47 protein-coding genes are annotated in these 50,819 nt (G+C 56.0%); 35 read left to right on the forward strand and 12 right to left on the reverse strand.

All coding sequences use genetic code 11. The annotated features are described in order from the left end of the window. Positions 1 to 165: 165 nt before the first annotated feature. From ugpB to ugpQ, 5 genes are all read left to right on the forward strand, one after another. Positions 166 to 1,482, forward strand: coding sequence for a sn-glycerol-3-phosphate ABC transporter substrate-binding protein UgpB (gene ugpB / locus EKN83_RS20035; protein WP_126801570.1), 1,317 nt, complete (start codon positions 166 to 168; stop codon positions 1,480 to 1,482). A gap of 169 nt (positions 1,483 to 1,651) precedes the next feature. Next, the gene (gene ugpA / locus EKN83_RS20040) at positions 1,652 to 2,539 is read left to right on the forward strand and encodes a sn-glycerol-3-phosphate ABC transporter permease UgpA (protein WP_023618241.1); all 888 of its coding nucleotides are present in this window, start codon (positions 1,652 to 1,654) and stop codon (positions 2,537 to 2,539) included. Then, positions 2,536 to 3,381 (forward strand): sn-glycerol-3-phosphate ABC transporter permease UgpE, encoded by an 846-nt coding sequence (gene ugpE / locus EKN83_RS20045; RefSeq protein WP_047957533.1) that lies wholly within the window; start codon positions 2,536 to 2,538, stop codon positions 3,379 to 3,381. The genes ugpA and ugpE overlap by 4 nt, the downstream gene beginning before the upstream one ends. A gap of 1 nt (position 3,382) precedes the next feature. Then, positions 3,383 to 4,453: a sn-glycerol-3-phosphate import ATP-binding protein UgpC gene (locus tag EKN83_RS20050; protein WP_025757813.1), complete on the forward strand. Its 1,071-nt coding sequence runs from the start codon at positions 3,383 to 3,385 to the stop codon at positions 4,451 to 4,453. Then, a complete protein-coding gene (gene ugpQ / locus EKN83_RS20055) occupies positions 4,450 to 5,196 on the forward strand; it encodes a glycerophosphodiester phosphodiesterase (RefSeq protein WP_025757815.1) in 747 nt (248 codons plus the stop codon). Before EKN83_RS20050 ends, ugpQ begins: the two co-directional genes overlap by 4 nt. Here ugpQ and EKN83_RS20060 read toward each other — a convergent pair. After that, complete coding sequence (locus tag EKN83_RS20060) at positions 5,180 to 5,557, reverse strand: DUF2756 family protein (RefSeq protein ID WP_025757817.1); 378 nt, start codon at positions 5,555 to 5,557, stop codon at positions 5,180 to 5,182. The genes ugpQ and EKN83_RS20060 overlap by 17 nt on opposite strands. A 123-nt stretch (positions 5,558 to 5,680) precedes the next feature. Here EKN83_RS20060 and ggt point away from each other — a divergent pair, with 123 nt between their 5' ends. Beyond that, a complete protein-coding gene (gene ggt, locus EKN83_RS20065) occupies positions 5,681 to 7,426 on the forward strand; it encodes a gamma-glutamyltransferase (RefSeq protein WP_176472248.1) in 1,746 nt (581 codons plus the stop codon). Positions 7,427 to 7,489: 63 nt separating this feature from the next. Here the strand turns inward: ggt and yhhY are convergent, their stop codons facing one another. Then, a complete protein-coding gene (yhhY, locus tag EKN83_RS20070; protein ID WP_025757819.1) occupies positions 7,490 to 7,978 on the reverse strand; it encodes an N-acetyltransferase in 489 nt (162 codons plus the stop codon). 256 nt (positions 7,979 to 8,234) lie between these two features. Between yhhY and EKN83_RS20075 the strand changes: the two genes are divergently transcribed. From EKN83_RS20075 to gntU, 5 genes are all read left to right on the forward strand, one after another. Then, positions 8,235 to 9,272: an oxidoreductase gene (locus EKN83_RS20075; protein ID WP_126801571.1), complete on the forward strand. Its 1,038-nt coding sequence runs from the start codon at positions 8,235 to 8,237 to the stop codon at positions 9,270 to 9,272. Between the two features lie 123 nt (positions 9,273 to 9,395). After that, positions 9,396 to 10,091, forward strand: a complete 696-nt coding sequence (locus tag EKN83_RS20080; RefSeq protein ID WP_025757822.1) for a pirin family protein — start codon at positions 9,396 to 9,398, stop codon at positions 10,089 to 10,091. A 101-nt stretch (positions 10,092 to 10,192) separates the two neighbouring features. Then, entirely contained in the window at positions 10,193 to 11,188 is a 996-nt protein-coding gene (gene gntR, locus EKN83_RS20085; protein ID WP_025757824.1) for a gluconate operon transcriptional repressor GntR, read from the forward strand. Positions 11,189 to 11,314: 126 nt separating this feature from the next. After that, positions 11,315 to 11,842: a gluconokinase gene (gene gntK / locus EKN83_RS20090; protein WP_025757825.1), complete on the forward strand. Its 528-nt coding sequence runs from the start codon at positions 11,315 to 11,317 to the stop codon at positions 11,840 to 11,842. Between the two features lie 3 nt (positions 11,843 to 11,845). Beyond that, complete coding sequence (gene gntU, locus EKN83_RS20095) at positions 11,846 to 13,186, forward strand: gluconate transporter (RefSeq protein WP_025757826.1); 1,341 nt, start codon at positions 11,846 to 11,848, stop codon at positions 13,184 to 13,186. Positions 13,187 to 13,292: 106 nt separating this feature from the next. Here gntU and plsB read toward each other — a convergent pair whose 3' ends face one another. Then, a complete protein-coding gene (gene plsB, locus EKN83_RS20100; RefSeq protein ID WP_025757827.1) occupies positions 13,293 to 15,713 on the reverse strand; it encodes a glycerol-3-phosphate 1-O-acyltransferase PlsB in 2,421 nt (806 codons plus the stop codon). Between the two features lie 154 nt (positions 15,714 to 15,867). Here plsB and EKN83_RS20105 point away from each other — a divergent pair, with 154 nt between their 5' ends. The 4 genes from EKN83_RS20105 (at position 15,868) to EKN83_RS20120 (ending at position 18,684) form a co-directional block, all read left to right on the forward strand. After that, entirely contained in the window at positions 15,868 to 16,236 is a 369-nt protein-coding gene (locus tag EKN83_RS20105; RefSeq protein ID WP_025757829.1) for a diacylglycerol kinase, read from the forward strand. 108 nt (positions 16,237 to 16,344) lie between these two features. Beyond that, positions 16,345 to 16,953, forward strand: coding sequence for a transcriptional repressor LexA (gene lexA / locus EKN83_RS20110; RefSeq protein ID WP_025757830.1), 609 nt, complete (start codon positions 16,345 to 16,347; stop codon positions 16,951 to 16,953). Between the two features lie 63 nt (positions 16,954 to 17,016). Next, positions 17,017 to 18,354, forward strand: a complete 1,338-nt coding sequence (dinF, locus tag EKN83_RS20115; protein WP_126801572.1) for an MATE family efflux transporter DinF — start codon at positions 17,017 to 17,019, stop codon at positions 18,352 to 18,354. A 120-nt stretch (positions 18,355 to 18,474) separates the two neighbouring features. Further along, on the forward strand, positions 18,475 to 18,684 hold the full coding sequence (locus EKN83_RS20120) for a CsbD family protein (protein ID WP_014882139.1): 210 nt from the start codon (positions 18,475 to 18,477) through the stop codon (positions 18,682 to 18,684). A gap of 49 nt (positions 18,685 to 18,733) precedes the next feature. Here the strand turns inward: EKN83_RS20120 and zur are convergent, their stop codons facing one another. Further along, the gene (gene zur, locus EKN83_RS20125; protein ID WP_126801573.1) at positions 18,734 to 19,246 is read right to left on the reverse strand and encodes a zinc uptake transcriptional repressor Zur; all 513 of its coding nucleotides are present in this window, start codon (positions 19,244 to 19,246) and stop codon (positions 18,734 to 18,736) included. Between the two features lie 115 nt (positions 19,247 to 19,361). On the opposite strand from zur, the gene EKN83_RS20130 reads away from it, so the two are divergent. The 4 genes from EKN83_RS20130 to pspG all read left to right on the forward strand — a co-directional run bounded on the left by EKN83_RS20130 (position 19,362) and on the right by pspG (position 22,790). Beyond that, complete coding sequence (locus EKN83_RS20130; RefSeq protein WP_025757833.1) at positions 19,362 to 19,850, forward strand: cupin domain-containing protein; 489 nt, start codon at positions 19,362 to 19,364, stop codon at positions 19,848 to 19,850. Between the two features lie 172 nt (positions 19,851 to 20,022). Further along, positions 20,023 to 21,333 carry a conjugal transfer protein TraF gene (locus tag EKN83_RS20135; protein WP_025757834.1) on the forward strand — a complete coding sequence of 437 codons (1,311 nt, stop codon included), beginning with the start codon at positions 20,023 to 20,025 and terminating at the stop codon, positions 21,331 to 21,333. Between the two features lie 82 nt (positions 21,334 to 21,415). Beyond that, on the forward strand, positions 21,416 to 22,411 hold the full coding sequence (gene dusA / locus EKN83_RS20140; RefSeq protein ID WP_126801574.1) for a tRNA dihydrouridine(20/20a) synthase DusA: 996 nt from the start codon (positions 21,416 to 21,418) through the stop codon (positions 22,409 to 22,411). A 136-nt stretch (positions 22,412 to 22,547) separates the two neighbouring features. Further along, complete coding sequence (gene pspG / locus EKN83_RS20145) at positions 22,548 to 22,790, forward strand: envelope stress response protein PspG (protein WP_025757837.1); 243 nt, start codon at positions 22,548 to 22,550, stop codon at positions 22,788 to 22,790. Positions 22,791 to 22,974: 184 nt separating this feature from the next. Here pspG and EKN83_RS20150 read toward each other — a convergent pair whose 3' ends face one another. Beyond that, entirely contained in the window at positions 22,975 to 23,958 is a 984-nt protein-coding gene (locus EKN83_RS20150) for a quinone oxidoreductase (RefSeq protein WP_045285555.1), read from the reverse strand. 60 nt (positions 23,959 to 24,018) lie between these two features. On the opposite strand from EKN83_RS20150, the gene dnaB reads away from it, so the two are divergent. The 6 genes from dnaB (at position 24,019) to EKN83_RS20180 (ending at position 29,705) form a co-directional block, all read left to right on the forward strand. After that, positions 24,019 to 25,431: a replicative DNA helicase gene (gene dnaB / locus EKN83_RS20155; RefSeq protein ID WP_025757838.1), complete on the forward strand. Its 1,413-nt coding sequence runs from the start codon at positions 24,019 to 24,021 to the stop codon at positions 25,429 to 25,431. A 16-nt stretch (positions 25,432 to 25,447) separates the two neighbouring features. Beyond that, a complete protein-coding gene (alr, locus tag EKN83_RS20160) occupies positions 25,448 to 26,527 on the forward strand; it encodes an alanine racemase (RefSeq protein WP_025757839.1) in 1,080 nt (359 codons plus the stop codon). Between the two features lie 117 nt (positions 26,528 to 26,644). Then, positions 26,645 to 27,838: an aromatic amino acid transaminase gene (gene tyrB, locus EKN83_RS20165; RefSeq protein WP_126801575.1), complete on the forward strand. Its 1,194-nt coding sequence runs from the start codon at positions 26,645 to 26,647 to the stop codon at positions 27,836 to 27,838. 267 nt (positions 27,839 to 28,105) lie between these two features. Then, positions 28,106 to 28,819 carry an acid phosphatase AphA gene (gene aphA / locus EKN83_RS20170; protein ID WP_025757841.1) on the forward strand — a complete coding sequence of 238 codons (714 nt, stop codon included), beginning with the start codon at positions 28,106 to 28,108 and terminating at the stop codon, positions 28,817 to 28,819. Between the two features lie 113 nt (positions 28,820 to 28,932). Beyond that, the gene (locus EKN83_RS20175) at positions 28,933 to 29,349 is read left to right on the forward strand and encodes a secondary thiamine-phosphate synthase enzyme YjbQ (protein ID WP_025757842.1); all 417 of its coding nucleotides are present in this window, start codon (positions 28,933 to 28,935) and stop codon (positions 29,347 to 29,349) included. A 2-nt stretch (positions 29,350 to 29,351) separates the two neighbouring features. Next, positions 29,352 to 29,705 (forward strand): MmcQ/YjbR family DNA-binding protein, encoded by a 354-nt coding sequence (locus EKN83_RS20180; protein WP_025757844.1) that lies wholly within the window; start codon positions 29,352 to 29,354, stop codon positions 29,703 to 29,705. Positions 29,706 to 29,708: 3 nt separating this feature from the next. On the opposite strand, the gene uvrA is transcribed toward EKN83_RS20180, so the two are convergent. Further along, positions 29,709 to 32,531 carry an excinuclease ABC subunit UvrA gene (uvrA, locus tag EKN83_RS20185; RefSeq protein ID WP_047957548.1) on the reverse strand — a complete coding sequence of 941 codons (2,823 nt, stop codon included), beginning with the start codon at positions 32,529 to 32,531 and terminating at the stop codon, positions 29,709 to 29,711. 251 nt (positions 32,532 to 32,782) lie between these two features. On the opposite strand from uvrA, the gene ssb1 reads away from it, so the two are divergent. Beyond that, positions 32,783 to 33,307, forward strand: a complete 525-nt coding sequence (ssb1, locus tag EKN83_RS20195) for a single-stranded DNA-binding protein SSB1 (protein ID WP_008503384.1) — start codon at positions 32,783 to 32,785, stop codon at positions 33,305 to 33,307. Between the two features lie 62 nt (positions 33,308 to 33,369). Here ssb1 and EKN83_RS20200 read toward each other — a convergent pair whose 3' ends face one another. Beyond that, positions 33,370 to 33,651, reverse strand: a complete 282-nt coding sequence (locus EKN83_RS20200) for a YjcB family protein (protein ID WP_025757848.1) — start codon at positions 33,649 to 33,651, stop codon at positions 33,370 to 33,372. Positions 33,652 to 34,141: 490 nt separating this feature from the next. Between EKN83_RS20200 and EKN83_RS20205 the strand changes: the two genes are divergently transcribed. Together EKN83_RS20205 and EKN83_RS20210 are read left to right on the forward strand one after the other, a co-directional pair. After that, positions 34,142 to 35,542, forward strand: coding sequence for a GGDEF domain-containing protein (locus EKN83_RS20205; protein ID WP_126801576.1), 1,401 nt, complete (start codon positions 34,142 to 34,144; stop codon positions 35,540 to 35,542). 339 nt (positions 35,543 to 35,881) lie between these two features. Then, entirely contained in the window at positions 35,882 to 37,447 is a 1,566-nt protein-coding gene (locus tag EKN83_RS20210) for an EAL domain-containing protein (protein WP_126801577.1), read from the forward strand. A 6-nt stretch (positions 37,448 to 37,453) separates the two neighbouring features. Here EKN83_RS20210 and soxS read toward each other — a convergent pair whose 3' ends face one another. Continuing rightward, complete coding sequence (gene soxS, locus EKN83_RS20215; protein WP_013095071.1) at positions 37,454 to 37,780, reverse strand: superoxide response transcriptional regulator SoxS; 327 nt, start codon at positions 37,778 to 37,780, stop codon at positions 37,454 to 37,456. A gap of 98 nt (positions 37,781 to 37,878) precedes the next feature. Between soxS and soxR the strand changes: the two genes are divergently transcribed. The 4 genes from soxR (at position 37,879) to EKN83_RS20235 (ending at position 42,810) form a co-directional block, all read left to right on the forward strand. Then, the gene (gene soxR / locus EKN83_RS20220) at positions 37,879 to 38,337 is read left to right on the forward strand and encodes a redox-sensitive transcriptional activator SoxR (protein WP_025757852.1); all 459 of its coding nucleotides are present in this window, start codon (positions 37,879 to 37,881) and stop codon (positions 38,335 to 38,337) included. A gap of 360 nt (positions 38,338 to 38,697) precedes the next feature. Next, entirely contained in the window at positions 38,698 to 39,369 is a 672-nt protein-coding gene (locus EKN83_RS20225; protein WP_126801578.1) for a glutathione S-transferase family protein, read from the forward strand. A 294-nt stretch (positions 39,370 to 39,663) separates the two neighbouring features. Beyond that, positions 39,664 to 41,013: a guanine/hypoxanthine transporter GhxP gene (gene ghxP, locus EKN83_RS20230; RefSeq protein WP_045285548.1), complete on the forward strand. Its 1,350-nt coding sequence runs from the start codon at positions 39,664 to 39,666 to the stop codon at positions 41,011 to 41,013. A gap of 150 nt (positions 41,014 to 41,163) precedes the next feature. Next, entirely contained in the window at positions 41,164 to 42,810 is a 1,647-nt protein-coding gene (locus EKN83_RS20235) for a Na+/H+ antiporter (RefSeq protein ID WP_025757855.1), read from the forward strand. Positions 42,811 to 42,891: 81 nt separating this feature from the next. On the opposite strand, the gene EKN83_RS20240 is transcribed toward EKN83_RS20235, so the two are convergent. Next, on the reverse strand, positions 42,892 to 43,779 hold the full coding sequence (locus EKN83_RS20240; RefSeq protein ID WP_025757856.1) for a LysR family transcriptional regulator: 888 nt from the start codon (positions 43,777 to 43,779) through the stop codon (positions 42,892 to 42,894). Between the two features lie 102 nt (positions 43,780 to 43,881). Here EKN83_RS20240 and EKN83_RS20245 point away from each other — a divergent pair, with 102 nt between their 5' ends. Both EKN83_RS20245 and EKN83_RS20250 read left to right on the forward strand, forming a co-directional pair. Continuing rightward, positions 43,882 to 44,292: a CidA/LrgA family protein gene (locus tag EKN83_RS20245; protein ID WP_126801579.1), complete on the forward strand. Its 411-nt coding sequence runs from the start codon at positions 43,882 to 43,884 to the stop codon at positions 44,290 to 44,292. Further along, positions 44,285 to 44,974, forward strand: coding sequence for an LrgB family protein (locus EKN83_RS20250; RefSeq protein ID WP_025757859.1), 690 nt, complete (start codon positions 44,285 to 44,287; stop codon positions 44,972 to 44,974). Before EKN83_RS20245 ends, EKN83_RS20250 begins: the two co-directional genes overlap by 8 nt. Positions 44,975 to 45,006: 32 nt before the next feature. Here the strand turns inward: EKN83_RS20250 and actP are convergent, their stop codons facing one another. The 3 genes from actP to acs all read right to left on the reverse strand — a co-directional run bounded on the left by actP (position 45,007) and on the right by acs (position 49,062). After that, positions 45,007 to 46,656, reverse strand: a complete 1,650-nt coding sequence (actP, locus tag EKN83_RS20255) for a cation/acetate symporter ActP (protein WP_126801580.1) — start codon at positions 46,654 to 46,656, stop codon at positions 45,007 to 45,009. Then, positions 46,653 to 46,967, reverse strand: coding sequence for a DUF485 domain-containing protein (locus EKN83_RS20260; RefSeq protein ID WP_025757861.1), 315 nt, complete (start codon positions 46,965 to 46,967; stop codon positions 46,653 to 46,655). The genes actP and EKN83_RS20260 overlap by 4 nt, the downstream gene beginning before the upstream one ends. A 136-nt stretch (positions 46,968 to 47,103) precedes the next feature. After that, positions 47,104 to 49,062 carry an acetate--CoA ligase gene (gene acs / locus EKN83_RS20265; protein WP_025757862.1) on the reverse strand — a complete coding sequence of 653 codons (1,959 nt, stop codon included), beginning with the start codon at positions 49,060 to 49,062 and terminating at the stop codon, positions 47,104 to 47,106. Between the two features lie 423 nt (positions 49,063 to 49,485). Here acs and gltP point away from each other — a divergent pair, with 423 nt between their 5' ends. Then, entirely contained in the window at positions 49,486 to 50,799 is a 1,314-nt protein-coding gene (gene gltP / locus EKN83_RS20270) for a glutamate/aspartate:proton symporter GltP (RefSeq protein ID WP_088244021.1), read from the forward strand. Positions 50,800 to 50,819: the final 20 nt, after the last annotated feature.

The raw sequence follows: 50,819 nt of genomic DNA on the forward strand, positions 1-50,819 counted from the left end.
CCAACCACGCACCCAACCCCCTTCACACAACCATCATCCCGCTGACCTTTTGTTGTCACTTATCTGTAAACAAACAGTTATTTTTCTGTCATTCGAGCATGTCATGTTACCTCGCGAGCATAAAACGCGTGATATCGCGCATCCGGCACAATAAGAGAGATGACAATGACATCGTTACGACACACAGCTTTGGGTCTGGCACTGGGTCTGGCTTTTGCGACGAACGCAATGGCTGTGACGACCATTCCGTTCTGGCATTCCATGGAAGGGGAGTTGGGTAAAGAAGTTGACTCCCTGGCGCAGCGTTTCAACGACACCCATCCGGATTACAAAATTGTGCCGGTGTACAAAGGGAACTACGAGCAGAGCCTGAGCGCCGGCATTGCCGCCTTCCGTACCGGTAACGCCCCTGCGTTGTTACAGGTTTATGAAGTGGGTACCGCGACCATGATGGCCTCGAAAGCCATCAAGCCGGTCTATGAAGTGTTCAAAGAAGCGGGTATCAACTTCGACGAATCCCGGTTCGTGCCAACCGTGGCGGGATACTACACGGATTCCAAAAGCGGCCATCTGCTGTCTCAGCCGTTTAACAGCTCAACGCCTGTGCTCTACTACAACAAAGATGCCTTCAAAAAAGCCGGTTTAGACCCGGAGCAGCCGCCAAAAACCTGGCAGGACCTGGCTGAATATACCGCGAAGCTGAAAGCGGCAGGGATGAAGTGCGGCTACGCCAGCGGCTGGCAGGGCTGGATCCAGATTGAAAACTTCAGCGCCTGGCACGGCCTGCCGGTTGCCACCAAAAATAACGGCTTCGACGGCACCGATGCGGTACTGGAATTCAACAAGCCAGAGCAGGTGAAGCACATCGCGCTGCTTGAAGAACTCAACAAGAAGGGCGACTTCAGCTACTTCGGGCGTAAAGATGAATCCACCGAGAAGTTCTACAACGGTGACTGCGCCATTACCACCGCCTCTTCCGGCTCGCTGGCGGATATCCGCCACTACGCCAAATTCAACTACGGCGTGGGCATGATGCCGTACGACGCTGACGTGAAAGGCGCGCCGCAGAACGCCATCATCGGCGGGGCAAGCCTGTGGGTGTTGCAGGGTAAAGACAAGGGCACCTACAAAGGGGTGGCCGAGTTCCTCGACTTCCTGGCGAAGCCGGAAAACGCCGCCGAATGGCACCAGAAGACCGGCTATCTGCCGATCACTAAAGCGGCCTATGACCTGACCCGCGAGCAGGGCTTCTACAGCAAGAACCCGGGCGCAGATATCGCGACGCGCCAGATGCTGAACAAGCCGCCGTTGCCGTTCACCAAAGGCCTGCGCCTGGGCAATATGCCGCAGATCCGCACCATCGTGGATGAAGAGCTGGAAAGCGTGTGGACCGGGAAGAAAACGCCACAGCAGGCGCTGGATTCCGCGGTAGAGCGCGGGAATCAGCTGCTGCGCCGCTTTGAGCAGTCGACCAAATCGTAATTAAAACTAATCCCCCTCACCCTAACCCTCTCCCCAAAGGGGAGAGGGGACTGCACGGAGCCGTCTTTTCTCCCTCGCCCCTATGGGGAGAGGGCCGGGGTGAGGGGGCTATTTTGTAGGCCGGGTAAGGCGTAGCCGCCACCCGGCATTGTTCAGGAACCCAATCTCAATGTCCTCATCCCGTCCGGTGTTTCGTTCCCGCTGGCTGCCCTATCTTCTGGTCGCGCCGCAGCTGGTCATCACCGTTATCTTCTTTATCTGGCCTGCGGGCGAAGCGCTGTGGTACTCGGTACAAAGCGTTGATCCGTTCGGACTCTCCAGCCAGTTTGTTGGCCTGGACAACTTTACCGCGCTGTTCCATGACAGCTACTACCTGGATTCCTTCTGGACGACGATGAAGTTCAGCGCGCTGGTCACCGTCAGCGGGCTTGTCGCCTCGTTGTTCTTCGCCGCGCTGGTAGATTATGTCGTGCGCGGCAGCCGTCTGTATCAGACCCTGATGCTGCTGCCGTACGCCGTGGCGCCTGCCGTCGCCGCCGTGCTGTGGATCTTCCTGTTTAACCCCGGTCGCGGGCTAATTACCCATTTCCTGGCAGAGTTTGGCTACGACTGGAACCACGCCCAGAACAGCGGCCAGGCCATGTTCCTGGTGGTGTTTGCCTCGGTGTGGAAGCAGATCAGCTACAACTTCCTGTTCTTCTTTGCCGCGCTGCAGTCTATTCCCCGTTCGCTGGTGGAAGCTGCGGCGATTGACGGCGCAGGGCCGATTCGTCGCTTCTTCCGGCTGTCACTGCCGCTGATCGCCCCGGTGAGTTTTTTCCTGCTGGTGGTGAACCTCGTGTACGCCTTTTTCGACACCTTCCCGGTGATCGACGCCGCCACCGCCGGCGGCCCGGTGCAGGCGACCACCACGCTGATTTATAAGATCTACCGCGAAGGCTTCGCCGGGCTGGATCTCTCAGCCTCCGCCGCGCAGTCCGTCGTGCTGATGTTCCTCGTCATCATCCTTACGGTGGTGCAGTTCCGCTATGTTGAAAGTAAGGTGCGCTACCAATGATTGAGAACCGTCGCGGGCTGACGATTTTCAGCCACACCATGCTGATTTTAGGGATCATCGTCATCCTGTTCCCGCTGTACGTGGCGTTTGTCGCCGCCACGCTGGACACCAAAGCGGTGTTCGACACGCCGATGACGCTGATCCCAGGCACGCATTTGCTCGAGAACATGAAAACCATCTGGACCCAGGGCGTGGGGGCCAACAGCGCGCCGTTCTGGCTGATGATGCTCAACAGCTTCATCATGGCGTTTGGCATTACGGTCGGAAAAATCACGGTATCGATGCTCTCGGCGTTCGCCATCGTCTGGTTCCGCTTCCCGCTGCGTAACCTGTTCTTTTGGATGATTTTCATCACCCTGATGCTGCCGGTGGAGGTACGTATCTTCCCGACGGTGGAAGTGATCGCCAACCTCAAGATGCTGGACAGCTATGCGGGCTTAACCCTGCCGCTGATGGCCTCGGCGACGGCCACCTTCCTGTTCCGCCAGTTCTTTATGACCCTGCCGGACGAGCTGATTGAAGCCGCGCGGATCGATGGCGCCTCACCAATGCGCTTCTTCCGCGACATCGTGCTGCCGCTGTCGAAAACCAACCTTGCGGCGCTGTTTGTGATCACCTTTATCTACGGCTGGAACCAGTACCTGTGGCCGCTGCTGATTATTCAGGACGTCAACCTCGGCACTGCCGTGGCGGGCATCAAAGGCATGATTGCCACCGGCGAAGGCACCACCCTCTGGAACCAGGTGATGGCGGCGATGCTGCTCACCCTTATCCCACCCGTAGTCATTGTTTTAGCCATGCAGCGCGCGTTTGTCCGCGGCCTGGTCGATAGCGAGAAATAAGATGGCAGGTTTAAAACTTCAGGCAGTAACCAAAAGCTGGGATGGCAAAACCCAGGTGATCCAGCCGCTCACGCTCGACGTGGCGGACGGGGAATTCATCGTCATGGTTGGCCCGTCCGGCTGCGGCAAATCCACCCTGCTGCGCATGGTGGCGGGGCTGGAGCGCGTGACCTCTGGCGATATCTGGATTGACCGCCAGCGCGTGACCGAGATGGAGCCGAAAGACCGCGGTATCGCGATGGTGTTCCAGAACTATGCGCTGTACCCGCACATGAGCGTGGAAGAGAACATGGCCTGGGGGCTGAAAATCCGCGGCATGGGCAAAGGTCATATTGCGGAGCGCGTGAAAGAGGCGGCGCGTATTCTGGAGCTGGATGGCCTGCTGAAGCGCCGTCCGCGCGAGCTCTCCGGCGGCCAGCGCCAGCGCGTGGCGATGGGGCGCGCTATTGTGCGCGATCCAGCGGTGTTCCTGTTCGATGAACCCCTCTCTAACCTTGACGCCAAGCTGCGTGTGCAGATGCGTCTTGAGCTGCAGCAGCTGCATCGTCGTCTGAAAACCACCTCCCTGTACGTTACCCACGATCAGGTCGAAGCCATGACGCTGGCCCAGCGGGTGATGGTGATGAACAAAGGCATCGCCGAGCAGATTGGTACTCCGGTGGAGGTATATGAGAAGCCCGCTACCCGCTTTGTGGCGAGTTTTATCGGCAGCCCGGCGATGAACCTGCTTGAAGGCCGCATCAGCAACTCGGGCACGCACTTTGAACTGGAAAGCGGGATGGCATTGCCGATCAACTGGTACTATCGTGGCTACGCCGGGCGTAAGATGACGCTCGGTATCCGCCCGGAACATATCGGTTTAACCTCACAGGCGGACGGCGGCGTGCCGCTGGTGATGGACACGCTGGAGATGCTGGGCGCGGATAACCTCGCGCACGGGCGCTGGGGCGAGCAAAAAATGGTGGTGCGTCTTGCGCATCAGGAGCGCCCGAAAGCGGGCAGCACGCTGTGGCTGCATCTGCCGGAAAATCACCTGCACTTATTTGACGGTGAAACAGGACAACGAGTATGAGCAACTGGCCTTATCCCCACATCGTCGCCCACCGGGGCGGCGGTAAACTGGCGCCGGAGAACACCCTGGCGGCAATTGATGTTGGCGCGCGCTACGGCCACACGATGATCGAGTTCGACGCTAAGCTGTCAAAAGACGGCGAAATTTTCCTGCTGCACGACGATAACCTTGAGCGCACCAGCAACGGCTGGGGCGTGGCGGGTGAACTGCCGTGGCGCGATCTGCTGAAAGTGGACGCCGGAAGCTGGTACAGCGGCGAATTCAAGGGCGAGCCGCTGCCGCTGCTGGCGGAAGTGGCCGACCGCTGCCGTCAGCACGGCATGATGGCCAATATCGAAATTAAACCGACCACCGGCACCGGGCCGCTGACGGGCAAAGTGATTGCCCTTGCCGCGCGCGAGCTGTGGGAAGGGATGACGCCACCGCTGCTCTCCTCGTTTGACATCGACGCGCTGGAAGCCGCACAGGCTGCCGTACCGGCGCTGCCGCGCGGGCTATTGCTGGACGAGTGGCGTGAAGACTGGCGCGAGCTGACGACGCGTTTAGGCTGCGTGTCTATTCACCTTAACCACAAGCTGCTGGATGAGGCGCGGGTGAAGATGTTGAAAGCGGAAGGGCTGCATATTCTGGTCTACACCGTCAACAAACCCCAGCGTGCGGCTGAGCTGCTGCGCTGGGGCGTGGACTGCATCTGTACCGATGCAATTGACCTGATCGGTCCGGACTTTAGTTCTGCGGATTAAGCATACTGCCATTCGACTGCGGCGGCAGCATATGCTGCTGCCCGCTGCCTGACGACGTCATGCCACCTAACATCCCGCCGTTTTTATTGGGCAGCGGCTGCTCGCGGACCTGGCCCTGCTGCACACGCTGGGTGTTGGCGTTCATCTGATTTTGCAGACTCTGCTGCTGCAGCTGAGTCTGGGTTCTTAGCTGCTGGTTCAGCATCCCTTTTTGCTGTTGTTGCTGGCTCATCATCTCGGTCTGCATACGCTGCTGGCTCGGGATAACGTAACCCTGCTGGTTCGGGTTATTCATCGTATTAAGTGGCTGTGCGAGCGCGGCAAACGGGATCAGCGCCGTAAGAATCATCAAGCGTTTCATTGTCATTTCCTCCTCTTGAGGTCTCTCTTAAGTTTACCCCGATTTCACCATGACGATGATTTTTTAGGAGTTGTGAACCAGGCTTAAGCGGGGAATATGGATCCCTTCACCTGGAGAACAATAATGATGAAACCAACGTTTTTGCGCTGGGTCGCCATCGCTGCGCTGATGGCAGGCGGCACATTTAGCGTGGCGGCCAACCCGCCAGCGGCGCCTCCGGTCTCTTACGGCGTGGAGGAAGATGTCTTTCATCCTGTGCGGGCAACGCATGGCATGGTGGCCTCTGTGGATGCGCTGGCAACGAAAGTGGGCGTCGATATTCTTAAGCAGGGCGGTAATGCGGTGGATGCCGCGGTGGCGGTCGGCTACGCGCTGGCGGTGACGCATCCGCAGGCAGGGAACCTGGGCGGTGGCGGCTTTATGATGCTGCGCACCAAAGACGGGAAAACCACCGCCATCGACTTCCGCGAGATGGCGCCTGCTCAGGCTTCCCGCGATATGTTCCTCGACGATCAGGGTAACCCCGACAGTAAAAAATCCCTGACGTCACATCTCGCCTCCGGCACGCCGGGCACCGTTGCGGGCTTCTCGCTGGCGCTGGAAAAATACGGCACGATGCCGCTGAATAAAGTGGTGCAGCCTGCAATAAAGCTGGCGCGGGAAGGCTTTATCGTGAATGACGCCCTGGCCGATGACCTCAAAACCTACGGCAGCGAAGTCATTCCCCATCACGAAAACAGTAAGGCTATCTTCTGGAAAGACGGCGAACCGCTGAAGAAGGGCGATAAGCTGGTGCAGAAGAACCTTGCCAAAAGCCTGGAGCTGATTGCGGAGCACGGTCCGGACGCGTTCTACAAAGGGGCGATTGCCGACCAGATTGCGCAAGAGATGCAAAAGAACGGCGGGCTCATCACCAAAGCGGATCTGGCGGAGTACAAAGCCGTAGAGCGCGAGCCGATTAGCGGAACCTATCGCGGCTACGAAGTTTTCTCCATGCCACCGCCGTCTTCCGGGGGCATTCACATTGTGCAGATCCTCAACATTCTCGAAAACTTCGATATGCACAAGTTCGGCTTCGGCAGTGCGGATGCCATGCAGATAATGGCGGAAGCGGAGAAACGCGCCTACGCTGACCGGTCGGAGTACCTCGGCGATCCGGACTTCGTGAAGGTGCCGTGGCAGGCGCTGACCAACAAGGCGTATGCCAAATCCATTGCCGATCAGATTGATATCAATAAGGCGAAGCCGTCGAGCGAGATCCGCCCCGGCAAGCTGGCGCCGTACGAGAGCAACCAGACCACCCACTTCTCGGTGGTGGATAAAGACGGTAACGCGGTCGCGGTGACCTATACGCTCAACACCACGTTTGGTACCGGGATTGTGGCGGGCAACAGCGGCATTCTGCTCAACAACGAGATGGACGACTTCTCCGCCAAGCCGGGCGTGCCGAACGTCTACGGGCTGGTCGGCGGCGATGCAAACGCGGTAGGGCCGAAGAAACGCCCGCTGTCGTCCATGTCGCCCACTATCGTGGTGAAAGACGGTAAGACCTGGCTGGTGACGGGCAGTCCGGGCGGCAGCCGGATTATCACCACCGTGCTGCAGATGGTGGTGAACAGTATCGACTTTGGGATGAACGTCGCGGAAGCGACCAATGCGCCACGTTTCCATCACCAGTGGCTGCCGGATGAACTGCGCGTCGAGAAGGGCTTTAGCCCGGACACCCTTAAACTGCTGGAGCAGCGCGGACAGAAGGTGGCGGTGAAAGAGGCGATGGGCAGTACCCAGAGCATTATGGTGGGTCCAGACGGGGCGCTGTTTGGCGCGTCAGACCCACGTTCGGTGGATGATTTAACGGCGGGGTATTGATTTTTACCCCTCACCCCAGCCCTCTCCCCATAGGGGAGAGGGTCAGGGTGAGGGGGAAGTAAGTCACTTCATTCTCGCCATATAATACGCGTCCACATATTCACCGTTGCGCAGGGCATAGCGCTTGCCGGTGCCTTCAATTTCGAACCCGTGTTTTTTGTACACCGCAATCGCCGGTTCGTTATCGACAAACACCGTCAGCTCAATGCGGTCAACGCGCAGCCAGTTATCGCACATATCAATCATGGTGCGCATCAGCGCGCTGGCAACGCCCCGGTTTTGCCACTGCGCGCCGACACAAATCCCAAAATCAGCCACATGGCTGCGGCGCGGGCGTTGCGCGACGGCGATGCACAGATGGCCGGCGACTTGACCGTCTATGCAGGCGACGAGCTGCTTGATGCCGGGCTGGTCGGCTAGCCGTTCTTGCCACATCTGCTCAGAGGGATGAGGAACCTGTAGTGTGTTGTGGTACACCTCCGGCTGGGCGTGGATCTGACGAATGGCGTCATAATCTTTCGGTTCCGCATGGCGTATCACTATCTCACTCATTCCTTGTTCCTCAGTCAGTTAAATGTCCCTTCCAACATCAATGAGTTTAAAATTTGAGTCAACCGCTATTTTTTGCAAAAAGTATTGGACAAGTGCGAATGAGAATGATTATTATTGCTTTGCATTCAGGAGGACCGCTACGGGAACCTGAAAGCACGACATTGCTCACATTGCTTCCAGTATTACTTTAGCCAGCTTTTAGCTGGCTTTTTTTTTGTTATGGTTAGACTCAGTAACCTTCCAAAAGGAGTGAGCCATGACACTACATTGCGCATTTATTGGATTTGGTAAAAGCACCACCCGCTATCACCTTCCGTATGTCCTCAACCGTAAAGACAGCTGGCATGTGGCGCATATCTACCGTCGCCGCGCGAAGCCTGAAGAGCAATCCCCGCAGTATTCCCCTATTCATTTCACCAGCGATCTGGATGAGGTGCTGGGCGACCCGCAGGTTAACCTGGTCGTCGTCTGTACCCATGCCGACAGCCATTTTGACTATGCGAAACGCGCGCTCGAAGCGGGCAAAAACGTGCTGGTAGAAAAGCCCTTCACCCCGACTATCGCCGAAGCGAAGGCGCTATTCGCGCTGGCAAAAAGCAAGGGCCTGACCGTCACGCCATATCAGAACCGACGCTTTGACAGCTGCTTCCTGACGGCGAAAAAAGCGATTGAGAGCGGCAAGCTGGGCGAGATCGTGGAAATCGAAAGCCACTTCGACTACTACCGTCCGGTGGCGGAAACCCAACCCGGCCTGCCGCAGGACGGTTCCTTCTACGGTCTCGGCGTCCATACTATGGATCAGATCATCTCCCTGTTTGGTCGCCCTGACCACGTGGCGTACGACATTCGCAGCCTGCGTAACAAAGCCAACCCGGATGACACCTTTGAAGCGCAGCTGTTCTACGGCGACCTCAAAGCTATCGTTAAGACCAGTCATCTGGTGAAAATCGACTACCCGAAATTTATCGTTCACGGCACCAAAGGTTCGTTTATCAAATACGGTATCGACCAGCAGGAGACCAGCCTGAAGGCCAACATCATGCCGGGTGAACCGGGCTTTGCGGCGGATGATTCCGTGGGCGTGCTGGAGTACGTCAACGCTGAGGGGGTGACGGTCCGAGAAGAGCTTACGCCAGAAACCGGCGACTATGGCCGCGTCTATGACGCACTGTTTGCGACCCTGACTCGCGGCACGCCGAATTACGTCAAGGAATCTGACGTTCTGACCAACCTCGAAATCCTTGAACGGGCCTTTGAACAGGCTTCTCCAGCCACGGTAACCCTCGCGAAATAAGCAAAAATGGCTCCTCTGCGCTTGTTCATAATTTTTGAACAGAGGAGTCAATTTTCACCCTCTATGATCCCAGACCGTTTGCGTCCACACTTACTCCATCGAAACGAACTGAGGATGAAAACAATGATCTACTTACGCAAAGCAAACGAACGTGGTCACGCGAATCATGGCTGGCTGGACTCATGGCATTCATTCTCGTTTGCCGACTACTACGACCCGAATTTTATGGGCTTCTCCGCACTGCGCGTGATTAACGATGACGTCATCGATGCAGGCCAGGGCTTCGGTACCCATCCGCACAAAGACATGGAAATCCTCACCTATGTGCTGGAAGGCGCGGTGGAGCACCAGGACAGCATGGGCAACAAAGAGCAGGTTCCGGCGGGCGAGTTCCAGATTATGAGCGCGGGTACCGGGGTACGTCACTCCGAGTACAACCCGAGCAAAACGGAAAAATTGCACTTGTATCAAATCTGGATCATTCCAGAAGAGACCGGCATCACGCCGCGCTATGAGCAGCGCCGCTTCGACGCGAAACAGGGCAAACAGCTGGTACTGTCCCCGGATGCGCGCGACGGTTCCCTGAAAGTACATCAGGATATGGAATTGTACCGCTGGGCGCTGGCGAAAGATGAACAGTCTGTACATCAGATTGCCGCTAACCGCCGCGTCTGGATCCAGGTGGTGAAAGGTGAAGTCTCCATCAACGGTACGAAAGCGACAACCGCCGATGGTCTGGCAGTCTGGGATGAGCAGGCGCTCTCCGTGCATGCCGACAGCGAAAGTGAAATTCTGCTGTTTGACCTGCCGCCGGTGTAATAAAACATAAATAAATACCCATCCTTCCCTTTGACAGGGGAAGGATGGGCTTTGTCCGTGATAAACTGAGCAAATCTCTCTCTTCAAGATTTCTCAGGACGATGAAAAAGAAACGCCCCGTACTTCAGGATGTCGCCGATCGCGTCGGTGTGACCAAAATGACGGTCAGCCGTTTTTTACGTAACCCGGAGCAGGTTTCCGTGGCATTGCGTGGCAAGATTGCTGCTGCCCTTGATGAACTGGGTTATATCCCCAACCGTGCGCCCGATATCCTCTCCAATGCGACCAGCCGTGCGGTGGGCGTTCTCCTGCCTTCTTTAACCAACCAGGTGTTTGCCGAAGTGCTGCGCGGCATTGAAAGCGTCACCGACGCCTTTGGTTACCAGACCATGCTCGCCCACTACGGGTACAAGCCGGAACTGGAAGAGGAGCGTCTTGAATCGATGCTTTCCTGGAACATCGACGGCCTGATTTTAACCGAACGTACTCACACTCCCCGCACGCTGAAGATGATTGAAGTCGCCGGTATTCCGGTGGTGGAGCTCATGGACAGCCAGTCGCCGTGCCTCGATATCGCCGTCGGCTTTGATAACTTCGAAGCGGCGCGGCAGATGACAGCGGCAATCATCGCCCGCGGACATCGTCATATCGCCTATCTGGGTGCGCGTCTGGATGAACGTACTATCATCAAACAGAAGGGATACGAGCAGGCGATGCTCGACGCAAACTTAACCCCGTACAGCGTGATGGTGGAGCAGTCCTCTTCCTACACCTCGGGTATTGAGCTGATGCGTCAGGCACGACGCGAGTATCCGCAACTGGACGGTATTTTCTGTACCAACGATGACCTTGCGGTCGGCGCGGCGTTTGAGTGCCAGCGTCTGGGGCTGAAGATCCCTGACGATATGGCCATCGCCGGTTTCCACGGCCACGACATTGGCCAGGTGATGGAGCCGCGTCTGGCGAGCGTTCTGACGCCGCGTGAACGCATGGGGCGCATTGGTGCAGAACGCCTGCTGGCGCGCATTCGGGGTGAGACGGTTACGCCGAAAATGTTAGATTTAGGTTTCACCTTGTCACCGGGTGGATCTATTTGAATCGACAAATTTGAAGTAGCTCACACTTATTCACTTCGCGCACGTTTGGATATTGCTTCTCTTTTGCCCCGGCAGGACAATGTTACCGATAACTGTTACCCGTAACAATTGACTGAGGGACACCCTTTGAGCACGACTAATCATGATCACCACGTTTACGTCCTGATGGGCGTTTCCGGTAGCGGGAAATCAGCCGTAGCCAGCGAAGTGGCGCATCAACTCCATGCTGCGTTTCTTGATGGCGACTTCCTCCATCCGCGCAGCAACATCATGAAAATGGCCTCCGGCGAGCCGCTGAACGATGACGACCGCAAACCGTGGTTGCAGGCGCTGAATGACGCCGCGTTCGCCATGCAGCGCACCAACAAAGTTTCCCTGATCGTCTGCTCCGCGCTGAAAAAAACCTACCGCGATCTGCTGCGTGACGGCAATCCGAACCTCTCGTTCATCTACCTGAAAGGTGACTTCGAGGTGATTGAAAGCCGCCTGAAGGCGCGTAAAGGTCACTTCTTCAAAACACAGATGCTGGTGACGCAGTTCGAAGCGCTGCAGGAGCCGGGTGAAGATGAGAAAGACGTCTTAGTGGTTGATATCGATCAGTCACTGGAGGGTGTTGTTGCCAGCACCATCGAGGTCATTAATAAAAGGCAGTAAGTTTTGAGTACATTAACGCTAGTTTTGACAGCAGTGGGTTCCGTATTGCTGCTGCTGTTTTTAGTGATGAAGGCACGTATGCATGCTTTTGTTGCTTTGATGGTGGTTTCTATTGGTGCAGGTCTCTTTTCCGGTATGCCGCTCGACAAGATCGCCGCGACGATGGAAAAAGGGATGGGTGGCACGCTGGGCTTCCTGGCGATTGTGGTCGCGCTGGGCGCCATGTTTGGCAAGATTTTGCACGAGACGGGCGCGGTCGACCAGATTGCCGTCAGGATGCTGAAATCCTTCGGCCACAGCCGCGCGCACTATGCGATAGGTCTGGCGGGGCTGATCTGCGCGCTGCCGCTGTTCTTTGAGGTTGCCGTGGTGCTGCTGATTAGCGTGGCGTTCTCTATGGCGCGCCATACCGGCACTAACCTCGTGAAGCTGGTGATTCCGCTGTTTGCGGGCGTGGCGGCAGCGGCAGCGTTTCTGCTACCCGGACCCGCGCCAATGCTGCTGGCCTCCCAGATGCATGCTGACTTTGGCTGGATGATTCTGATTGGCCTGTGTGCGGCGATCCCGGGGATGATTATTGCCGGCCCGCTGTGGGGCAACTTCATCAGCCGTTACGTTGAACTGCACATCCCGGATGACGTCACCGAGCCGCACCTGGGCGAAGGCAAAATGCCCTCCTTTGGTTTCAGCCTGTCGCTGATCCTGCTGCCGCTGGTTCTCGTGGGCCTGAAAACCATCGCCGCGCGCTTTGTGCCGGTGGGCTCCACCGCGTATGAGTGGTTTGAATTTATTGGTCACCCGTTCACGGCGATCCTGGTGGCCTGTCTGGTAGCGATTTACGGCCTGGCGATGCGTCAGGGAATGGCGAAAGACCGGGTGATGGAAATCTGCGGTGCAGCGCTGCAGCCTGCGGGGATTATCCTGCTGGTGATCGGTGCCGGCGGCGTGTTCAAGCAGGTGCTGGTGGATTCTGGCGTCGGCCCGGCGCTGGGCGAAGCGCTGACCGGGATGGGGCTACCGATTGCCGTCACCTGCTTCGTGCTGGCGGCGGCGGTGCGTATCATCCAGGGTTCCGCAACCGTGGCGTGTTTAACCGCCGTGGGTCTGGTGATGCCGGTGATTGAACAGCTCAACTACTCTGGTGCACAGATGGCTGCGCTCTCTGTCTGTATCGCGGGCGGTTCGATTGTGGTCTCTCACGTTAACGATGCTGGCTTCTGGCTGTTCGGTAAGTTTACCGGTGCCACCGAAGCGCAAACCCTGAAAACCTGGACGCTGATGGAAACCATCCTTGGCACGACAGGGGCGATTGTCGGAATGATTGCGTTTACGCTATTGAGCTAAACGCGATGCGTTAACAACGCTCAAAAAATAAGGCCCGGTAGCGTTAGCGCTTACCGGGCCTTTTTATTATCCAGGGCGTCAGGCCGGGTCATAACCCGGCATTGTGTTACTCGCCCTGCGTGGCGCTCTCAATCGTCAGTCGCACGTCTGAGGTGATCAGCTCTGCCAGCATCTGGTAAACCTTCAGCGTCTCTTCCGGCTCGGCATCACCCGTATCACTGATATAGCCTTCATCACGAAGCGTCAGAACCAGTGAGCTGAAGACCGCTTTGTCGAAGAATTCAGGCGCGTTAATGCCGTGCAGCACGGACAGGCGTTGTGCCAGCGTCCGGCTCTCTTTCTCCAGCGTACCGCGGTTGATGGACGGGTTCGCACTCAGCAGCCAGAACGTAATGGCGTAGCGCTGCAGCGTTTCGCGCGCACCGGCCGCCAGCAGCTGCAGGGTACGGGAGCGTGACGGATTGATGTGTAGCTCGTCATTCGTCACGGTGATCAGCCCCTGACGACGCAGCTCTTCGGTCAGTTTATCCAGCACGCCCGCCAGCTCGTCTTTGCTCCAGCGCAGGAACAGCTCCGCTTTCAGCATCGGGTAGAGTGTCTCAACGTGGTGCAACAGCGCCTGGCGCGAGATGCGACGATGCTGGGTAATAATGGCCGCCATGAGCGACGGCAGCATCAGCATGTGGGTGATGTTGTTACGGTAGTACGTCATCAGCACGGCCTGCTCGCGCGGCAGAATGATGATGTCGCCGATGGTGTCTTTTTCAACTTCGAACTTGTTCATCTGCAACGCGTGATCGATAAGCTCACTGGCCGTTGCAGAAGGTACGGTTGAATCAACCGAATACGGCACGTTGCGCATCATATCCAGATAGCAATCCAGCTGCTCTGTCAGCTGTTCACGGGTTAGCGAACGTTGACGTGAAGCCAGAAGCGCCGTACAGCACAGGTTCATGGCGTTAGCCGCACCGGCGTTGTTAATGCGCACCATCAACTCGGAGGCGATGCCGTTGACCGTTGGCGTCAGCCAGGCCGGACGAACCGCTTCGATAGGGTCAATGGACTCGCGCCACTCCGGAACGTGGTGGTTCAGGTACGTCATCAGCGGCATCGGCTCGCCAAAGTTGACGTAGCCCTGGCCGAGGTTGCGTAACTTGCTCAGACCACGCAGCATCTGCGGCAGGCTCTCTTTCTCTTTGGTGGCCCCACGCAGCTCTTTGGCGTAAGTTCCGACTTCCATCACGTGCTCATAGCCAATGTAGATTGGCACCAGCGTGATGGGACGGGTTCCTCCGCGCAGCATCGCCTGGATGGTCATCGACAGCGTGCCGGTTTTCGGATCGAGCAGACGCCCGGTACGGGAACGACCGCCCTCCACGAAGTACTCCACGGAATAGCCACGGCTGAACAGCTCGCCCAGATATTCGCGGAATACGGTGGAGTAGAGCTTGTTGCCCTTGAAGGTACGACGAATAAAGAAGGCACCCAGGCGGCGGAAAATCGGGCCTGCAGGCCAGAAGTTCAGGTTAATCCCGGCAGCGATGTGCGGTGGCACCAGCCCCTGGTGATAGAGCACATAAGACAGAAGCAGGTAGTCCATGTGGCTGCGGTGGCAGGGAACATAGACAATCTCATGGCCATCATGCGCCAGCTGACGTACACGCTCGGCATTATGAACGTTGATGCCCTGATAGAGGCGGTTCCAGGTAAAGCCGAGAATACGGTCGGAAAGGCGAATCATCTCGTAAGAGAAGTTCGCGGCGATCTCTTCCATCAGCGCAATGGCGTTCTGCTGGGCTTTCTCATGCGAAATTTTCTTGCTGCGCGCTTCGTCTTCAACGGCGCGGGCAATCGCTTTGGAGGCCAACAATTTGTTGAACAGATCCTGACGTGCCGGGAGACGTGGCCCGACGGCAGCCAGGCGCTGACGGGCGAAGTGCATACGCGCCACGCGCGCCAGTTTTTGCGCGATGATCTTGTCGGTGCCGTGCTCGTCCGCCATTCGACGCAGCGACACGGAAGGGGAGAAACGGACGAAACTGTCGCGTCCCAGCCAGGAGACCGCAAAGAACTTCTGGATGCCGTTAAGCATGCGCAACGGTGGGTTCTCTTCCCCTTTTTCGCGGCCCGGGCGGCGACCAAACATCACCGACACCGGTACCATTTGCACATCCAGGTCAGGATTGCTGCGGTGCAGGTCGAGATAGTCATGGAACAGCTTGATGGACTCTTCCTTTGGCGTGTAATAGGTAAACACACGCGGCCCACCGTGGATGAACACGTAGCGCGGCAGCAGCGTACCGTCAACTTCCAGCGGTTCAAGCGGGTCAGGTAAGTCATGCGCCAGACACTGGGCGCGAAGCGTCAGTAAGTCTGCCTTCGAGTTATAAGGCAAAACATACATAATGGGACGCGACGTATCGAGCCCCAATTCCAGCGCGGGTTCTGCTGGGATAGACTTGCTTTTTACCAGGATGCTTAATGGTAAATTAAGTAATTTGTAGTAAATTCGTGGCCAGCCGGACATAAACGATGTAAAGCCTCTGGTTAATAATGCAATTGCGGCGCAAGGATAACAGAAAGCGCGCAAAATTACTGTTGTTACCCGTCATACTTCAGGCGGTAGCGAAACGCGCTACGGCCCCTGTTACTGACGCTCTTTTTTAAAAAAGGTTCTTTTAATGGCCAATAATACCACTGGGTTAACCCGAATCATCAAAGCTGCTGGCTACTCCTGGAAAGGTTTTCGCGCCGCGTGGGTCAACGAAGCGGCCTTCCGCCAGGAGGGCGTCGCCGCGATTGTCGCGGTGATTATCGCCTGTTTCCTTGATATTGATGCGATAACGCGCGTTCTTCTGATCGGATCCGTATTGTTGGTGATGATAGTGGAAATTCTGAATAGCGCTATTGAGGCCGTTGTGGATCGTATCGGCTCTGATTTTCACGAACTTTCAGGCCGGGCAAAAGACATGGGCTCTGCTGCCGTGTTGCTGGCGATTATCACTGCCGTTATCACCTGGGTCACGCTGCTTTGGTCACATTTCCGATGAGCCTCGAGGAATAATTAAGTCCCTGGTTTTTTGTGCAGTTTTTGGTTCCAAAATCGCCTTTGACTGTATATACTCACAGCATAACTGTATATACACCCAGGGGGCGGAATGAAAGCGTTAACGACCAGGCAGCAAGAGGTGTTTGATCTCATTCGGGATCATATCGGCCAGACGGGTATGCCACCCACGCGTGCGGAAATCGCGCAGCGTCTGGGCTTCCGTTCTCCAAATGCTGCCGAAGAACACCTGAAAGCGCTGGCGCGTAAGGGTGTCATTGAGATTGTTTCGGGCGCGTCAAGGGGTATCCGCCTGCTGGTGGAAGAAGAGACGGGCATTCCACTGGTAGGGCGTGTTGCTGCAGGTGAGCCTTTACTGGCTCAGCAGCATATTGAAGGCCATTACCAGGTCGATCCTGGTATGTTCAAACCGAGCGCTGATTTCCTGCTGCGCGTAAGCGGTATGTCGATGAAAGACATCGGCATTCTTGATGGCGATCTGCTTGCGGTTCACAAAACGCAGGATGTGCGAAACGGCCAGGTTGTGGTCGCACGTATTGATGATGAAGTGACCGTCAAGCGTCTGAAAAAACAGGGTAACACCGTACAGTTACTGCCTGAAAACAGCGAGTTCTCCCCGATTGTGGTGGACCTGCGTGAACAGAACTTCTCTATCGAAGGACTGGCGGTTGGGGTGATTCGCAACGGTGAATGGCTTTAATCTTTTCCTGACAGGCTACAGCTCCGCTGTAGCCTGATTCATTTCCCACTTCCGGTATTTTTCATGTCACTGCTGACGGCATCCGATAAGGCATTGTGGCGTCTTGCTTTGCCGATGATTTTCTCCAATATCACCGTGCCCTTGCTGGGGCTGGTCGATACCGCCGTTATTGGTCATCTGGATTCGCCTGTTTATCTTGGCGGCGTGGCGATTGGCGCGACGGCAACCAGCTTTCTGTTCATGTTGCTGCTCTTTTTGCGCATGAGTACGACAGGCCTTACCGCGCAGGCTTACGGTGCAAAAGATCCGTTGCGTCTGGCGCGTGCGCTGGTACAGCCGATGATGCTTGCGCTTGGCGCAGGGGTGTTGATCGTTTTACTGCGCGCTCCCCTGATTGACCTTGCACTTCATATCGTTGGCGGCAGCGAGGCAGTACTGGAACAGGCGCGGCGTTTTCTTGAAATCCGCTGGCTTAGCGCGCCCGCCTCGCTGGCTAATCTGGTTCTGCTGGGGTGGCTCCTGGGCGTCCAGTATGCCCGTGCGCCTGTCATTCTGCTGGTGGTGGGCAACCTGCTCAACATTGTGCTGGATGTCTGGCTGGTAATGGGGCTGCAGATGAACGTGCAGGGGGCAGCGCTGGCGACGGCGATTGCCGAATACGGGACCTTTATTATTGGTCTGTGGATGGTCTGGCGTGTGCTGGTGATGCGCGGGATCTCCCTTGCGCTGCTCAAAACCGCCTGGCGCGGCAATATCCGTAAGCTGCTGGCGCTCAACCGTGACATCATGCTGCGTTCATTGCTGCTTCAACTCTGCTTTGGTGCACTGACGGTCTTTGGCGCACGGCTCGGGCCAGACATCGTTGCGGTTAATGCCGTCCTGATGACGCTGCTGACCTTTACCGCCTATGCGCTGGACGGCTTTGCCTATGCGGTTGAAGCGCATTCGGGGCAGGCGTATGGCGCACGGGAAAGCGGGCATCTGCGGGATGTCTGGCGGGCGGCCTGTCGACAGTCGGGTCTGGTGGCGCTGGCATTCGCGCTGATTTACGCCTGCTTTGGCGAACAGATTATCGCGTTACTCACCTCCCTGCCGGCACTGCGCGAACTGGCGAGCCATTATCTCATCTGGCAGGTCATTTTGCCGGTGGTGGGTGTCTGGTGTTATCTGCTGGACGGCATGTTTATTGGCGCGACGCGCGGAGCCGAAATGCGTAACAGCATGGCTGTCGCGGCGGCCGGGTTTGGCCTGACGTTGCTGACGCTTCCGTGGCTTGGTAACCACGGTTTATGGCTGGCGTTGGCCGTCTTTCTCTCACTGCGCGGGTTATCGCTGGCGTTTATCTGGCGCCGACACTGGCAAAACAATACCTGGTTCCCCTCACGCCACGATATATCGTGACGGTTAAAGATTCCGAATATGAAACTAACAGCGGAATCCTTAACTACAATAATTATCACGTCCAGCAGAAAAGAACGTAACGGACGTTACGACCCGACGCTTAACGAAGAGGACACGATGATGAATAAAGACGAAATCGGCGGCAACTGGAAGCAGTTCAAAGGTAAAGCGAAAGAACAGTGGGGTAAGCTGACGGATGACGATATGACCGTCATTGAAGGTAAACGCGACCAGCTTGTCGGTAAAATTCAGGAGCGTTACGGCTACGCAAAAGACCAGGCGGAAAACGAAGTCAAAGACTGGGAAACCCGTAACGATTACCGCTGGTAACGCTGAATAACCCACTGAGGCGGCTTAAAAGCCGCCTTTTCTTTTGCTGCTAACGCGGCTTTTTCTTTACCATAATCGAGTGGTCGTGCTGACATGCGTCCTGATGACGACAGGCTTCCACTTCCACACACGCTGAGCACAGCCCGTGTGCTTCAATCACGTTATGGCGCAGGGCAAAGCCCATTTTAGCGGCCAGCGTATGCATAATGTCTTCCACACCTTCCGCACCTTCTTCTTTCACCACGCCGCAGCGGTCACAAATAAACATCGCCGATGTATGGGTAGGCTGATCGAACAGATGACACAGCACATAGCTGTTTGTGGATTCGACTTTATGCACAAACCCCTGTTCCAGCAGGAAATCCAGCGCGCGATAGACCGTCGGTGGCTTTGCCTGCGGCTCGCTTTCGCGGAGCAGGTCGAGCAGATCGTAGGCGCTGATGGCACCCTGTTGCAGACTCATCAAACGCAACACTTCAAGGCGCTGCGGAGTCAGGCGCACATTGCGTTGCGCGCACAGCTTTTCGGCCTGCGCTAACAGCTCTTTTGTGGACTTATCCATTTAGCACCCCGGATGTTATAGGACGGAAAACCCTCACTTTATCATGTTCTGCTAAAAACACCGAGATCGGCCAGTCTGTGCTATACCTGACCCATCGCAAACCGGGAGATAAACAATGAAAAGACCTGACTGTATTCGGCACTGGCGTGATGTTGAAGGTGCGGATGACTCGACTTACCCCGACAGCGATGAGCTGTTTTCCATCGGTGCGCCGCTGGCCCGCAAGCTCGGGCTCGGGCGTATTGGCATCCATCATGAGCGTTTGCCGCCAGGGCGCAGGACATCCTATCCCCACGCGGAAAGCGATGAAGAAGAGTTTATTTACGTGATTGAAGGCTACCCTGAAGCCTGGATTAATGGCTACTTGTGGAAGCTGGAGCCTGGCGACAGCGTGGGCTTTCCTGCCGGAACCGGCATCTGTCATACCTTTATCAATAACACGGACGAAGAGGTTCGGTTACTGGTCGTTGGCGAGGCTAACAAGAAGCACAACCGTATCTACTATCCGCTCAACCCGGAGTACGCCGCCACGCGGCAAGATCGCTGGGTAGACCATCCTCCCCAGTTTTTTGGGCCGCATGATGGAAAACCTGGGAAAAAATAATTTCCTCTTCTATAAATATTGAGGGCCGTCACAAATTACAACAGGCCGTAAGGAAGTTTTACTTAGGGAAAGAATTAGCGGGTCTTTTACTACTTATTCACAGCAATAGTTCGTTCCTGTTTGGGTGATAACAGACAGGGGTTATTTCATAACAGACTATAACGGGCATACTGTGAAAAAAAATTTTAAATTTTCGGTGGTTAGCATTGCTGTCTCCTTGTTTATGGCAAATCAGGCGGGAGCAGCCAATACCTGGACAGAATCACGCAGCGACGCAATGGGTGGCACCGGCGTGGCTTCGGGAAGCTATGGCAGTGGGGCGTTAATCAACCCCGCGCTGCTGGCAAAGGCAAAACCGGACGATGATGTGACGGTCATATTGCCTTCGGTTGGCGCGCAGATCACGGATGAAGACAATCTTCAGGACGAGATTGATAATATCAACGACAAAATTAATCACTATAAGGACGTGGTGGATAATCTTACGCCGGTTGAAATTATCACCAATCCATTAGGTTCTATTAACCAGTTCCAGGGCGCGGCAAAAGATCTTGCTGATGAGCTGGACTATCTCAAGGGCAAGACCGCACGCGCTACGGCAGGGGCAGGCATTGCCGTGAGTATCCCTAACGATGTCCTTTCCGTGGCGTTTATGGCGAAAGGCTACGCCCATGGTCGGGTGAGTTCGTCGATCGACCAGCAGGATATTGATTACCTTCGCGGTATTCAAAACAGTGATGCGGTCGCGGCCGGCGTCGCGCTGGATGCTGCGCTGAACGGCACGGACCAAATCACCAAAAACCTCAACTCGACGGCCTCTGGCCGGGCGGCAATTGTGTCCGACTATGGCGTTGCCATTGCCCGTCAGTTCGATCTTGGCGGCGTTCCGGTTTCCGTGGGCGTGACGCCAAAACTGCAAAAAACCTGGGTCTATAACTACACGACCTCAATCTACGATTACGACAGTAATAAGTGGAATGACAGCCGCTACCGTACAGACGATACGGGCTTCAACGTGGATGCCGGGATTGCGGCCGATTTCGGCGAAAACTGGACGGTCGGCGTGAGCGGACAAAACCTGATGTCGCGTGATATCGACACCAAAGATATCCGTATCCGCAACGGGCGTACGGGAGAAGTGGTGAGCTATAAAGACACCTACCAGATCCGTCCGCTGGTGACCGCCGGGGCCGCCTGGCACAACGATCTGGTGACGCTGACTGCCGATGGCGATCTGACGGAAACCAAGGGCTTCAAGAGCGAAGATACGTCACAGTATGTTGGCGTCGGTGCCGAAGTCACGCCGCTGAGTTGGCTGGCGGTGCGGGCGGGTTATCGCGCGGACGTGAAGGGTAACGACAGCAATGTCTTTACCGGCGGTGTCGGTTTCGCGCCGTTTAGCACCGTGCATGTTGACCTGATGGGGCTGTACGGCGAAGACGAGACCTGGGGGGCAGGAGCTCAGCTGAGCATGACGTTCTAAAGTCCACCGGAGGCGCTGCGCCTCCGGCTTTTCTTTGTGCTATAGTAGCGCCCCGTTTCCACCAGATGCTTAAAACTTCGCCATGTCGTCAGAATTACAGACTGTTTTTCCCGCACACCGTTTTTCCATTGCGCCGATGCTCGACTGGACGGACAGACACTGCCGCTACTTCCTGCGTCAGCTCTCCCGCCATACGCTGCTGTACACCGAGATGGTGACCACGGGCGCAATCATTCACGGCAAGGGCGACTATCTGGCCTATAGCGAGGAAGAGCATCCGGTTGCCCTGCAGCTGGGCGGCAGCGATCCGGCCGCGCTGGCGCAGTGCGCGAAGCTGGCAGAAGCGCGCGGCTACGACGAGATCAACCTCAACGTCGGCTGCCCGTCCGATCGCGTGCAAAACGGCATGTTCGGCGCGTGCCTGATGGGGAACGCTCAACTGGTGGCAGACTGTATCAAGGCGATGCGCGACGTGGTCTCCATTCCGGTGACGGTCAAAACCCGCATCGGCATTGACGACCAGGACAGCTATGCATTCCTGTGCGATTTTATCAATACGGTTTCCGGGAAAGGCGAATGCGAGATGTTTATCATCCACGCGCGTAAAGCCTGGCTTTCTGGTCTTAGCCCAAAAGAGAACCGTGAAATTCCGCCGCTGGACTATCCTCGTGTGTATCAGCTGAAGCGTGATTTCCCGCACCTGACGATGTCGATCAACGGTGGCATTAAGTCGCTGGAAGAGGCGAAAGCGCACCTTGAACATATGGATGGCGTGATGGTCGGGCGCGAGGCGTATCAAAACCCGGGCATTCTGGCGTCGGTCGATCGCGAAATCTTTGGCGTTGAAGGGGCAGACACCGACCCGGTTGCCGTGGTGCGTGCCATGTATCCTTACATTGAGCGCGAGCTGAGTAACGGCACATATCTTGGCCACATTACCCGCCATATGCTCGGCCTGTTCCAGGGGATCCCCGGGGCGCGCCAGTGGCGTCGCTACCTGAGCGAGAACGCGCATAAAGCCGGCGCTGATATCGACGTGCTGGAGCATGCGCTGCGACTGGTGGCTGATAAGCGATAATTTTCGCTAAAAGTTCGTCAAATTCACCACGCCCTGCGACGTCTCGCGGGGCGTTTTGCTTTAAGAACAAGAGGTTAAGTTTGGCATGGATTTTGTAATGCCTGTTGCATTACTCGGGAACTCGTGGGAGAGCACCATGCTGGAACTACTTTTTGTGATTGGCTTTTTTGTCATGCTGTTAGCGACAGGTGTGTCGCTGCTCGGCATTCTGGCGGCTATCGTCGTGGCGACGGTGGTAATGGTTATCGGCGGGTTATTTGCCCTGACGATCAAGCTGTTGCCGTGGTTACTGCTGGCCATTGCCGTGGTGTGGGTGATACGGGCGATAAAATCACCAAAACTGCCCACTTATCAGCGCAATAACCGCTTTCGTTACTAAGGTATTGAGGGGTTCGTCACATACTTGTAACTTTTCCGGCAGCAGGGCTTAGAACAGAATAGGATTTACTTATCGAATCTGTCACTATGGCTGCCGCTAAAGAATTCATCGAGCTGTACCCTACATACAGCCGAACTAAAAAAAGAAAGGGCTTCCTTAAGGAAGCCCAATTTCTTTTCAGGGCTCAGGGAATCAGCAAACTCGACCCCTGCGTGGCCCGGCTCTCCAGCACCTCATGTGCGCGCTGCGCATCGATTAGCGGATATTTTTGCGCCTCTGCCACATCCACTTTTATCACCCCGCTGGCGATCAGCGAGAACAGCTCGTTACTGGCTTCCTCCAGCTCTTCCCGGTTGGTGATGTAACCCTGCAGGGATGGGCGCGTGACGTACAGCGAGCCTTTCTGATTCAGAATGCCGAGATTTACCCCGGTCACCGCGCCTGACGCATTCCCGAAGCTGACCATCAGCCCACGACGCTGCAGACAATCCAGCGACGCTTCCCAGGTATCTTTCCCTACAGAGTCATACACGACGCGGACTTTTTTGCCGTTGGTTATCTCTTTCAGCCGTTCGGTAATGCTCTCTTCACGGTAGTTAATGACCTGCCAGGCGCCCGCCTGCAGTGCGCGCTGCGCTTTTTGCGCATTGCCCACGGTACCGATCAGTTTCGCGCCCAGTGCTTTTGCCCACTGGCAGGCGATAAGCCCGACGCCACCCGCCGCGGCATGAAACAGGAACTGCTCGTCGGGTTTTATTTCATAGGTTTTGCGCAGCAGGTAGTAAACGGTCAACCCCTTCAGGAACGAGGCCGCCGCCTGCTCAAAGGTGATGGCGTTGGGCAGCAGGGCGGCTTTATCCGCCGGGACGTTATGGACGGAGCTGTAAGCCCCAAGAGCCGATTGCGCATACACCACGCGGTCGCCCTCCTTAAGATGCTTAACCGCGCTGCCCACTTTGCTGACGATACCGGCCGCCTCGGTGCCCAGCCCGCTCGGCAGTGACGGAGGCGGGTAGAGACCGCCGCGAATATAGGTATCGATATAGTTAATGCCGATGGCTTTGTTTTCGACCTGCACTTCATTTTCGCCAGGCGCGGCGGGGGTGAACTCCACCGCTTTGAGTACGTCAGGGCCACCATGCTTGTGAAATTCAATACGTGTTGCCATGCTTCCTCCAGAATGTGGTAATCTTTCGACCCACTCTTTATCTCGGTAACTCCATTCACTATGGCAGGAAACAAACCCTTCAACAAACAGACTGAACCTCGCGAGCGTGATTACCAGGTCGCAGGGTTAAAGGTCCCGCCGCACTCGATTGAAGCGGAACAGTCGGTGTTGGGCGGTTTAATGCTGGATAACGAACGCTGGGACGACGTCGCTGAGCGCGTGGTGTCTGAAGATTTCTACACCCGTCCGCACCGTCATATCTTTACCGAAATGGCGCGTCTGCAGGAGTCGGGCAGCCCGATTGACCTGATCACGCTCGCGGAATCGCTGGAGCGTCAGGGTCAACTGGACAGCGTCGGCGGGTTCGCCTATCTGGCAGAATTATCGAAAAATACGCCAAGTGCGGCGAACATCAGCGCCTACGCCGACATTGTGCGCGAACGTGCGGTTGTCCGCGAGATGATCTCGGTGGCGAATGAGATCGCCGAAGCCGGTTTTGATCCGCAGGGCCGCACCAGCGAAGATCTGCTCGACCTCGCGGAGTCCCGCGTCTTTAAAATCGCCGAAAGCCGCGCGAATAAAGACGAAGGCCCAAAAAACATCGCCGATGTCCTCGACGCCACCGTCGCCCGTATCGAACAGCTGTTCCAGCAGCCGCATGACGGTGTGACCGGGGTGAACACCGGCTATGACGATCTCAACAAGAAAACCGCCGGCCTGCAGCCGTCGGATTTGATTATCGTCGCCGCGCGTCCGTCGATGGGTAAAACGACCTTTGCGATGAACCTCGTCGAAAACGCGGCGATGTTGCAGGACAAGCCGGTACTCATCTTCAGTCTTGAGATGCCCTCCGAGCAGATCATGATGCGTTCTCTGGCATCGCTGTCGCGCGTGGACCAGACCCGCATCCGTACCGGTCAGCTTGACGATGAGGACTGGGCGCGCATCTCCGGCACCATGGGCATTCTGCTGGAAAAACGTAACATCTATATTGATGACTCCTCCGGCCTGACGCCGACGGAAGTCCGTTCCCGCGCGCGCCGTATCGCCCGCGAGCACGGCGGTATTGGTCTTATCATGATCGACTACCTTCAGCTGATGCGCGTGCCGTCGCTTTCCGACAACCGTACGCTGGAAATCGCCGAGATTTCCCGCTCGCTCAAGGCGTTAGCCAAAGAGCTGCACGTGCCGGTCGTGGCGCTGTCGCAGCTTAACCGCTCCCTGGAACAACGTGCCGACAAACGTCCGGTCAACTCTGACCTGCGTGAATCCGGCTCCATCGAGCAGGATGCGGACTTAATCATGTTCATCTACCGTGATGAGGTTTATCATGAGAACAGCGACCTGAAAGGGATCGCCGAAATTATTATTGGTAAACAACGTAACGGCCCGATCGGGACGGTGCGTCTGACCTTTAACGGCCAGTGGTCGCGTTTCGACAACTATGCCGGTCCTCAATATGATGATGAGTAATTTCTAAGGAATTCAAATGCAAGCGGCAACAGTCGTCATCAACCGCCGCGCTCTGCGACACAACCTGCAACGTCTGCGTGAACTGGCACCCGCCAGCAAGCTCGTTGCAGTCGTGAAAGCGAACGCTTACGGACACGGTCTTCTCGAGACCGCGCGAACGCTCCCCGATGCCGACGCCTTTGGCGTCGCCCGTCTTGAAGAGGCTCTCCGCCTGCGCGCGGGAGGGATCACGCAACCGATTCTGCTGCTGGAAGGTTTTTTCGAAGCCACAGATTTGCCGACCATTGCAGACCAGCATCTTCACACGGCGGTGCATAACGAAGAGCAGCTCGCCGCACTGGAAACCGCCGAGCTAAGCGAACCGGTCACCGTGTGGATGAAGCTCGACACGGGCATGCACCGTCTGGGTGTGCGTCCGGAGAACGCGGACGCGTTTTACCAGCGTTTGTGCCAGTGCAAAAACGTGCGTCAGCCGGTGAACATTGTCAGCCACTTCGCCCGCGCCGATGAGCCCGAGTGCGGTGAGACCGAGCGGCAGCTGGATATCTTTACTACCTTCTGCGAAGGCAAACCCGGGATGCGATCCATTGCGGCATCCGGCGGAATTTTACTGTGGCCTCAGTCGCACCTCGACTGGGCTCGCCCGGGCATCATTCTTTACGGCGTGTCGCCGCTGGAGAACAAACCCTGGGGACCGGACCTGGGTTTCCAGCCGGTGATGTCTCTGGTGTCTAATCTGATTGCCGTGCGCGAACACAAAACGGGTGAGCCGGTAGGTTACGGCGGCACCTGGACCAGCGAACGTGATACCCGTCTCGGCGTCGTGGCAATGGGCTATGGCGACGGCTATCCGCGCGCCGCGCCGTCCGGTACGCCGGTTCTGGTCAACGGCCGCGAAGTGAAGATTGTGGGTCGGGTGGCGATGGACATGATATGCGTCGATCTGGGGCCTGACGCCCAGGATAAACCCGGCGACGATGTGGTGATGTGGGGCGAAGGGTTGCCTGTTGAACGCATTGCTGAAATGACAAAAGTGAGTGCTTACGAACTTATCACGCGCCTGACATCACGGGTGGCGATGAAATACATCGACTGAACTGACAATGAAGTGAGGCCAATAACCTCACTTCAACTTTATTAACATCCACTCGATCTTCTCCCACTTCCGGTTTATTGTTGAATTCCCTGCCTCATCGAATTCCGGAGACATCGCGTGTTTCAGAAAGTTGACGCCTACGCCGGCGACCCCATTCTCTCCTTAATGGAGCGTTTCAAAGAAGATCCTCGCAGCGATAAAGTGAACCTCAGCATTGGCCTGTATTACAACGAGGATGGCATTATTCCTCAGTTGAAAGCCGTCGCTGAAGCCGAAGCGCGTCTGAACGCCGCGCCGCACGGTGCGTCGCTATATTTGCCGATGGAAGGGCTCAACAGCTACCGCAACACCATCGCGCCGCTGCTGTTTGGTGCCGATCACGCCGTGCTGGCGCAAAAACGGGTGGCGACCATCCAGACGCTGGGCGGGTCGGGTGCGCTTAAAGTGGGTGCCGACTTCCTGAAAAAATATTTCCCGGATTCGGGAGTGTGGGTCAGCGACCCAACGTGGGAAAACCACGTAGCGATTTTTGAAGGCGCAGGATTTAAGGTGGCGACCTACCCGTGGTTCGACAGCGAAACCAACGGCGTGCGCGTTGAGGCGCTGCTGGAAAAACTGAATACGCTGCCGGAGCGCAGTATCGTCCTGCTGCATCCGTGCTGCCATAACCCGACCGGTGCAGACCTGACAAATGCCCAGTGGGATGCGGTGATTGAGGTGCTGAAAGCGCGCAATCTGATCCCGTTCCTCGATATTGCCTATCAGGGCTTTGGCGCAGGGATGGAAGAGGATGCCTACGCGATCCGCGCCGTTGCCAGCGCCGGGCTGCCTGCACTGGTGAGTAACTCCTTCTCGAAAATATTCTCCCTGTACGGCGAGCGCGTCGGTGGCCTTTCCGTGGTGTGCGAAGACGCCGAAGCGGCGGGCCGTGTACTGGGGCAGTTGAAGGCGACGGTGCGCCGTATCTACTCCAGCCCGCCAAACTTTGGTGCGCAGGTGGTGGCGACCGTTCTCGGTGATGAGCAGCTGAAAGCTAACTGGCTTGCTGAAGTGGAATCCATGCGTAAGCGTATTCTGTCGATGCGTCAGGAACTGGTTAACGTGCTGAAAGAGGCTGTGCCGGGGCATAACTTTGACTATCTGCTGAAACAGCGCGGGATGTTCAGCTACACCGGACTGAGTGCCGCTCAGGTCGATCGCCTGCGTGAAGAGTTTGGCGTCTATCTGATTGCCAGCGGGCGTATGTGCGTGGCAGGTCTGAATGCCAGCAACGTGCATCGTGTGGCGCAGGCATTTGCCGCTGTAATGTAAGTATTTACTTACTTGTATGCCCTTTGTAGGCCGGGTAAGGCGTAGCCGCCACCCGGCTTTTTTGTTTGCACCAGTGTAAAATTTCGCCCGGTGGCGCTGCGCTTACCGGGCCTACACGCCTCTTCTGTGCTTTGTGATCGTCTTCTTTTTATTCGACTTCATAAGTAAAAACTCCTTTCCTTCACCTCCCGCTGGGGTTATGGTCGGAAAGTTTTTGACCATTCGCTCAAAATAAAACGATAACGAACTGAATATTCAGGGGAAAATATGCGCAAGATCACACTGGCGCTCAGCGCCGCCTGCTTATTGTTCTCGCTTAACAGTGCTGTCGTCGCGCGCGCTTCCGCCCCGACGCCGCTTTACACCGGTACCACCGCTGCCATTCTTGCCGAACAGGCACCCATTCATTGGGTTTCCGTGGCCCAGATCGAGAACAGCCTGATGGGGCGTCCGCCGATGGCCGTGGGCTTCGATATTGACGATACCGTTCTGTTCTCCAGCCCGGGATTCTGGCGCGGCAAAAAAATGTATTCTCCCGACAGCGAAGCGTATCTGAAAAACCCCGAGTTCTGGGAAAAAATGAACAACGGCTGGGACGAATTCAGCATCCCGAAAGAGGTGGCCCGCGCGCTTATCGCCATGCACGTGAAGCGCGGCGACAGCATTTACTTTGTCACCGGACGCAGTCAGACCAAAACGGAAACCGTCTCTAAAACCCTGCAGGATGATTTCATGATCCCGGCGGCCAACATGAACCCGGTGATCTTTGCGGGTGACAAAGAAGGGCAAAACACCAAAACCCAGTGGCTGGAAAAGAAAAATATCAAACTGTTCTACGGTGATTCAGATAACGACATTACCGCTGCGCATGACGTCGGGGCCAGAGGGATCAGAGTGTTACGCGCTTCTAACTCGACCTATCGACCGCTGCCGATGGCCGGAAAGTTTGGCGAAGAGGTGATCGTCAACTCGGAGTATTAAGCCCCAGGCAGCGGGTTTGACTCTTTTTTAGTCAAATCTCGCTGCTGCGGGTTTTACCTTTCGTCTTCTTGCTGCACACTTAGAAAGATTCATCTTTCATTACGGAGCAGCACATGTGGTATCAACAGACCCTGACGTTAAGCGCTAAACCACGCGGATTTCACCTGGTGACGGATGAAGTCATCGGGCAAATCCGCGACCTGTCGCAGGTCAAAACGGGTTTGCTGCATTTGCTGCTTCAGCACACGTCTGCCTCTCTCACGCTTAATGAAAATTGCGATCCCACCGTCCGGTCTGACATGGAGCACCATTTTCTGAAGACCGTTCCGGACAACGCGCCTTATGAGCACGACTATGAGGGCGACGATGACATGCCTTCACATATCAAATCTTCCCTGCTGGGCGTATCGCTGATGTTGCCGGTACACCATGGGCGGCTAATGCTGGGAACATGGCAGGGGATCTGGCTGGGAGAGCATCGTATTCACGGTGGTTCGCGTAAAATTATCGCCACGCTACAAGGGGAATAAAGATGACAATTTCGGAGCTACTTCAGTACTGCATGAGTAAACCAGGTGCGGAGCAGAGCGTTCATAGCGACTGGAAAGCCACCCAGATTAAAGTGGGGGACGTCCTGTTTGCGATGGTGAAAGAGGTTGAGGGGCGTCCAGCGGCGTCGCTGAAAACCAGCCCGGAACTGGCCGATTTGTTACGCCAGCAGCACCATGACGTGCGGCCAAGCAAGCATCTCAATAAAGCTCACTGGAGTACCGTCTATCTTGACGGGTCGCTGCCAGGCTCACAAATATACTATCTGGTTGACGCGTCTTATCAGCAGGCGGTTGAGTTGCTGCCGGAAGCGACCCGACAGCAACTCTCCGTGTGACAATTACAGCAATGGCTTGAGGAAGCGCGCGGTGTGCGAGGCTTCGCACTCTGCAACGGTCTCTGGGGTGCCGGAGACAAGGATTTCACCGCCGCCGCTGCCGCCTTCCGGGCCGAGATCGACAATCCAGTCCGCGGTTTTAATCACGTCCAGGTTGTGTTCAATGACCACAATGGTGTTGCCCTGATCGCGAAGCTGATGCAGAACGTCGAGCAGTTGCTGGATATCGGCAAAGTGCAGACCGGTGGTCGGCTCATCCAGGATATACAGCGTCTGACCGGTACCGCGTTTAGACAACTCACGCGCCAGCTTCACGCGCTGCGCTTCACCCCCTGACAGCGTGGTAGCGGACTGCCCCAGACGAATGTAGGTCAGCCCCACGTCCATCAGCGTCTGCAGCTTACGCGCCAGCGCAGGAACGGCGTCAAAGAACTCACGCGCCTCTTCGATGGTCATGTCCAGCACTTCGTGGATCGTTTTGCCTTTGTACTTAATCTCCAGCGTTTCGCGGTTATAGCGTTTGCCTTTGCACTGGTCGCACGGCACGTAGATATCCGGCAGGAAGTGCATCTCCACCTTGATCACGCCGTCGCCCTGACACGCCTCACAGCGGCCGCCGCGAACGTTAAAGCTGAAACGACCTGGCGTATAGCCGCGCGAACGCGCTTCCGGAACGCCTGCAAACAGCTCACGTACGGGCGTAAAGACGCCGGTATAGGTCGCCGGGTTGGAACGCGGGGTCCGGCCAATCGGGCTCTGATCAATGTCGATAACCTTATCGAAATGCTCCAGCCCCTGGATATCACGGTACGGTGCCGGTTCGGCCAGCGTCGCGCCGTTCAGCGCCGTCTGCGCAATCGGGAACAGCGTATCGTTGATTAGCGTCGATTTACCGGAACCGGAAACGCCAGTAATACAGGTAAACAGGCCAACCGGCAGCGTCAGGGTGACGTCTTTCAGGTTGTTGCCGCGCGCGCCGGTGAGCTTAAGCACTTTCTCCGGATTCGCCGCCACGCGCTGCTTCGGCACCTCAATCTTGCGCTTGCCGCTCATGTACTGGCCGGTTAACGATTCTGGCACTGCCATAATGTCTTTCAGGGTGCCTTCCGCGACCACCTGGCCGCCGTGTACGCCCGCGCCCGGGCCGATGTCGATAACATGGTCGGCAGCACGGATCGCATCTTCATCATGCTCAACCACAATCACCGTGTTGCCGAGGTTACGCAGATGAATAAGGGTACCGAGCAGACGCTCGTTGTCGCGCTGGTGAAGGCCGATGGACGGCTCATCGAGCACGTACATGACGCCGACCAGGCCTGCGCCAATCTGGCTTGCCAGACGGATACGTTGGGCTTCACCGCCGGAGAGCGTTTCTGCCGAGCGGGAAAGCGTCAGGTAGTTCAGGCCGACGTTGACCAGGAACTTCAGACGATCGCCGATCTCTTTCAGCACTTTTTCGGCGATTTTCGCGCGCTGGCCAGAGAGCTTCAGATTGTTGAAGAAGTCCATTGCGTGACCGATGCTCATGTCTGAGATGGTCGGCAGCGCGGTGTTTTCCACAAACACGTGGCGCGCTTCGCGACGCAGACGCGTGCCGTCACAGGTGGCGCAGGAGCGGTTGCTGATGAACTTCGCCAGCTCTTCGCGTACCGCGCTGGATTCGGTCTCTTTGTAGCGGCGCTCCATGTTGTGCAGCACCCCTTCGAACGGGTGGCGACGTACGGAGGTGTCGCCGCGATCGTTCATGTATTTGAACTCGATGTTCTCTTTACCGGAACCGAACAGGATCACTTTATGCACGTTCGGGCTCAGGCTGGCCCACGGCGCTTCCACGTCGAACTTATAGTGTTCTGCCAGCGATTTAAGCATCTGGAAGTAGTAGAAGTTACGCTTATCCCAGCCGCGGATTGCGCCGCCCGCAAGCGACAGCTCCGGATTCTGGATCACACGATCCGGGTCAAAATACTGCTGCACACCCAGGCCGTCACACGTCGGGCAGGCGCCCGCCGGGTTGTTGAACGAGAACAGGCGCGGTTCCAGCTCGCGCATGCTGTAGCCGCAAATCGGGCAGGCAAAGTTGGCGGAGAAGAGCAGCTCTTCCGCCTGCGGGTCGTCCATGTCGGAGACCACGGCGGTACCGCCGGAGAGTTCCAGCGCGGTTTCAAACGATTCCGCCAGACGCGTGGCGAGATCGTCACGCACCTTAAAGCGGTCAATCACCACTTCGATGGTGTGCTTCTTCTGCAGCTCCAGCTTTGGCGGATCGGACAGGTCACACACCTCGCCATCAATACGGGCGCGGATATAGCCCTGGCTTGCCAGGTTTTCCAGCGTTTTGGTGTGCTCGCCCTTACGCTCTTTGATGATCGGCGCCAGCAGCATCAGGCGTTTGCCTTCCGGCTGCGACAGCACGTTATCCACCATCTGGCTCACGGTTTGTGCCGCCAGCGGGACGTCGTGGTCCGGGCAGCGCGGCTCACCCACGCGGGCATACAGCAGACGCAGGTAGTCATGAATTTCGGTAATGGTACCGACCGTTGAGCGCGGGTTATGCGAGGTGGACTTCTGCTCAATAGAGATAGCAGGAGACAAGCCTTCAATGTGGTCGACATCCGGTTTTTCCATCAGCGACAGGAACTGACGCGCGTACGCAGAGAGTGATTCAACGTAACGACGCTGTCCTTCGGCATACAGAGTGTCGAAAGCCAGTGAGGATTTGCCAGACCCCGAAAGCCCGGTCACGACGATCAGTTTGTCGCGAGGGATTATGAGGTTGATATTCTTGAGATTGTGGGTGCGGGCGCCCCGAACTTCGATCTTATCCATTCACCTTTCCCGGTTGGAACACGGATTGCCTGGTTTGTTTGAAGGACAAACGGCTGTCAGAAACGGCTAATTATGACACAATTTGACCTGTTTGAATATACAGTATTGGAATGCATTTTCTGACTGACTGTGTAACAATGTTATGTTCGCACGAGAACTCTGGAATCCATCTCGCAGCTATCAAAATGCAGCATGGAAATGGTACACTCGCGCGTTTACACTATTAAGAAACGTATTCAGGAGACACGAACATGGCCAGCAGAGGCGTAAACAAGGTGATTCTCGTCGGTAATCTGGGCCAGGACCCGGAAGTACGCTACATGCCGAGTGGTGGCGCAGTTGCCAACATTACGCTGGCTACTTCCGAATCCTGGCGTGATAAAGCGACCGGTGAGATGAAAGAGCAGACCGAATGGCACCGCGTTGTGCTGTTTGGCAAACTGGCAGAAGTGGCCGGTGAGTATCTGCGTAAAGGTTCTCAGGTGTATATCGAAGGCCAGCTGCGTACCCGCAAATGGACCGATCAGTCCGGTGCTGAGAAGTACACCACTGAAGTGGTGGTTAACGTCGGTGGCACCATGCAGATGCTGGGTGGCCGTCAGGGCGGTGGCGCACCAGCAGGTGGCGGCCAGCAGCAGGGCGGTTGGGGTCAGCCTCAGCAGCCACAGGGCGGCAACCAGTTCAGCGGCGGCGCACAGTCTCGTCCGCAGCAGCAGTCTGCGCCGGCGCCGTCTAACGAACCGCCAATGGATTTCGACGACGACATTCCGTTCTGATTTCCAGCGCGTAAAAACAAAAAACCCAGACTATGGTCTGGGTTTTTTTATGCCGGAAGGAATCAGGTAATCACCATCGGCCAGTCTGGTGGCGTGTGGCTCATCGCTTCAACCATTACCACTTTAATATTTTCCCAGACGGCGGCCATATCCAGCAGGGTAATGCCAAGCAGACCCGTTGCAAACCAACAGGCCGCGCCCAGTCCTAACAGCGTACTGATGACAGCAAGGCCCGTGTAGTCAGATTTACGAAATTGAATGTTCAGCGTGCTGGCTAAAAACATCAGTACCGCACTCAACAAAGGCCAGCGCAAGAGAACCATGCTGGTAGTAATGGTTGCCATAAAACCCATCCTCTACAAAACAGACGAACTGAATGAAACAGATTTTTTCGTTACATAAGATGTGTGAACTATATCACGTTTGCTGTTTTATTCGCCAGTCCCGGGCTGATGAAAAAGAGGGATTCCTCGCTGCCTGTAAACCCTATTCGCCTGAGAGAAAATATATCTTTGCAGGCTAAGCTCTCATTCCCCGTACTCTTTATAATGAATTCATTGAGATAGCAAAATCGATGCAAAAGAGGGCGCGTTGTATAACGTTTACAGCCATATCCCTATGGCTTATGCTTGAGTGGACAATTAATTTTACTCGCAGCTAACCTTTCAGGTTTTTGAATTTTATTGTTTTTTTTATTTATTTGTACGTATTTAATTACACACAACGTTGTTTTAATTCGCTGCACTGAGATCCAGCTTGTGGCGTTGGTATGACGACATTTCGAATCTGAAGAAAGTTGCGTCCGGTTTATCGCCTGATAATCAGCGAAAAAAAATGAAAGAAAACCGACGTGAGATTATTAATGACAGCATGCAGGCGCTGCATGCGCTGGCAAAGCTGATGCCCCAGCTTCATGACCAATGTTCACTGGCCGACATGCTGGAGACCATCAGCCGCGCCCTGGGCGCAAGCCTTGCCTGGGTCAGCGTAAATGGTGATGACGGCCTGCAGCGTGTGGTCAGCGCCGGGGAGATGACCTGCCATCCCTTCGAGGTCGCCGATTTCCTCGCGGGTACCCTGCTGGAGCGGCATCATCGTTCGTGGCGGGTGGTCTACTGGAAAGAGAACATTGGCCGCGCGTTATTTTCTCCTCAGCATCCCGGCTATGGGCAGCTGCAAAGCGGGGTGCTGTGCAAACTTTCGACCCATAACTGGCACTGCAGCGGCTATTTCTTTTTAGGGTTTGATGAACGACTCTATTCTCTGCCGGTTCTGAAAAATATTGTCGTGGTGCTGGTCGAAAAATTAAAAGACTATTTCGCGGAAATTATTGCCCGGGAGAAAACCGCCCAGGAAATGCAGCGCGTCGTGACGCAATATAAGACCCTGTTTGAACGGGCCCCGGTGTTAATGAACTCTTTCGACAAATTTAACCGCTGCGTGCTATGGAATGCCGAATGTGAAAAAGTGTTCGGCTGGACGATGGCAGAGATCGCTGAATATGCCGATCCGCTTGCGCTGTTTTATCCCGACCCTGAAGAGCGACGGCGGGTCAGGGAGTCGGTCAATGTCTCACCGCTTAAAGATATGTATGAATGGCATCCGTTACGCAAAGACGGCACCCGGCTGACGGTACTGTGGTCCAACATTCTGCTGCCGGACAACTCTATTCTCAATATTGGGCTGGACATTACCGAGCGGAAAAAAGCCGAGCAGGAGCTGGAGGTAAAAGCCACCACCGACGATCTTACCGGCTGCTTTAACCGTTCGGCGATTTTGCAGCAGCTGGAGCTTGCGCTGGCGGCCAATACCCGGCAGGAGGTTAACAGCAACTTTTGTGTCCTGATGTTTGACCTGGATTTTTTCAAGCAGATCAACGATGAGTGGGGTCACCCGGTGGGCGATGCAGCGCTCCTTCACTTTTGTAACGCGATCCGTGCGTTAGCGCCCTCAGAGTCAGCGTTAGGGCGCGTGGGAGGAGAAGAGTTTTTGCTTTTGCTCGCGCACGCTGACGGCAATGGCGCTGCGCAGTTGTCCGCCAGGCTGCGCACCTTTCTGCAAACACACCCGCTGGTGGTGGGTGAGAGAAAGCTGTCGCTGTCGTTTAGTGCCGGGGTTGTCGAAGTCAGTGGGGGACAGCGGGATACTTCAGCCTTACTGAGGCGTGCCGATAAAGCATTATATGAGGCCAAGCATTCGGGGCGAGGAAAAACGGTGGTGGCTGATTATTTATAAATCAATGCACAAAATACGCCCAAACAAATAGCATAAAATGTCATGATGGGGTTGTGCTTTTTTCGTGCTGTCACAAGTTTGGCTTAATCAACGATCGTCTGTTGTGTTATCTTCCCACCGCGCTTACGGGCTGGATAATTATTTTCCTTAATTGAAACGGAACGAATACTTACAGTTTCACTTACGGGAAAATATTATCGTCATAACGAAATTTAAGATTTTTAATACTAAAAGTCAGTTGCTAACTTCGCATGATTCATGCAACGTAATCACCTGTTTAACAAAGCATCCGGCCTTCATTACTACAGGCGTACAACATGCAGGGATATAGGGCGGGAAATGAATCGTAGCGCACGGCGCAAGATGCTCAGGGTGGTAGGGATCATCATGGTAGTTATGCTGCCGGTGATGCTTGCGCTATGGTTTGCCCAGCTAAGAGCCGTATCAGAAACAAGCGCCCAGCTACGCACCTTTGCTGAACTGGCTTTAGACAAAACCGAGCTGGTTATTCAGCAGGTTGATCTGGCCCGGATTGAGGCTACAAAATATCAGGGTGAGCGTTGTACGCCGGAACACCGTCAATATATGTTGAACGTGGTTCGTGGCCGCCTGTTTGTTGCCGATTTAATTTATGCGGAAGGTCAGAATTTTCTTTGTTCGACCGTTTTTACACCGGATCATCCCTACGCCATTCCCGTTGCTAATTACACCCGGAAACCTGACGTCGCTATCTATTATTATCGCGATACCCCATTTTATACTGGCTATAAAATGACATATATGCAGCGCGGAAATTATGTGGTGGTGGTTAATCCACTTTCATACAGCGAAGTCATGTCCGAAGATCATTCCCTTTCATGGGGAGTATACGACACGGTTACCAATGCGTTCTTTTCCGTTAGCCAGAAAGCCAACGTGTCGTTATTAAATTCGATGATTCGGGATAAGGAATCGGTATTTCAAAAAGATAACCGTTTTTATACGGTCGTAAAATCGCCCAAAAGACCGATTGCGGCGATTGTGTCGACATCGAATAAACGCTTTTATGAGACACTTTATCATCAGGCGACCCTGACGCTGCCGCTGGGCATGATCTGCAGCATTATTATTTTGCTGGTATGGTCCCGTACCCATCGTGAGCTTAATTCGCCAGGGCGTCTGCTGCACCGGGCGCTGAACAAGCGTCAGCTTTGCGTACACTATCAGCCGATTATTGATATTAAGAATAATCAGTGTGTGGGCGCGGAGGCGTTATTACGCTGGCCGGGTTTTAACGGGCAGGTGATGAGCCCGGCGGAATTTATCCCGCTGGCGGAAAAAGAGGGCATGAGCGAGCGGATCACGGACTATGTCGTTGAGGAGGTGTTCAGCGATCTGGGCCATTTCCTGGCCGGGCATCCGCATCTCTATATTTCAATTAACCTGTCGGCCACGGATTTTCACTCCTCGCGGCTGATTGCCATGATTTCTGACAAGGCCCGCCACTACGCCGTCCGTGCGCAGCAAATCAAAATAGAAGTGACGGAGCGCGGTTTTATCGATGTCCCCAAAACCACGCCGGTGATTCAGGCTTTCCGTCAGGCGGGCTATGAAGTCGCAATCGATGATTTCGGTACCGGTTACTCGAACCTGCATAACCTTTATTCGCTGAACGTGGATATTCTGAAAATCGATAAATCGTTTATCGATACCTTAACCACCAACAGCACCAGCCACCTGATCGCCGAACACATCATCGAGATGGCCCAGAGTCTGCGGCTTAATACCATTGCGGAAGGGGTTGAGACGGCAGAGCAGGTAAGCTGGCTGCTGAAGCGCGGCGTCCAGTACTGTCAGGGATGGCACTTCGCGAAAGCGATGCCGCCCCAGGAATTTATGACCTGGCAGCAGCAACCTTTGCATTGATCGTACTTAGTTCAACTGGTGGCGATAATCGCTCGGCGTGCGGTCAAACTCACGGCGAAATACGCGGGAAAAAGTCTGTTGCGACACGTAGCCAAGATCCATCGCGATATCAAATATCGGCCGCTGCGTTGAGCGTAACGCCTGCGCCGCCAGCAGCAGTCTGCGCTGACGGATGTACTCACCCAGCGTCTGATGCATAACCGTGCGGAACATTCGCTGTAAATACCATTTCGAATAGCCCGACTTTTTCGCGACCACATCAATGTTCAACGGTTGGTCGATATGTTCATCAATCCATTCAATAAGTGTCTGAATAATCTGCTGATGCGACATAAGGTTGCCCCTCTGTAGATACAACTATCTCGGTTAATTCGTCGTTTTCTCTGCGGGGGAGTATAATTCCTCAAGTTAACTTGAGGTAAAGAGGTTTTATGGAAAAGAGATTGCCGCGAATAAAAGCGCTTTTAACCCCCGGTGAAGTGGCTAAGCGAAGCGGTGTTGCCGTGTCGGCGCTCCACTTCTATGAAAGCAAAGGGTTAATCAAAAGCATTCGTAACGCCGGAAACCAGCGGCGCTACACCCGCGACGTGCTCCGCTACGTGGCGATTATCAAAATTGCGCAACGAATCGGCATTCCCCTGGCCACGATTGGCGAAGCCTTTGGCGTACTGCCGGAAGGGCATACGCTGAGCCCGAAAGAGTGGAAAGAGCTGTCATCCCAGTGGCGTGAAGAGTTGGACAGGCGTATCCATACGCTGGTCGCTCTGCGTGATGAACTGGATGGCTGCATTGGCTGCGGGTGTTTGTCGCGTAGCGATTGTCCGCTGCGTAACCCGGGAGACAGGCTGGGCGAGCAGGGGACGGGGGCGCGGTTGCTGGAAGAGGATTGAGATCGGTTTGCCGGGTGTCGGCTGCGCCTTACCCGGCCTGCAAAACCGAGAACGTAGGCCGGGTAAGCGAAGCGCCACACGGCAAAAAGCATAATAAAGAACTAAAGCGCCACATAAGGGCGCTTTAGTTTTTCCCGGTCTTTGTCTTTCACTCTATCCCGCTGGTTCACGGGAGGGTTTCCCCCGACATCAGCACCCCTCGTGTCGAGCTGGTTGGGGAGGTTCCGGATTGTGCTGACACTTTAATTCTATGCAAGACCCGTTTTTTCGCCAGCCGCCCCCACGCTTTTTTAGCCGAATTTTTTTCGCGGTGTTGTTCGATTTTCTATAGTTAAAAAGTATGAATAACAGGAGAAAACCATGCTCACGGTACACCACCTCAACCAGTCGCGCTCGCACCGCGTGATCTGGGCGCTGGAAGAACTCGCGCTGCCTTATGAGATCGTTCACTACCAGCGGGAAAAGAACATGCTGGCACCGGCCTCCCTGAAAAAGGTGCATCCGCTGGGCAAATCACCGGTTATTGAAGATAACGGACTGATCCTTGCCGAATCCGGCGCCATTCTGGAATACCTGCAGGAAACGTACGATCCCGAGTCCCGGCTTAAGCCTTTAGATCCGGCCCATAAGGTGCAGTACCGCTTCTGGCTGTATTACGCGGAAGGATCGCTGATGCCGCTGCTGTTAATGAAGCTGGTCTTTAATAGTCTCGGCAAGCCACCCGTGCCGTTTGGTATCAGAACCCTGGGGAAAGCGCTGGGGCAAGGGGTGCAAAAAGCGTATCTCAACCGTCAGCTGGAAACCCATGCGCGCTTTATTGAATCACATCTTGCTGAAAACAGCTGGTTTGCCGGGAAAGCGCTCAGTATGGCCGACATTCAGATGAGCTTTCCGATCTTTGCCCTGCTGGCACGCGGTGGTATCAGTAACCTGCCGCATATTCAGGCATGGAAGACAAAGGTGGAGAACAGCCCGGGCTGGCAAAAAACCCTGGAGCAGGGTGGCCCGTTATCTATCCCGGGTGAGGATTGAAATGTAAACACATTGCGCATAAACGATAACGTTTGCGCATCCTCTGTTTATTTCTTCAGCGTCATAAGTGAATTTTAGCGAAAAACGATAAAGTTCAGTTGAAAAGGGCGGGTATTAGGCTGGATAATCGTTTGCCTTAATTTGACCACCCGTTTGTAAGTGCGGAGCTAAACGTTTGCTTTTTTTGCGACGCCCTTTCGTCGCAAACGCAACACAAGGATTTGACGTTTAGCTGGCAGCGGCGTCTCCACCTTGCTTACAGACTTCCTAAAAAACTCTCAGGGGATGTTTTCTATGTCTACGCCATCTGCGCGTACTGGCGGTTCACTTGACGCCATGTTTAAAATTTCGGCTCGCGGCAGCACCGTGCGCCAGGAAATCGTTGCCGGTTTGACAACGTTTCTGGCGATGGTTTACTCCGTCATCGTGGTGCCGGGCATGCTGGGCAAAGCGGGCTTCCCGCCAGCGGCGGTCTTTGTGGCAACCTGTCTGGTGGCCGGTGTCGGCTCTATCGTGATGGGCCTGTGGGCCAACCTGCCGCTGGCGATTGGTTGCGCCATCTCTCTGACCGCGTTTACCGCGTTCAGCCTTGTACTGGGCCAGCAGATCAGCGTCCCGGTTGCGCTGGGTGCCGTGTTCCTGATGGGCGTGCTGTTTACCGTTATTTCAGCGACCGGTATCCGTAGCTGGATCTTGCGCAACCTGCCGCAGGGCGTGGCGCACGGCACTGGCATCGGTATCGGCCTGTTCCTGCTGCTGATCGCCGCCAACGGCGTCGGTCTCGTCATCAAGAACCCGCTGGACGGTCTGCCGGTGGCGCTGGGTCATTTCGCCAGCTTCCCGGTGATTATGTCGCTGATCGGCCTGGCGGTGATTATCGGTCTGGAAAAACTGAAAGTCCCGGGCGGCATTCTGCTGACGATTATCGGCGTCTCCATTGTCGGCCTGATTTTCGATCCGAACGTTCACTTCTCCGGCATTTTCGCCATGCCGTCGCTGAGCGATGATAAAGGCAACTCCCTGATTGGCAGCCTGGATATCGTTGGCGCGCTGAACCCGGTGATCCTGCCAAGCGTGCTGGCGCTGGTGATGACCGCCGTGTTTGATGCGACCGGGACCATCCGTGCGGTTGCGGGTCAGGCAAACCTGCTGGATAAAGACGGCCAGATTATTGATGGCGGCAAAGCGCTGACCACCGACTCCCTGAGCAGCGTCTTCTCTGGCCTGGTAGGCGCGGCGCCTGCGGCAGTGTATATCGAGTCCGCCGCGGGCACGGCGGCAGGCGGTAAAACCGGCCTGACGGCGATCACCGTTGGCGTGCTGTTCATGCTGATCCTGTTCCTCTCGCCACTCTCCTACCTGGTTCCGGCCTACGCCACCGCGCCAGCGCTGATGTACGTTGGCCTGCTGATGCTGAGCAACGTGGCGAAAATCGACTTCGCGGATTTCGTCGACGCCATGTCAGGTCTGATTACCGCGGTGTTTATCGTGCTGACCTGTAACATCGTGACCGGCATTATGATCGGCTTCGCGTCGCTGGTGATTGGCCGGGTGGTCTCCGGTGAGTGGCGCAAGCTGAACGTGGGTACCGTGGTCATTGCCGTTGCGCTGGTGGCGTTCTACGCGGGCGGCTGGGCAATCTGAGTTGTCCTTTGATGCGAAAACGGGTGGCTCAGGCCGCCCGTTTTTATTTTCAGGACTCATCCTGTTGCCTTTTACGTTACTCTGGGGAAGATAGAATAAAAGGCACGACGCCTTCCGTAGTAAATAAGCAACACAGCAAACAGGGAACGCATGGAAATCTTCTTCACAATACTCATCATGACCCTTGTGGTCTCGCTATCCGGGGTGGTTACACGCGTACTGCCCTTTCAGGTCCCCCTGCCATTAATGCAAATTGCCATCGGCGCGCTGCTGGCGTGGCCGACGTTTGGCCTGCACGTGGAATTTGACCCCGAACTGTTCCTCGTGCTGTTTATCCCGCCACTGCTGTTTGCCGATGGCTGGAAAACGCCGACGCGCGAGTTCCTTGAGCACGGACGAGAGATCCTGGGCCTGGCGCTGGCGCTGGTGGTGGTCACCGTGGTCGGGATTGGTTTTCTCATCTACTGGGCCGTACCCGGCATCCCATTAATTCCGGCTTTCGCGCTGGCCGCCGTGCTGTCGCCAACCGATGCCGTGGCGCTGTCCGGCATTGTGGGTGAAGGCCGCATTCCGAAGAAAATCATGGGGATTTTACAGGGTGAGGCGCTGATGAATGACGCCTCCGGTCTGGTCGCCCTGAAATTTGCCGTGGCCGTGGCGATGGGGACGATGGTCTTTACCGTCGGCGGCGCGACCCTGGAGTTCTTTAAGGTGGCCATTGGCGGGATCCTGGCAGGCTTCGTGGTGAGCTGGCTGTACGGTCGCTCATTGCGCTTCCTCAGCCGCTGGGGCGGCGATGAGCCGGCGACGCAGATTGTGCTGCTGTTCCTGCTGCCGTTTGCCTCTTATCTGATTGCTGAACATATTGGCGTGTCGGGCATTCTGGCGGCGGTTGCGGCAGGGATGACCATCACCCGCTCTGGCGTGATGCGCCGCGCGCCGCTGGCCATGCGCCTGCGTGCCAACAGCACCTGGGCCATGCTGGAATTTGTCTTTAACGGCATGGTGTTCCTGCTGTTGGGCCTGCAGCTGCCGGGCATTATGGAATCCTCGCTGGTGGCGGCCGAAGCCGACCCGAATGTTGAGGTCTGGATGCTGTTTACCGACATCGTGCTGATCTACCTGGCGCTGATGCTGGTGCGTTTCGGCTGGCTGTGGACGATGAAAAAGTTCAGCGTGCGCTTCCTGAAGAAAAAACCGATGGAGTTCGGCTCGTGGACCACGCGTGAGCTGCTGATTGCCTCCTTTGCCGGCGTGCGCGGGGCGATCACCCTCGCCGGTGTGCTCTCCATTCCGCTGTTGCTGCCCACGGGTGATGTCTTCCCGGCGCGTTACGAACTGGTGTTCCTGGCGGCGGGCGTGATCCTGTTCTCCCTGTTTGTCGGCGTGATTATGCTGCCGATTTTGCTGCAGCATATTGACGCGGGGGACTCGACTCAGCAGCACAAAGAGGAGCGTATCGCGCGTGCGGCCACCGCTGAAGTGGCGATTGTCGCGATTCAGAAAATGGAAGAGCGTCTGGCCGCGGATGCGGAAGAGAACATCGACAATCAGCTGCTGACGGAAGTCAGTTCCCGGGTGATTGGTAACCTGCGTCGCCGCGCCGATGGGCGTAACGACGTGGAAAGCTCGCTGCAGGAGGAGAACCTGGAGCGCCGGTTCCGCCTGGCGGCGCTGCGCTCAGAGCGTGCCGAGCTGTACCATCTGCGCGCCACGCGCCAGATCAGCAACGAGACGCTGCAAAAGCTGCTGCACGATCTGGACCTGCTGGAAGCGCTGTTGATAGAGAATCAGTAGCACGCTTTTGCCCGGTGGCGCTGCGCTTACCGGGCCTACGTCCGAACCGTAGGCCGGGTAAGGCGAAGCCGCCACCCGGCACTATTCAGACCGCACCCAAAACCCCTCACAACACTGCAGCCACGCCTGCGCACTCTGGGACAAATAGACCCCTTCACGCCAGATCATCCCCAGTTGCCAGTGCAGGTCGCTCTCCAGCGGGATCCAGCGCAGCGTGTTTTTATCCAGACGTTCGCATATCGGCTGCGGCAGGATGGCAATGCCTACGCCTGCCTGCACCATCGCCGCCAGGAAATCCCACTGACCGCTGCGCACTGCAATGCGCGGCTTCACGTTATGGTGTTGAAACAGCGTCATCAGCTGGCGGCTTAAGGCGAAGTCTTCGTTGTAGATCAACAGAGGGTGCTCACCGAGCAATTCAGGTTTCACCGAGTCTCTCTTCAGCCAGTCGCCGGAGCGGGGAACCAGCACGCACAGTGGGTGGCTAAAGAGCGGAAGCGTCGCCAGACCGCTCTCTTCCTCAACGGGGAGGGCGGTCATTGCCACGTCGAGCTCACCGTTGGTGACGGCCTGCTGTACGGTTAATCCACCAAACTCCGAAATCTTCAGCTCAACGCCGGGGTAACGCTGGCGAAACAGGCTAATCGGCCCGGCCATCATCATTCCCACCATCGGTGGAATGCCGAGGCGCAGCACCCCTTTCGTCAGGTGATTTATATCATCCAGCTCCGCTTCCAGCTGGCGGAACTCCGCCAGAATCGCCAGCCCGCGTTCGAACACCACGCGTCCGGTGTCGGTCAGCAACAGCTTGCGCCCGTCGCGGATCAGCAGGGTACAGTTCAGTTCATCTTCGAGGTTTTTCAGCATTTTGCTGATGGTGGGCTGGGTAACAAACAACTTCTCCGCTGCGCGGGTAAAACTTTGCTGGCGAACCACTTCGACAAAATAGCGCAGCGTTCTTATGTCCATGATTATTCCTCGAAACTATACCTGTGATGATTTTAATTCATTTCAGTCCACACCGTGCGCTCACTATACTGGCGCCTCGTCTCATTTTTGAGGAAAACCCCCATGGCCGTGGCGTTAAGCCGTGTTACGCCTGCCGTTGTACAACGACTCCAGGTACCGGTTCAGGTACTGCTCTACGCGGGATTGTTCGTTTTCGCTGAATATCTTGTCGGCTGGCTCCATCTGCCGCTGCCTGCCAACCTGGTGGGGATGCTGCTGATGCTGACGCTTATCCTCTGTCGCGTGATCCCCCTTAACTGGGTACGCGCCGGCGCGCGCTGGCTGTTAGCAGAGATGCTGCTGTTTTTTGTCCCTGCCGTGGTGGCGGTGGTGAACTATGCCCAACTGCTGATGATGGACGGCTGGCGCATCTTCGCGGTCATCGCACTGAGTACGCTGATGGTGCTGGGGACGACCGCCTGGGTGGTGGATAAAGTCTATCGCTTTGAAATCCGCAGGCACAAACATGACTAACTTTCAGATAAGCGTCCTGTGCCTGATTGCCACGCTGGGGATCTACTTCGCCAACAAGCGGCTGTATCGCCGTTTTCATGCTCTGCCGCTGATGCCGCTGGTCTTCACACCAATCCTGCTGGTGCTGATGCTGGTCTTTGGTCATATCTCCTGGCAGGACTACATTGGTGAATCCCACTGGCTGCTGTGGCTGCTTGGCCCGGCGACCATCGCCTTTGCCGTTCCCGTTTACGACAACCTGGCGATCATCAAACGCCACTGGATGTCGCTCAGCGCAGGCGTGCTCACCGCCACGGTGGTGGCGGTCTGTAGCTCCGTCTGGCTGGCACGGCTGTTTACGCTGCCCGATGAAATTCAGCGCAGCCTGGCCGTGCGTTCGGTGACCACGCCGTTTGCGCTGGCGGCCGCGAAACCGCTCGGCGGGCAGCCGGATCTGGTGGCGCTGTTCGTGGTGGTGACGGGCGTTTTTGGGATGGCGGTCGGCGATATGCTCTTTCTGCGGCTTTCTATTCGGGAAGGGATGGCCAAAGGCGCAGGGTTTGGCGCGGCGTCGCACGGCGCGGGCACGGCACGTTCGTATGAACTGGGTCAGCAGGAGGGCGTAGTGGCAAGCCTGGTGATGATGCTTTCAGGCGTGGTGATGGTGCTGATTGCGCCGCTGGTGGCGTGGGTGATGTTTTAAGCTCCCCGGCCAGAACGACCGGGGAGAATGGCTTAGTGCGCGCGGCCCTGCTCAACGCCGAGACCGGTTTGTGAACGGATAAACTGGGCACGGAATTTCTCACGCTCCAGGTTACCCTCCGGCGAGTTGTCGGTGGCCGAGAAGAACCAGATACCGATGAACGCCACGGCGATCGAGAACAGCGCCGGGTATTCGTACGGGAAGATGGCGCTGGCGTGACCGAGGATCTGCACCCAGATGGTCGGACCCAGAATCATCAGGATCACTGCCGTCAACAGCCCCAGCCAGCCGCCAATCATCGCCCCACGGGTGGTCAGTTTTGACCAGTACATGGAGAGCAGAATGATTGGGAAGTTACAGCTTGCGGCAATGGAGAAGGCCAGCCCAACCATAAAGGCGATGTTCTGCTTCTCGAACAGAATGCCCAGCAGAATGGCGACCACGCCCAGCACCAGCACGGTGATTTTAGAGACTTTCAGCTCATCACGTTCGCTTGCCCCTTTACGGAAGACGTTGGCGTAGAGGTCGTGCGACACCGCAGACGCGCCTGCGAGGGTTAAACCTGCAACCACCGCAAGAATGGTGGCGAAAGCCACGGCCGAGATAAAGCCGAGGAACAGGTTGCCACCCACCGCATCAGCCAGGTGCACCGCTGCCATGTTGTTCCCGCCAATCAGCGCACCCGCCGCGTCTTTAAACGCCGGATTCGCCCCCACCAGCATGATGGCGCCAAAGCCGATGATAAAGGTCAGGATATAGAAGTAACCCATGAAACCGGTGGCGTAGAAGACGCTCTTACGCGCTTCTCGCGCATCGCTCACGGTGAAGAAGCGCATCAGGATGTGAGGCAGGCCAGCGGTACCGAACATCAGGCCCAGACCGAGGGACAGGGCAGAAATCGGGTCTTTCACCAGCCCGCCCGGACTCATGATGGCTTCCCCTTTCGGATGGACCGCCATCGCTTCGGTAAACAGGTTATTGAAGCTGAACCCGACGTGCTTCATCACCATAAAGGCCATAAAGCTGGCGCCGAACAGCAGCAGAACCGCTTTGATGATTTGCACCCAGGTGGTCGCCAGCATGCCGCCGAACAGGACGTACATCACCATCAGGACGCCAACCAGCACCACCGCGACGTGGTAGTTCAGGCCGAACAGCAGTTCAATCAGTTTACCCGCGCCGACCATCTGCGCAATCAGGTACAGCGCCACCACCACCAGCGAACCGCAGGCGGAGAGGGAGCGAATCGGCCCCTGCTTCAGACGGTATGAGGCCACGTCTGCGAAGGTATAGCGCCCCAGGTTGCGCAAGCGTTCGGCGATCAGGAACAGAATGATCGGCCAGCCGACGAGGAAGCCGAGGGAGTAGATCAGGCCGTCATAGCCGGAGGTGTACACCAGCGCAGAAATCCCGAGGAACGAGGCCGCGGACATAAAGTCTCCCGCAATCGCCAGTCCGTTCTGGAAACCGGTAATGTTGCCGCCTGCGGTGTAGTAATCGTTACGGGAGCGAACGCGTTTCGACGCCCAGTATGTGATATACAGCGTCAGCACGACGAAAATCAGGAACATCACAATCGCCTGCCAGTTGGTTGGCTGGCGCTGTACCTCGCCGGTAATGGCATCTGCCGCGTTGGCGGCAAAGGGAAGTGTGGCGACTAGCGCCGTCAGGACGCGCTTCATGATGCTTTTACCTCTTGCAGTACCGCTTTATTAAGACGATCGAATTCACCGTTCGCGCGCCAGACGTAGACGCCGGTCAGCACAAATGAAACCACAATCACGCCAATCCCGATGGGAATACCGCGCGTCACGCTGGTGCCCTCGTGCAGCGGGGTACCCAGCCAGTGCGGCGCAAAGGCGATCAGCAGAATAAAGCCGACGTAGATAATCAGCATGATGATGGAAAGAATGAAGGCAAACCGTTGCCGCTTATCGACGAGCTCCCTGTAGTGCGCACTATTCTCTATCTGCTGACAAATATCGTTATTCATCACAGAGTTCTCCAGAGGTAAGGTGGGTTTGTTTTTAGTTCCCTCTCCCCTGTGGGGAGAGGGTTAGGGTGAGGGGGGGAAGGTGCGGTCTTATGCCCTCACCCCGGCCCTCTCCCGCAGGGAGAGGGAGAAAACATTATGATGGCATTGCGATGGCCTGCTTCTCTTCGAGCAGTTTTTCCACCACGCCAGGATCCGCGAGCGTTGAGGTATCACCGAGATTGCTGGTGTCTCCCGCCGCGATTTTGCGCAAAATACGACGCATGATTTTGCCGGAGCGGGTTTTCGGCAGCGAATCGGTCCAGTGCAGCACGTCCGGCGTGGCAAGCGGGCCAATCTCTTTACGGACCCAGTTGCGCACCTCGGTATACAGCTCTGGCGACGGTTCTTCCCCGTGGTTCAGGGTGACGTACGCGTAAATCGCCTGGCCTTTGATGTTGTGCGGAATACCCACCACGGCCGCCTCGGCAATTTTCGGATGTGAGACCAGGGCAGATTCAATCTCCGCGGTGCCAAGACGGTGGCCGGAGACGTTCAGTACGTCGTCCACGCGTCCGGTGATCCAGTAATAGCCATCTTCGTCACGGCGCGCGCCGTCGCCGCTGAAGTACATGTTTTTGAAGGTTGAGAAGTAGGTCTGCTCGAAGCGATCGTGGTCGCCGAACAGGGTACGCGCCTGGCCCGGCCAGGAGTCGACGATCACCAGGTTGCCTTCGGTGGCCCCTTCCAGCGGATGACCTTCGTTATCCACCAGCGCAGGCTGCACGCCGAAGAACGGACGGGTGGCGGAACCGGCTTTCAGCTGTGTGGCGCCCGGCATCGGGGTGATCATAAAGCCGCCGGTTTCGGTCTGCCACCAGGTGTCCATCACCGGGCATTTCTCGTTACCGATTTTTTTCCAGTACCACTCCCAGGCTTCCGGATTGATAGGCTCGCCGACGGACCCGAGAATGCGCAATGAAGAACGGTCTGTGCCTTCAATGGCTTTATCCCCTTCCGCCATTAAGGCGCGGATCGCCGTTGGGGCGGTGTAGAGGATGTTGACCTGATGTTTGTCGACGACCTGACACATCCGCGCCGGGGTCGGCCAGTTTGGCACGCCTTCAAACATCAGCGTGGTTGCGCCACAGGCCAAAGGGCCATACAGCAGGTAACTGTGTCCCGTCACCCAGCCCACGTCGGCGGTACACCAGTAGATGTCGCCAGGATGGTAGTCGAAGACGTATTTGAAAGTGGTGGCCGCATAGACCAGATAGCCGCCGGTGGTGTGCAACACCCCTTTCGGTTTGCCGGTTGAACCGGAGGTATAAAGAATGAAGAGCGGATCTTCCGCGTTCATCTCTTCCGGCTGATGCTGGTCACTGGCGTTCTCAATCAGATCGCTCCACCACAGGTCACGGCCCTCGTTCCAGTCGATTTTGCCGCCGGTGCGCTTCAGGACAATAACGTTATTTACCGTTTTAACGTTCGGGTTTTTCAGCGCCTCGTCGACATTTTTCTTCAGCGGGATACCGCGCCCTGCGCGCACGCCTTCATCGGCGGTGATCACCAGTTTTGAACTGGAATCGACAATACGGCCGGCAACCGCTTCTGGCGAGAAGCCACCGAAAATAACGGAATGAATCGCGCCGATACGGGCGCAGGCCAGCATGGCCACCGCCGCTTCCGGCACCATTGGCATATAGATCGCGACCACATCGCCTTTTTTAATGCCTCTTTCCAGCAGGACGTTGGCGAAGCGGCACACGTCGCGGTGCAGTTCTTTATAGGTAATGTGTTTGCTCTGCGAGGCATCATCGCCTTCCCAGATAATGGCCGTCTCATTCCCGCGCTCGGCAAGGTGGCGGTCAAGGCAGTTCGCCGCCAGGTTCAGCGTGCCATCTTCATACCATTTAATGGAGACATTGCCGGGTGCAAAGGAGGTGTTCTTCACCTTCTGATAGGGTTTGATCCAGTCCAGGATATGGCCCTGCTCACCCCAGAAAGCGTCCGGGGCGGTGATAGATTGCTGATATTTCTCGTGGTACTGCTCCGGGTTGATCAGGCAACGGTCCGCAATGTTTGCGGGAATGTCATGTTTGTGTATTTGGCTCATGGCTTTTTTTCTCCTTGTAAGATGTTAATAATATGTCGCAAAAACGTTAATTGTAGGGGCTTTACAAGCTTTGTTTATTATTTGGGCTGCAGATCACGCATTGTTTGAACAGGTTGAAAAATGAGCGAATGAAAGTTTGAAGGGAAATAATTTATGCTGACGATTATTCACAATTATGTTTAAAAAAGCGTTTTTATAACAAACGGTTATTTATCAGAATTAGAACAAACCCCCGTCATCGTCGCTTTTATGAGTGAAATGCGTCGTTCTTTAAGGCTTGCGCAACAGGCCGCGCAAATGATACTCATACGCCGCGTTAAAAAATCCCATAAACCAACGCAACACAATGCATACCCTTTCAGTATGTCTCCGTATTCATTCACATTGCGTGACTGAGGAGCTTCATTGAGGAAGTCAGTTTCTATGAAAAACGTTAAAGTCAGCCTGGCCTGGCAGATCTTGCTAGCCCTTGTGCTGGGCATCTTACTGGGCAGTTACCTCCACTATCACAGCGACAGCCGCGAATGGCTGATTGCCAACCTGCTCTCTCCGGCAGGGGATATCTTTATTCATCTGATTAAGATGATTGTGGTACCGATTGTGATCTCGACGCTGGTGGTCGGTATCGCGGGCGTTGGCGATGCAAAACAGTTAGGCCGCATCGGGGCGAAAACCATTATCTATTTCGAAGTGATCACTACGGTCGCGATCGTTCTCGGTATCACCATGGCGAACGTGTTCCAGCCCGGTTCCGGGATCGATATGTCGCAACTGGCAACGGTGGATATTTCGAAATACCAAAGCACAACCGCTGACGTGCAAAGCCATGCGCACGGCCTGATGGGGACGATCCTGTCGCTGGTGCCGACCAATATTGTGGCGTCGATGGCGAAGGGCGAGATGTTGCCTATCATCTTCTTCTCCGTGCTGTTTGGTCTGGGACTCTCCTCGCTGCCGGCGACGCACCGTGAACCGCTGGTAACGGTGTTCCGCTCTATCTCCGAAACCATGTTTAAAGTGACCCACATGGTGATGCGTTACGCGCCGGTCGGGGTGTTTGCGCTTATTGCCGTCACCGTGGCGAACTTCGGTTTTGCCTCCCTGTGGCCGCTGGCGAAGCTGGTGATCCTGGTGCATTTCGCCATCCTGTTCTTTGCGCTGGTGGTGCTGGGGATTGTGGCGCGTCTGTGCGGGCTGAGCATCTGGATCCTGATCCGTATCCTCAAAGATGAGCTGATTCTGGCCTACTCCACGGCAAGCTCAGAGAGCGTGCTGCCGCGCATTATTGAGAAGATGGAGGCCTATGGTGCGCCGGCCTCGATTACCAGCTTCGTGGTGCCTACCGGTTACTCGTTTAATCTGGACGGTTCGACGCTGTACCAGAGTATCGCCGCTATCTTTATTGCGCAGCTGTACGGCATTGACCTGTCGCTGTGGCAGGAGATCGTGCTGGTGTTGACGCTGATGGTCACCTCAAAAGGTATCGCGGGCGTGCCGGGCGTCTCCTTCGTGGTGCTGCTGGCGACGCTGGGCAGCGTCGGCATTCCGCTGGAAGGTCTGGCGTTTATCGCCGGTGTGGATCGTATCCTCGACATGGCGCGTACGGCGCTGAACGTGGTGGGTAATGCGCTGGCGGTGCTGGTGATCGCCAAGTGGGAACACAAATTCGATCGTAAAAAAGCGCTGGCGTATGAACGCGAGGTGCTGGGTCGTTTTGATAAGACTGCTGACCAGTAATGTAACGTTGTCTTCCCTCT

This window comes from Enterobacter sp. WCHEn090032 (assembly GCF_003986875.1).
Lineage (GTDB): Bacteria > Pseudomonadota > Gammaproteobacteria > Enterobacterales > Enterobacteriaceae > Enterobacter > Enterobacter sichuanensis.

What these genes read in the sequence shown, in the direction of transcription:
- ugpB (WP_126801570.1), top strand. Translation starts at nt 166, where the DNA reads ATGACATCGTTACGACACACAGCTTTGGGTCTGGCACTGGGTCTGGCT.
- ugpA (WP_023618241.1), top strand. Translation starts at nt 1,652, where the DNA reads ATGTCCTCATCCCGTCCGGTGTTTCGTTCCCGCTGGCTGCCCTATCTT.
- ugpE (WP_047957533.1), top strand. Translation starts at nt 2,536, where the DNA reads ATGATTGAGAACCGTCGCGGGCTGACGATTTTCAGCCACACCATGCTG.
- EKN83_RS20050 (WP_025757813.1), top strand. Translation starts at nt 3,383, where the DNA reads ATGGCAGGTTTAAAACTTCAGGCAGTAACCAAAAGCTGGGATGGCAAA.
- ugpQ (WP_025757815.1), top strand. Translation starts at nt 4,450, where the DNA reads ATGAGCAACTGGCCTTATCCCCACATCGTCGCCCACCGGGGCGGCGGT.
- EKN83_RS20060 (WP_025757817.1), bottom strand. Translation starts at nt 5,557, where the DNA reads ATGAAACGCTTGATGATTCTTACGGCGCTGATCCCGTTTGCCGCGCTC.
- ggt (WP_176472248.1), top strand. Translation starts at nt 5,681, where the DNA reads ATGATGAAACCAACGTTTTTGCGCTGGGTCGCCATCGCTGCGCTGATG.
- yhhY (WP_025757819.1), bottom strand. Translation starts at nt 7,978, where the DNA reads ATGAGTGAGATAGTGATACGCCATGCGGAACCGAAAGATTATGACGCC.
- EKN83_RS20075 (WP_126801571.1), top strand. Translation starts at nt 8,235, where the DNA reads ATGACACTACATTGCGCATTTATTGGATTTGGTAAAAGCACCACCCGC.
- EKN83_RS20080 (WP_025757822.1), top strand. Translation starts at nt 9,396, where the DNA reads ATGATCTACTTACGCAAAGCAAACGAACGTGGTCACGCGAATCATGGC.
- gntR (WP_025757824.1), top strand. Translation starts at nt 10,193, where the DNA reads ATGAAAAAGAAACGCCCCGTACTTCAGGATGTCGCCGATCGCGTCGGT.
- plsB (WP_025757827.1), bottom strand. Translation starts at nt 15,713, where the DNA reads ATGTCCGGCTGGCCACGAATTTACTACAAATTACTTAATTTACCATTA.
- EKN83_RS20105 (WP_025757829.1), top strand. Translation starts at nt 15,868, where the DNA reads ATGGCCAATAATACCACTGGGTTAACCCGAATCATCAAAGCTGCTGGC.
- lexA (WP_025757830.1), top strand. Translation starts at nt 16,345, where the DNA reads ATGAAAGCGTTAACGACCAGGCAGCAAGAGGTGTTTGATCTCATTCGG.
- dinF (WP_126801572.1), top strand. Translation starts at nt 17,017, where the DNA reads ATGTCACTGCTGACGGCATCCGATAAGGCATTGTGGCGTCTTGCTTTG.
- EKN83_RS20120 (WP_014882139.1), top strand. Translation starts at nt 18,475, where the DNA reads ATGAATAAAGACGAAATCGGCGGCAACTGGAAGCAGTTCAAAGGTAAA.
- zur (WP_126801573.1), bottom strand. Translation starts at nt 19,246, where the DNA reads ATGGATAAGTCCACAAAAGAGCTGTTAGCGCAGGCCGAAAAGCTGTGC.
- EKN83_RS20130 (WP_025757833.1), top strand. Translation starts at nt 19,362, where the DNA reads ATGAAAAGACCTGACTGTATTCGGCACTGGCGTGATGTTGAAGGTGCG.
- dusA (WP_126801574.1), top strand. Translation starts at nt 21,416, where the DNA reads ATGTCGTCAGAATTACAGACTGTTTTTCCCGCACACCGTTTTTCCATT.
- pspG (WP_025757837.1), top strand. Translation starts at nt 22,548, where the DNA reads ATGCTGGAACTACTTTTTGTGATTGGCTTTTTTGTCATGCTGTTAGCG.
- EKN83_RS20150 (WP_045285555.1), bottom strand. Translation starts at nt 23,958, where the DNA reads ATGGCAACACGTATTGAATTTCACAAGCATGGTGGCCCTGACGTACTC.
- dnaB (WP_025757838.1), top strand. Translation starts at nt 24,019, where the DNA reads ATGGCAGGAAACAAACCCTTCAACAAACAGACTGAACCTCGCGAGCGT.
- alr (WP_025757839.1), top strand. Translation starts at nt 25,448, where the DNA reads ATGCAAGCGGCAACAGTCGTCATCAACCGCCGCGCTCTGCGACACAAC.
- aphA (WP_025757841.1), top strand. Translation starts at nt 28,106, where the DNA reads ATGCGCAAGATCACACTGGCGCTCAGCGCCGCCTGCTTATTGTTCTCG.
- EKN83_RS20175 (WP_025757842.1), top strand. Translation starts at nt 28,933, where the DNA reads ATGTGGTATCAACAGACCCTGACGTTAAGCGCTAAACCACGCGGATTT.
- EKN83_RS20180 (WP_025757844.1), top strand. Translation starts at nt 29,352, where the DNA reads ATGACAATTTCGGAGCTACTTCAGTACTGCATGAGTAAACCAGGTGCG.
- uvrA (WP_047957548.1), bottom strand. Translation starts at nt 32,531, where the DNA reads ATGGATAAGATCGAAGTTCGGGGCGCCCGCACCCACAATCTCAAGAAT.
- ssb1 (WP_008503384.1), top strand. Translation starts at nt 32,783, where the DNA reads ATGGCCAGCAGAGGCGTAAACAAGGTGATTCTCGTCGGTAATCTGGGC.
- EKN83_RS20200 (WP_025757848.1), bottom strand. Translation starts at nt 33,651, where the DNA reads ATGGCAACCATTACTACCAGCATGGTTCTCTTGCGCTGGCCTTTGTTG.
- EKN83_RS20205 (WP_126801576.1), top strand. Translation starts at nt 34,142, where the DNA reads ATGAAAGAAAACCGACGTGAGATTATTAATGACAGCATGCAGGCGCTG.
- EKN83_RS20210 (WP_126801577.1), top strand. Translation starts at nt 35,882, where the DNA reads ATGAATCGTAGCGCACGGCGCAAGATGCTCAGGGTGGTAGGGATCATC.
- soxS (WP_013095071.1), bottom strand. Translation starts at nt 37,780, where the DNA reads ATGTCGCATCAGCAGATTATTCAGACACTTATTGAATGGATTGATGAA.
- soxR (WP_025757852.1), top strand. Translation starts at nt 37,879, where the DNA reads ATGGAAAAGAGATTGCCGCGAATAAAAGCGCTTTTAACCCCCGGTGAA.
- EKN83_RS20225 (WP_126801578.1), top strand. Translation starts at nt 38,698, where the DNA reads ATGCTCACGGTACACCACCTCAACCAGTCGCGCTCGCACCGCGTGATC.
- ghxP (WP_045285548.1), top strand. Translation starts at nt 39,664, where the DNA reads ATGTCTACGCCATCTGCGCGTACTGGCGGTTCACTTGACGCCATGTTT.
- EKN83_RS20235 (WP_025757855.1), top strand. Translation starts at nt 41,164, where the DNA reads ATGGAAATCTTCTTCACAATACTCATCATGACCCTTGTGGTCTCGCTA.
- EKN83_RS20240 (WP_025757856.1), bottom strand. Translation starts at nt 43,779, where the DNA reads ATGGACATAAGAACGCTGCGCTATTTTGTCGAAGTGGTTCGCCAGCAA.
- EKN83_RS20245 (WP_126801579.1), top strand. Translation starts at nt 43,882, where the DNA reads ATGGCCGTGGCGTTAAGCCGTGTTACGCCTGCCGTTGTACAACGACTC.
- EKN83_RS20250 (WP_025757859.1), top strand. Translation starts at nt 44,285, where the DNA reads ATGACTAACTTTCAGATAAGCGTCCTGTGCCTGATTGCCACGCTGGGG.
- actP (WP_126801580.1), bottom strand. Translation starts at nt 46,656, where the DNA reads ATGAAGCGCGTCCTGACGGCGCTAGTCGCCACACTTCCCTTTGCCGCC.
- EKN83_RS20260 (WP_025757861.1), bottom strand. Translation starts at nt 46,967, where the DNA reads ATGAATAACGATATTTGTCAGCAGATAGAGAATAGTGCGCACTACAGG.
- acs (WP_025757862.1), bottom strand. Translation starts at nt 49,062, where the DNA reads ATGAGCCAAATACACAAACATGACATTCCCGCAAACATTGCGGACCGT.
- gltP (WP_088244021.1), top strand. Translation starts at nt 49,486, where the DNA reads ATGAAAAACGTTAAAGTCAGCCTGGCCTGGCAGATCTTGCTAGCCCTT.